The 55,845-nt window shown below is 39.1% G+C and carries 51 protein-coding genes (1 of these 51 only partly in view); 13 read left to right on the top strand and 38 right to left on the bottom strand.

The genetic code is table 11. From position 1 onward, the window contains the following. Nucleotides 1-280 precede the first annotated feature (280 nt). The 3 genes from BANA01_RS04780 to BANA01_RS04770 form a co-directional block, all read right to left on the bottom strand. A complete protein-coding gene (locus BANA01_RS04780) occupies nt 281-1,045 on the bottom strand; it encodes a cobalamin-binding protein (protein WP_063251893.1) in 765 nt (254 codons plus the stop codon). Between the two features lie 57 nt (nt 1,046-1,102). Next, the gene (locus tag BANA01_RS04775; RefSeq protein WP_063251892.1) at nt 1,103-1,564 is read right to left on the bottom strand and encodes a hypothetical protein; all 462 of its coding nucleotides are present in this window, start codon (nt 1,562-1,564) and stop codon (nt 1,103-1,105) included. 117 nt (nt 1,565-1,681) lie between these two features. Further along, complete coding sequence (locus BANA01_RS04770) at nt 1,682-3,214, bottom strand: DHA2 family efflux MFS transporter permease subunit (RefSeq protein ID WP_034673004.1); 1,533 nt, start codon at nt 3,212-3,214, stop codon at nt 1,682-1,684. Between the two features lie 188 nt (nt 3,215-3,402). Here BANA01_RS04770 and BANA01_RS04765 point away from each other — a divergent pair, with 188 nt between their 5' ends. Next, nucleotides 3,403-4,326 (top strand): TetR/AcrR family transcriptional regulator, encoded by a 924-nt coding sequence (locus BANA01_RS04765; RefSeq protein ID WP_063251914.1) that lies wholly within the window; start codon nt 3,403-3,405, stop codon nt 4,324-4,326. 152 nt (nt 4,327-4,478) lie between these two features. Then, nucleotides 4,479-4,778, top strand: a complete 300-nt coding sequence (locus BANA01_RS04760) for a hypothetical protein (RefSeq protein ID WP_063251891.1) — start codon at nt 4,479-4,481, stop codon at nt 4,776-4,778. Between the two features lie 54 nt (nt 4,779-4,832). Here the strand turns inward: BANA01_RS04760 and BANA01_RS04755 are convergent, their stop codons facing one another. After that, complete coding sequence (locus BANA01_RS04755) at nt 4,833-5,711, bottom strand: cation diffusion facilitator family transporter (RefSeq protein ID WP_063251913.1); 879 nt, start codon at nt 5,709-5,711, stop codon at nt 4,833-4,835. Between the two features lie 194 nt (nt 5,712-5,905). Here BANA01_RS04755 and rluF point away from each other — a divergent pair, with 194 nt between their 5' ends. From rluF to BANA01_RS04740, 3 genes are all read left to right on the top strand, one after another. Then, the gene (gene rluF / locus BANA01_RS04750; protein WP_174524400.1) at nt 5,906-6,622 is read left to right on the top strand and encodes a 23S rRNA pseudouridine(2604) synthase RluF; all 717 of its coding nucleotides are present in this window, start codon (nt 5,906-5,908) and stop codon (nt 6,620-6,622) included. Between the two features lie 110 nt (nt 6,623-6,732). Beyond that, the gene (gene pepF, locus BANA01_RS04745; RefSeq protein ID WP_063251890.1) at nt 6,733-8,547 is read left to right on the top strand and encodes an oligoendopeptidase F; all 1,815 of its coding nucleotides are present in this window, start codon (nt 6,733-6,735) and stop codon (nt 8,545-8,547) included. A 195-nt stretch (nt 8,548-8,742) separates the two neighbouring features. Further along, the gene (locus BANA01_RS04740) at nt 8,743-10,455 is read left to right on the top strand and encodes a hypothetical protein (RefSeq protein WP_063251889.1); all 1,713 of its coding nucleotides are present in this window, start codon (nt 8,743-8,745) and stop codon (nt 10,453-10,455) included. Between the two features lie 155 nt (nt 10,456-10,610). Here BANA01_RS04740 and BANA01_RS04735 read toward each other — a convergent pair whose 3' ends face one another. From BANA01_RS04735 to BANA01_RS04655, 17 genes are all read right to left on the bottom strand, one after another. Then, nucleotides 10,611-11,657 carry a VanW family protein gene (locus tag BANA01_RS04735; protein WP_063251888.1) on the bottom strand — a complete coding sequence of 349 codons (1,047 nt, stop codon included), beginning with the start codon at nt 11,655-11,657 and terminating at the stop codon, nt 10,611-10,613. Between the two features lie 212 nt (nt 11,658-11,869). After that, nucleotides 11,870-12,433 carry a DNA-3-methyladenine glycosylase I gene (locus BANA01_RS04730; RefSeq protein ID WP_063251887.1) on the bottom strand — a complete coding sequence of 188 codons (564 nt, stop codon included), beginning with the start codon at nt 12,431-12,433 and terminating at the stop codon, nt 11,870-11,872. A 47-nt stretch (nt 12,434-12,480) separates the two neighbouring features. Next, the gene (locus BANA01_RS04725; protein ID WP_063251886.1) at nt 12,481-13,608 is read right to left on the bottom strand and encodes an acyltransferase family protein; all 1,128 of its coding nucleotides are present in this window, start codon (nt 13,606-13,608) and stop codon (nt 12,481-12,483) included. A 155-nt stretch (nt 13,609-13,763) separates the two neighbouring features. Continuing rightward, nucleotides 13,764-14,471, bottom strand: coding sequence for a chitin disaccharide deacetylase (chbG, locus tag BANA01_RS04720; RefSeq protein WP_063251885.1), 708 nt, complete (start codon nt 14,469-14,471; stop codon nt 13,764-13,766). 15 nt (nt 14,472-14,486) lie between these two features. Continuing rightward, the gene (locus tag BANA01_RS04715; RefSeq protein WP_169803646.1) at nt 14,487-15,809 is read right to left on the bottom strand and encodes a 6-phospho-beta-glucosidase; all 1,323 of its coding nucleotides are present in this window, start codon (nt 15,807-15,809) and stop codon (nt 14,487-14,489) included. 21 nt (nt 15,810-15,830) lie between these two features. Continuing rightward, nucleotides 15,831-16,148, bottom strand: a complete 318-nt coding sequence (locus BANA01_RS04710) for a PTS lactose/cellobiose transporter subunit IIA (protein ID WP_063251884.1) — start codon at nt 16,146-16,148, stop codon at nt 15,831-15,833. Nucleotides 16,149-16,210: 62 nt separating this feature from the next. Continuing rightward, nucleotides 16,211-17,527 (bottom strand): PTS cellobiose transporter subunit IIC, encoded by a 1,317-nt coding sequence (celB, locus tag BANA01_RS04705; RefSeq protein ID WP_063251883.1) that lies wholly within the window; start codon nt 17,525-17,527, stop codon nt 16,211-16,213. Nucleotides 17,528-17,549: 22 nt separating this feature from the next. Continuing rightward, nucleotides 17,550-17,855 carry a PTS sugar transporter subunit IIB gene (locus BANA01_RS04700; RefSeq protein WP_063251882.1) on the bottom strand — a complete coding sequence of 102 codons (306 nt, stop codon included), beginning with the start codon at nt 17,853-17,855 and terminating at the stop codon, nt 17,550-17,552. Nucleotides 17,856-18,075: 220 nt separating this feature from the next. Then, complete coding sequence (locus BANA01_RS04695) at nt 18,076-19,605, bottom strand: DHA2 family efflux MFS transporter permease subunit (RefSeq protein WP_063251881.1); 1,530 nt, start codon at nt 19,603-19,605, stop codon at nt 18,076-18,078. A 156-nt stretch (nt 19,606-19,761) separates the two neighbouring features. After that, nucleotides 19,762-21,714 carry a TRAP transporter permease gene (locus tag BANA01_RS04690; RefSeq protein WP_063251880.1) on the bottom strand — a complete coding sequence of 651 codons (1,953 nt, stop codon included), beginning with the start codon at nt 21,712-21,714 and terminating at the stop codon, nt 19,762-19,764. Beyond that, nucleotides 21,701-22,222, bottom strand: coding sequence for a DUF1850 domain-containing protein (locus tag BANA01_RS04685; RefSeq protein ID WP_063251879.1), 522 nt, complete (start codon nt 22,220-22,222; stop codon nt 21,701-21,703). The genes BANA01_RS04690 and BANA01_RS04685 overlap by 14 nt, the downstream gene beginning before the upstream one ends. Before the next feature lie 73 nt (nt 22,223-22,295). After that, complete coding sequence (locus tag BANA01_RS04680) at nt 22,296-23,288, bottom strand: TAXI family TRAP transporter solute-binding subunit (protein ID WP_063251878.1); 993 nt, start codon at nt 23,286-23,288, stop codon at nt 22,296-22,298. A gap of 160 nt (nt 23,289-23,448) precedes the next feature. Beyond that, on the bottom strand, nt 23,449-24,438 hold the full coding sequence (locus tag BANA01_RS04675) for a proline dehydrogenase family protein (protein WP_063251877.1): 990 nt from the start codon (nt 24,436-24,438) through the stop codon (nt 23,449-23,451). A gap of 155 nt (nt 24,439-24,593) precedes the next feature. Then, a complete protein-coding gene (gene ftsZ, locus BANA01_RS04670; RefSeq protein WP_411833326.1) occupies nt 24,594-25,721 on the bottom strand; it encodes a cell division protein FtsZ in 1,128 nt (375 codons plus the stop codon). Between the two features lie 294 nt (nt 25,722-26,015). Further along, complete coding sequence (locus BANA01_RS04665) at nt 26,016-26,936, bottom strand: DUF1002 domain-containing protein (RefSeq protein WP_063251875.1); 921 nt, start codon at nt 26,934-26,936, stop codon at nt 26,016-26,018. A gap of 124 nt (nt 26,937-27,060) precedes the next feature. After that, nucleotides 27,061-28,227 carry an MFS transporter gene (locus BANA01_RS04660; RefSeq protein ID WP_063251874.1) on the bottom strand — a complete coding sequence of 389 codons (1,167 nt, stop codon included), beginning with the start codon at nt 28,225-28,227 and terminating at the stop codon, nt 27,061-27,063. Between the two features lie 141 nt (nt 28,228-28,368). Further along, nucleotides 28,369-29,949 carry a bifunctional ADP-dependent NAD(P)H-hydrate dehydratase/NAD(P)H-hydrate epimerase gene (locus tag BANA01_RS04655; protein ID WP_063251873.1) on the bottom strand — a complete coding sequence of 527 codons (1,581 nt, stop codon included), beginning with the start codon at nt 29,947-29,949 and terminating at the stop codon, nt 28,369-28,371. An 88-nt stretch (nt 29,950-30,037) separates the two neighbouring features. Between BANA01_RS04655 and BANA01_RS04650 the strand changes: the two genes are divergently transcribed. Then, on the top strand, nt 30,038-31,030 hold the full coding sequence (locus BANA01_RS04650) for an NADPH:quinone oxidoreductase family protein (protein ID WP_063251872.1): 993 nt from the start codon (nt 30,038-30,040) through the stop codon (nt 31,028-31,030). Nucleotides 31,031-31,401: 371 nt separating this feature from the next. Here BANA01_RS04650 and BANA01_RS04645 read toward each other — a convergent pair whose 3' ends face one another. The 13 genes from BANA01_RS04645 to BANA01_RS04590 form a co-directional block, all read right to left on the bottom strand. After that, a complete protein-coding gene (locus BANA01_RS04645) occupies nt 31,402-32,187 on the bottom strand; it encodes an IclR family transcriptional regulator (RefSeq protein WP_063251871.1) in 786 nt (261 codons plus the stop codon). A gap of 45 nt (nt 32,188-32,232) precedes the next feature. Beyond that, the gene (locus tag BANA01_RS04640; RefSeq protein ID WP_063251870.1) at nt 32,233-34,410 is read right to left on the bottom strand and encodes a malate synthase G; all 2,178 of its coding nucleotides are present in this window, start codon (nt 34,408-34,410) and stop codon (nt 32,233-32,235) included. Between the two features lie 52 nt (nt 34,411-34,462). Beyond that, nucleotides 34,463-35,908, bottom strand: coding sequence for an FAD-linked oxidase C-terminal domain-containing protein (locus BANA01_RS04635; protein WP_063251869.1), 1,446 nt, complete (start codon nt 35,906-35,908; stop codon nt 34,463-34,465). Further along, nucleotides 35,889-37,241, bottom strand: a complete 1,353-nt coding sequence (locus tag BANA01_RS04630) for a (Fe-S)-binding protein (protein WP_063251868.1) — start codon at nt 37,239-37,241, stop codon at nt 35,889-35,891. The genes BANA01_RS04635 and BANA01_RS04630 overlap by 20 nt, the downstream gene beginning before the upstream one ends. Before the next feature lies 1 nt (nt 37,242). Then, nucleotides 37,243-38,559 carry an FAD-binding oxidoreductase gene (locus BANA01_RS04625; protein WP_063251867.1) on the bottom strand — a complete coding sequence of 439 codons (1,317 nt, stop codon included), beginning with the start codon at nt 38,557-38,559 and terminating at the stop codon, nt 37,243-37,245. Nucleotides 38,560-38,744: 185 nt separating this feature from the next. Further along, a complete protein-coding gene (locus tag BANA01_RS04620; protein WP_063251866.1) occupies nt 38,745-39,527 on the bottom strand; it encodes an NAD-dependent protein deacylase in 783 nt (260 codons plus the stop codon). A gap of 270 nt (nt 39,528-39,797) precedes the next feature. Continuing rightward, nucleotides 39,798-40,991: a MalY/PatB family protein gene (locus BANA01_RS04615; RefSeq protein WP_063251865.1), complete on the bottom strand. Its 1,194-nt coding sequence runs from the start codon at nt 40,989-40,991 to the stop codon at nt 39,798-39,800. 140 nt (nt 40,992-41,131) lie between these two features. Further along, complete coding sequence (locus tag BANA01_RS04610; RefSeq protein WP_082799389.1) at nt 41,132-42,196, bottom strand: sulfate/molybdate ABC transporter ATP-binding protein; 1,065 nt, start codon at nt 42,194-42,196, stop codon at nt 41,132-41,134. Between the two features lie 40 nt (nt 42,197-42,236). Next, nucleotides 42,237-43,055, bottom strand: a complete 819-nt coding sequence (cysW, locus tag BANA01_RS04605) for a sulfate ABC transporter permease subunit CysW (RefSeq protein WP_157411722.1) — start codon at nt 43,053-43,055, stop codon at nt 42,237-42,239. 45 nt (nt 43,056-43,100) lie between these two features. After that, the gene (gene cysT / locus BANA01_RS04600) at nt 43,101-43,937 is read right to left on the bottom strand and encodes a sulfate ABC transporter permease subunit CysT (protein ID WP_063251863.1); all 837 of its coding nucleotides are present in this window, start codon (nt 43,935-43,937) and stop codon (nt 43,101-43,103) included. Nucleotides 43,938-43,956: 19 nt separating this feature from the next. Then, complete coding sequence (locus tag BANA01_RS04595; protein WP_063251910.1) at nt 43,957-44,991, bottom strand: sulfate ABC transporter substrate-binding protein; 1,035 nt, start codon at nt 44,989-44,991, stop codon at nt 43,957-43,959. A 141-nt stretch (nt 44,992-45,132) separates the two neighbouring features. Then, nucleotides 45,133-45,327 (bottom strand): YezD family protein, encoded by a 195-nt coding sequence (locus tag BANA01_RS29040; protein ID WP_082799388.1) that lies wholly within the window; start codon nt 45,325-45,327, stop codon nt 45,133-45,135. Further along, nucleotides 45,278-45,760 (bottom strand): RrF2 family transcriptional regulator, encoded by a 483-nt coding sequence (locus BANA01_RS04590; RefSeq protein ID WP_063251862.1) that lies wholly within the window; start codon nt 45,758-45,760, stop codon nt 45,278-45,280. Before BANA01_RS04590 ends, BANA01_RS29040 begins: the two co-directional genes overlap by 50 nt. A 367-nt stretch (nt 45,761-46,127) precedes the next feature. On the opposite strand from BANA01_RS04590, the gene BANA01_RS04585 reads away from it, so the two are divergent. The 3 genes from BANA01_RS04585 (at nt 46,128) to BANA01_RS04575 (ending at nt 49,385) form a co-directional block, all read left to right on the top strand. Further along, on the top strand, nt 46,128-47,798 hold the full coding sequence (locus tag BANA01_RS04585) for a ribonuclease J (protein WP_063251861.1): 1,671 nt from the start codon (nt 46,128-46,130) through the stop codon (nt 47,796-47,798). A 178-nt stretch (nt 47,799-47,976) separates the two neighbouring features. Beyond that, on the top strand, nt 47,977-49,104 hold the full coding sequence (locus BANA01_RS04580; RefSeq protein ID WP_174524399.1) for a CAP domain-containing protein: 1,128 nt from the start codon (nt 47,977-47,979) through the stop codon (nt 49,102-49,104). 86 nt (nt 49,105-49,190) lie between these two features. Further along, nucleotides 49,191-49,385, top strand: a complete 195-nt coding sequence (locus BANA01_RS04575; protein ID WP_063251859.1) for an alpha/beta-type small acid-soluble spore protein — start codon at nt 49,191-49,193, stop codon at nt 49,383-49,385. A 50-nt stretch (nt 49,386-49,435) separates the two neighbouring features. On the opposite strand, the gene BANA01_RS04570 is transcribed toward BANA01_RS04575, so the two are convergent. Further along, nucleotides 49,436-50,278 carry a dimethylarginine dimethylaminohydrolase family protein gene (locus BANA01_RS04570; protein WP_063251858.1) on the bottom strand — a complete coding sequence of 281 codons (843 nt, stop codon included), beginning with the start codon at nt 50,276-50,278 and terminating at the stop codon, nt 49,436-49,438. Nucleotides 50,279-50,396: 118 nt separating this feature from the next. Between BANA01_RS04570 and BANA01_RS04565 the strand changes: the two genes are divergently transcribed. Continuing rightward, on the top strand, nt 50,397-50,756 hold the full coding sequence (locus BANA01_RS04565; RefSeq protein ID WP_369689638.1) for an SET domain-containing protein: 360 nt from the start codon (nt 50,397-50,399) through the stop codon (nt 50,754-50,756). 146 nt (nt 50,757-50,902) lie between these two features. On the opposite strand, the gene BANA01_RS04560 is transcribed toward BANA01_RS04565, so the two are convergent. Then, nucleotides 50,903-51,412 (bottom strand): response regulator, encoded by a 510-nt coding sequence (locus BANA01_RS04560; RefSeq protein WP_063251856.1) that lies wholly within the window; start codon nt 51,410-51,412, stop codon nt 50,903-50,905. A 79-nt stretch (nt 51,413-51,491) separates the two neighbouring features. Then, nucleotides 51,492-52,526, bottom strand: a complete 1,035-nt coding sequence (gene desA, locus BANA01_RS04555) for a Delta(5) desaturase DesA (protein WP_063251855.1) — start codon at nt 52,524-52,526, stop codon at nt 51,492-51,494. Between the two features lie 219 nt (nt 52,527-52,745). Here desA and BANA01_RS04550 point away from each other — a divergent pair, with 219 nt between their 5' ends. Together BANA01_RS04550 and BANA01_RS04545 are read left to right on the top strand one after the other, a co-directional pair. Beyond that, complete coding sequence (locus tag BANA01_RS04550; RefSeq protein WP_063251854.1) at nt 52,746-53,141, top strand: hypothetical protein; 396 nt, start codon at nt 52,746-52,748, stop codon at nt 53,139-53,141. Between the two features lie 82 nt (nt 53,142-53,223). Beyond that, complete coding sequence (locus BANA01_RS04545) at nt 53,224-54,552, top strand: NAD(P)/FAD-dependent oxidoreductase (protein WP_063251853.1); 1,329 nt, start codon at nt 53,224-53,226, stop codon at nt 54,550-54,552. A gap of 64 nt (nt 54,553-54,616) precedes the next feature. Here BANA01_RS04545 and BANA01_RS04540 read toward each other — a convergent pair whose 3' ends face one another. Beyond that, nucleotides 54,617-55,534, bottom strand: coding sequence for a ketopantoate reductase family protein (locus BANA01_RS04540; protein WP_063251852.1), 918 nt, complete (start codon nt 55,532-55,534; stop codon nt 54,617-54,619). Nucleotides 55,535-55,649: 115 nt separating this feature from the next. On the opposite strand from BANA01_RS04540, the gene BANA01_RS04535 reads away from it, so the two are divergent. Next, nucleotides 55,650-55,845, top strand: the 5' end (the start) of a protein-coding gene (locus BANA01_RS04535; RefSeq protein WP_063251851.1) for a S1C family serine protease. It continues 629 nt past the right edge of the window; the window shows 196 of its 825 coding nt (coding positions 1-196); it begins with the start codon at nt 55,650-55,652; the stop codon falls past the right edge of the window.

Here is a 55,845-nt window from a genome sequence, read left to right as displayed (position 1 = left end):
AGAAATTCCGCTTAATTCATAATTATTATTAAAAAAGGCTTAAATAAACGGAAAGATTCCGCCTATTTACCCGAAATTTTCGAAAATGCGAGTTTTTCTTTGTATAAGCGGAAAACCTCCCCTTATATGCACCGAAGCGAGCTTCATTTTGCATTTAACCGGAAAATTTCCGCTTATTTTACTTTTCTTGGTTACGCAATTAAGGACCAGACTGCCAATACGACTGTCATATAGAGACGTATTTTAAGAAAAGCACCTCAAAACGGAACCCTTTAATATTTTAATGAATTAACCTAAAAAGTCGTTCTAGTCCATCCAACAGCCTAGGGGATGGCCGGCAGTATAGTTCTTCTTCAAGAATTAGGATTTTACTATCATCCTTATACCCAAGCGATTCATATCCTGGCCGTTTGGTAACATTATTTTTCTGTACCTTTTCCTTTCTGACTCCTACCCAAGCGAGGCAAATAAAATCAGGTTTTCTACTCAGGACGTCCTCCCAATCTGTCTGAACGCTTGCTAACTCCACGTCATGGAAGATATTAATGGCACCCGCAGCTTCAGAGATTTCGGTTAGCCAATTAATCTTTCCCGGAGTAAAGATTGGTTTTGGCCACCATTCCCAATAAAGAGAAGGTCTTTTAGTTATTCTTAATCCATGTTGTCTGACTGCATTAAGCCTATCTCGAAAATCATTTGCTGCCGCCGTGCCACGTTCCCACTGATTAAGAGCTTTAGCTGTTTTAATTAGATCCTCTTCAATATCTGACATAGATTGAGGATTTAATATGATGTGAGGAATTCCGCGTTCCACTAATGCTTCAACATTCTTTTCCATCCCTGGAACACTTAAAGAAGCAAGAACAAGGTCTGGCTTAAGTTCTTCAACAAGGTCCATGTTTATCGATAAATCAGGTCCAAGCTTTGGCAGACTAGCAATGGATGTGGGCCAGTCTGAATAATCGTCCACTCCTACTAAAAGATGAGATAAATCTAAATATTCCATTATCTCAGTGTTACTTGGGCATAGTGATATAACTCTCAAAACTCTCCCTCCTTTACTTTTATGTTAACGTAGATACAAACAAACAACCAGCTTATTTCAGCTGGTTGTTTGTTTTACGGTATGAACGATAGTAGACAAAAACTGGTGAATTATTTGAAGGCCTTCGTGTATGGATATATTTTCTCTATATCCTTCCACGTAATTTAAGGCAAAGTTCAAATCCCATAAACCATCGTCATGGCTAAACACTAAATCAAATTTCGCTTCATCACCCTGTAATGATTGATCAAGCTGTTCCTTTAACATTTTTTCAAACTTCTTTTGCAGCTTTAAACCCAGCATGACATCATACGTACCAAAGACATCATCTAACTCGATCGACACACCTTCCACACCGATTTCTTCAAATAAAGCAGACTCCACATAAAGAAATTCACTTTTATGATCTTTTAAATATGTAATGGACTGGTTTAAAAAACTTGACGCTTCATTTGCAATCATTGTTTCTGTTTCCTTGCTGCAACGTTCAATATAGGCTTCATTAAAATTTGTGTTCATTTTAAACCTCCTAATTAGGAATTCCTCTCTTACTATAAAGTGATGTTAAATAAAAAAGCAAATTTCAACAATAAAAAAACGCCTTCACTCACAAAGAGTTTAGACGTTTCATACACATTAATTTTCTGCAAGTTTATTATTTACAACTTTTTTCCCAACAGAGTTTTCTTCGATGCTATCCTCTGCTTGTTTCACACGTTTCATGAAGAAAGCAAGGACAAGAGCAACGGCTGCAATAAAGACAGATATCAAAAACGCAAAATTGATACCGTCTAATGTTGCAGTCATCATGATTTGCTGCTTCATTTGAGCTAATGCTTCTTGTGTTGGCTGCTGTGTTAAATTTGCCATAGCAGCTTCACCAAGTTCTTTCCCCTTAGACTCTGCACGGTTAGACATAATTGTTACTAATAATGCAGTCCCAATCGCACCAGATACCTGCTGAAGTGTATTGTTCATTGCAGTACCGTGAGGGTAAAAACGTGCAGGCAGCTGGTTAAGACCATTAGTAGAAACCGGCATCATTACCATTGACATTCCTATCATTCGAACCGTATATAAAAGAATTAAATGAAAATAAGTAGTCTCAAATGTTAACTGACTAAAAAGGTAACTGGTTATTACTGTGATGGTTAAACCAATAACAGCTAATAAACGGCCGCCAAATTTGTCGAAAAGTTTACCTGTTACTGGTGACATAACTGCCATACAGATTGCCCCAGGCAGCATCATTAGACCCGCATCCATTGGCGAAATACCACGTAATGTTTGAACATAAATCGGCAAAAGCAGCATCCCTGAAAACATTGCCATCGTAACAACCATTGAGATAGCAGACGATAAGGCAAACATTGGATATTTAAAGATTTTAAAGTTAAGCATTGGGCGTTCTTGTCTTAATTGACGTAAAATGAATACAAGTAAAGAGATCGCTCCTATTGCAATCGTCAAATATACTTGTGGACTATCCCACCCTTGCTTTCCTGCAGAGCTGAATCCATAAAGTAATCCGCCAAAGCCTACACTTGAAAGTAAAACCGATATCATATCGATTCGAATATCGACCTTTTCCTTCTTATCTTTTAATAGGAAAAATCCGACCAACAAGATTATTACCGCAATTGGTGTCACAAAGTGGAAGAGCATTCTCCAGTCATAATGTTCGATTAACCATCCTGATAAAGTTGGTCCAATTGCAGGTGCACCCATTAAGATTAATCCGAATATCCCCATTGCTGCTCCTCTTTTTTCAATTGGGAAGCTTACCAGCATGACATTCATCAATAAAGGCATTAGGATTGCTGAACCAGAAGCTTGGGTCATCCTGCCTGCTAATAAAATTGGGAATACATGGGCGAATCCAGCAAGAATGGTTCCTGCGGTAAATAAGCCCATTGCTACTAAGAAAAGCTTTCGTACCGAATATTTTTGAATCAAGAATGCTGTTGTAGGAATTAATACCCCGTTCACTAACATAAATCCTGTCGTTAACCATTGCACGGTCGACGCATCAACTTCTAAATCGGCCATAATAGATGGAAGGGCAATATTTAGTAGTGTGTTATTTAAAAATGCAATAAAAGCCCCAATCATCAGGATTGAGATAATCCCGTATGGGGGACGTTTCGTTTCCTTCTGTACATGTTCCATATTTTATACCCCCTGTTTAAACACTTTGTTCATTTTTTTATACCCCTGTTTCACGCTTTATTAATAATATACCGATAGTTCATTTTTTGCAATCAAAAAACACAACAAAATTATGGATTTGTAATGCCTAAATTTATCATGTAGTATATTTTTATACAGGTAGTATACTTCGAATGATAGGTGATAAAATGAATGATCGTAAACAACATGTTATTAAAAAGGCACATCAATTATTTATTGAGAAAGGTTTTCAAGCTACTTCCATTCAGGATATTTTAGATTTTAGCGGTATCTCAAAAGGAACCTTTTACAAATATTTTTCATCAAAGAGTGAGCTATTAATTGCTATTTATAAAACAACCTTTAAACAACTCCAAAAGGAAAGAAACGATTTATTAATTGGGAAAAGTCCTTCAGATATTGAGATCTTTATTAAACAAGTAGAAATGCAAATGATCTCTAATCGAAAAAATAAGTTAATTGCCCTTTATGAGGAAGTAATGTCAACGAATGATGCAGACTTAAAACACTATATCCGCTTCACACGCTTGCGGTCACTTCGTTGGATGTTTAGTAGATTTATCGATATCTTTGGTGAAAAAAATAAACCGTACTTATTAGATTGTGCCATTATGTTTCAAGGAATCATGCAGCACAACCTCCAATACAATCGTTTAGCTACTGACTCTAATGAGAAAATTAGTAGTGTCGTTAGATATAGCGTGAGTCGTTTAGTTAAATTGGTGGAAGAAGTAGCTGAAGCTGATGAACAATTACACCCACCTGAGCTACTAGAAAAATGGCTCCCTGGGCTACAAAAAAATAATCATGAATTGATTGATCGATTTTATAAAATAGTGAACCCGATGAGAAATTGCATTCCTAAACACTTTCAAGATAAAAATGCCCAGGAAAAGTATCATGAACTGCTAGATTTCATCCAAGAAGAAATTATGCATACCAGGGCACCAAGAAAGTTCCTAATCGAAAGCGCCCTGCAAACACTACAAAACAACCCTGCAGATATCTGGAAAAAAGAACTTCTTCAGCTTAACCAGATCATTAATGCCTTCTTTCAACAATTGGAGGAAAATGAAGAAGAGGAACACTAAATAAAAATTTTGCTTATGTGAATTTCAAGACTGAGCGTTTGCCCATGCATTTCTAGGTAGTTTTACGTAAAATAGTAAAAACAATCGCTTGTTTTACTATTTGAGGAGGAGCAGTGAACTGCTGCTGTATAAAGCCACAGGAGGTGCAAACAATGGGAGATTTCACGTCTGACACGAGTCAACTATCGAAGGAAAAGCGATCAATATTTGATTCTTCTAAGTTCTGGGGTCAGAGACCAAAACACAGGAATTCTTTGAGTATAGAGATAGAAAAAAGTCCGACAATCACGATAGAAGAAGACAGTGCAATTAATCATGCTCCGAAAGAAAATAGAGACGAAGTAAATCCTAGCAGGATGAGATTACATGACACGATACGTGGTGATTACATTATCACAAGAGGCTGGGAAGGAAATAACATGCTAGTATATAAAATTCGCAGAAAAAACTAATAGAGAAAACAAAAAGGTTGGAGCTTTAAACTCCATCCTTTTTTATGTAGGGTCTTATTTAGGTTCTACGTGAACATGCACATCATACACCTTATGTGTCCTTATTAACTCCTCTTCAACTTCCGTGGCGATATCATGCGCTTTTTTAACATCTAATGTGGAATTAACGAAAATGACAACGTCAACGACTATATTGTTGCCATAATTCCTTGCTTTTATTTGTTTTACACCTTTTACTCCATAACATTGATGAATAGTATCTTTATAAATATCGATTTGTTTTTCGTCAAATCCATCCGTTAAATAGAGAGAGGTTTCTTTAAATATATCCCATGCTGTTTTACATATGAGAAGACCGACAATTACTGCTGCTAAAGGGTCTAGCCAAGGGAGTCCAAACTGTGCACCCATAATACCGATAAAGGTACCGACACTAACCCAGGCATCAGAGAGATTATCCTTTGCTGCAGCCATAACAGATTGGCTGTTAATTTCTGTGGCAAGCTTTTTATTGTATCGATAAACCCAGTACATCACAAATGCACAAAAAAGCCCCGTCCAGGCAGAAATCACATCTGGAGATTCTTTTTGTTCATAAAAAATACTAACAACCGCATCAAATGCAACCTTCAGACCCACTGCTGCCATGATAAAGGATGCCACCATGGAAGCTACAGTTTCTGCTTTCCAATGTCCATAAGGATGGTCATCATCTGCTGGCCTTTGAGATAATTTTAGACCTATTAGAACTGCAACAGAAGCAATAATATCCGTTACATTATTTAACCCGTCTGCTTTTAATGCCTCAGAATTTGCTATATACCCAACTGCAAGTTTGACTGCAGACAAACAAATATAAGCAATAATACTTATGATGGCTCCACGCTCTCCTCTTTTTAAATCCAAAAATCCTTGTTCTTCTACCATTTTCATCACCCACTTCTACTCCTTATCTATATTATTGAACAAAAACATCTAGTGGGTCTAGAGAAACCTTTTTCCCCTATTCGAACTTTATAACAATGACGAAAAAGAGTTGGTTAAGGTAAAAACTAGAGTAACCTTAACCTTGAAATTATCCAGGCAGTTAAGTATTCTAAAAACATATTAAGTAAAAAATTAAGGATGTGTTTAACCTGCGATTAAATAAATTTATTTCCGAGTCTGGGAAAACATCAAGACGCGGTGCTGATAAATGGATCGAAGAAGGTAGAGTTACGATTAATGGGAAGGTAGCAAAGGTCGGCAGTCAAGTCGAGCCCGGAGATGTGGTTCGTGTAAACGGTGAAACGATACGGGTGGCCAAAAACAATGTTTACATTGCTTTAAATAAGCCTGTTGGAATTACAAGTACCACGGAAAGACATATTAAAGGCAATATCATTGATTTAGTAAATCACCCACTGAGGATTTTTAACATTGGAAGATTAGATAAAGATTCAGACGGGTTAATCCTCTTAACAAATGATGGTGATATCGTCAACGAAATATTACGTGCTGAGAATAAACATGAAAAGGAATATATCGTTACGCTAGATAAACCTATTACTTCTGAATTTTTGAAAAATATGTCAGCAGGAGTTAGAATTCTAGATACGAAAACGCTCCCAAGTAAGGTGGAACAGCTGTCGAAGTATGTTTTTAAGATTATTTTAACACAAGGGCTGAATCGGCAAATTCGCCGGATGTGCTCTGCTCTTGGGTATTCCGTTGTTCGCCTCCAAAGAATTCGAATTATGAATATTCACTTAGGCAACCTTCCTGTTGGTCAATGGAGAGATTTAACAAAAAAAGAAAAGCAGGAATTATTTAGTGATCTTAATTATGAACCTAGAGAATGGTAAAAAACTGAGTCGAAATGTAAAAAGTTCGACTCAGTTTTTATTTGCTTTAATATTCAAATAATATATGATATTACTTAGGAACACGAAGGTTTTAGAGGAGGAGAGATAAGGTGGAAAAAACAATTGAAAAACGCCTCACCCGCTCAGAAGTACCAGAAGAATTAACATGGAATCTTGATGCTCTTTTTGTGTCAGATCAGGCATGGGAAGCAGAACTTGCCGTAATTGAAAATGATACTACTAAAATGGAGGGCTTTAAAGGTACGTTACATATTAGTTCAAAAGAGCTGCTAGCATGCTTGATTGCTCAAGAACAACTGTTAATGAAAATGGTCAAAGCAGCCACTTATGCAAGCTTAAAACAATCCGCTGACGGGACTGATCCTATCAATCAGGCTAATTCAGCCAAATTAGCCGCACTAAGGACAAAAATGTCAGCTGCATTATCATTTATTGATTCTGAAATCCTCTCCCTTGAAGAAGGTACCATTGAGAAATATCTTCAAGAAAATGCAGACCTGCAGCCCTTCGGAAAAGAATTACTCGAGCTGCTTGAAACGAAAAAACATCGGCTGGCACCGGAAACGGAAGAAGTATTAGCCGCCTTAGGCGAGGTACATGGAGCCCCTTATACGATTTATAACATGGCTAAATTAGCTGACATGGACTTTTCCCCTATCATGAATAGTGAAGGGCATGAATTACCGGTTTCTTTTGCTTTATTTGAAAACCGCTATGAATTCTCTGCAGATACGGAAATCCGTAGAAAAGCCTATGACTCATTTGTTTCAACGCTTAAACAATACAAAAACACAATCGCCGCAGCTTATTCTACTGAGGTAAAGAAACAAGTAACACTTTCTCGTTTAAGAAACTACCAGTCCGTTGAACAAATGCTCTTAGAACCACAGCAAGTAACATTGGCAATGTACAACAACCAGATTGATATTATTTTTAATGAACTTGCTCCTCATATGCGTCGATTTGCCCAGTTAAAGAAAAAGGCTTTAGGACTTGATGTAATGAAATTTTGTGATTTAAAGGCACCATTAGATCCGGATTTTAATCCAGAAACGACATACGAAGAAGCAAGGCACCTTATCTTGGAATCATTAAAGGTAATGGGACCAGAGTATAGTGAAATAATTGAAAAAGGCATTAAAGAGCGATGGGTCGACCTAGCGGATAATGTCGGAAAATCGACAGGTGCCTTCTGTTCAAGCCCTTATGGTGCACACCCATACATTTTAGTTACATGGCAGGATAATATGCGCGGCTGCTTCACCCTAGCACATGAATTCGGTCACGCAGGTCATTTTTACTTAGCAAACAAAAATCAAAGAATTATGAATGTCCGCCCTTCCCTTTACTTTATTGAAGCTCCATCTACGATGAATGAGCTTTTATTAGGACAACACCTGTTGGCAAAAAATGAAGACAAGCAAATGCGTCGTTGGGTAGTTCTTCAGCTGCTAGGAACGTATTATCATAATTTTGTTACTCATTTACTAGAAGCTGAATATCAACGTAGAGTGTATGCATTAGCTGAGGGAGGAAAAGCACTTACGGCTAATACTCTATCAGAGGTGACTAGAGCTGTGCTTTCAGAATTTTGGGGAGATACGGTAGAAATCGATGAAGGTGCAAGTCTGACATGGATGCGTCAGCCTCATTATTACATGGGCTTATATCCGTACACCTATTCTGCTGGATTAACTGCCTCGACTGCAGTTGCACAACTGATTCAGGAAGAAGGCCAGCCTATTGTTGACCGGTGGCTGGAAGCCCTTTGTGCCGGTGGAACGATGAAACCGCTCGAGCTATTAAGACACGCCGGTGTTGATATGTCGACACCTGAACCTGTCCGTAAAGCGGTTGAGTATGTAGGTTCTCTAATTAATGAATTAGAAAAATCTTACGAGTAACCCTATTAGACCAGATATACGAAGCTTTAACGAAGAAAACAAAACACCTCAATAAACGTGGGTAAAAGCTCCATCTGAATAAAGTTCAGATGGAGCCTTTTTCTTATTGCTAGAAATAAATGAAACTTTTTACCTATTATATTCGTATATAAAGGGACTCTATAGATAGATATCTTAAATTAAGGGGAAATGGTTATGGGGAATCTATTTTTGTTTACTATGATTGTTGCAATTACGACAGCACTAATTCTTATACCGATTTACAGCGATGTTAAATCCACCGATCCGAAACCGAAAAGTAATAAAAAGAATTCTAAAAGTGATAGAAGGTTATTACCTGGATTGATTATTGTCATTTTAGTTATTTTGATTCCTTCTGTTTTTGCTTACTTTTACTTTACAAATTATGATCGAAATCCTTCTTCTTTATGGGTTCATGCTATTATCATCACAGCATTAGGTGCACTCATTTCAACTGGAATGGAAAGAAAAGTGAAAGCAACACTCTTTGGAGCAAGTCTTATACTAGGAATTTATTTTCTTACTGCCTTTCTATTTAATGCAGATGAAAAGTATGAAATTGCTCAAATGGACCAACAAGTAGAAATTAAAACCTTTGATGAAAAAGAAACACCTGCTAGTGTACCGCCAGAGTTTGCCCGCAACAAAATGAAAAAAGCTTTTGGTCAAGTACCAAATACCAGTTATTACGAGTTGGGTAATCTCCAAATACAAAAAGTAAATGGCGATTATGTGTATATTGCTCCTGTTGAGTTTTCTGGCTTTTTCAAATGGTGGAAAGGAAAAGAAACTCCTGGTTATTTTACCTTGAGCGCAACAGATTCTTCTGATAATCCAAAATTCATCAAATTTGACATGATTTATACGCCATCTTCCTATTTTAATAAAGATGTGGAACGGCATATTCGTATGCAATTCCCGAAACATATTTTCTATGGCGATGTTCAATTAGAAATAGATGATGAAGGAAAACCTTTTTACATCCGCTCGTTCGGTGAATTTGTTTCAGCACGAAATGGCTTTGATGTTAAGGGTGTTGTTGTTGTAGATTCGAAAGATGGGGATACAAAGTCCTATTCTTTAACGAATGTTCCCGAGTTTATTGATGGTGCAGTATCACCTGAAATCGTCAGCTTGCAAAACAGCTACTTTGGCAATTATGTTCATGGATTTTGGAATAGCCTTTTTGGAAAATCAGACGTAAAACTTCCTTCAGATGAAGGTACTGAGGCTAATGTAAGTCCGATTTTTGATGAGAATGGAGTTATGTATTATTTCACTGACTTCACAAGTCCAAAAGAAGGTGTCGACTCCATGCTCGGCTACTCCTTGACTAATTCGCGTACAGGGGAAGCTACGTATTATACAGGTAACCCTGAAGAGTCATATATGGATTCACAAGGTGCCCTGCAAATAATTGAAAAGAAATTTATTGAAAAGAAATGGCATGGAGAAATGCCTGTCATTTATAACTTCTACGGTGAAGCAAGCTGGCTGACACCAGTACTGGATTCGAATGGATTCTTGCAGAATTACTTTATAGTTTCCGCTGCAAATCCTGAAATTTCTGTATTTGGGGTTACTCCAAACGAAGCTCTAAAACAATATAAAACCGCGCTACAACGAGGCGGCGGTTCAGTAGATGGCAGTTCCAAAGCGGACGAAAAAAAGGTAACGGGTACCGTTCTCCGTGTTTATAAAGAAAAATCAGGAGACTTCACAGTTGTTTCCTTCCTTTTAGACAATAAGAAAAGTTATATCATTTCCTCTGAAAAAGAACCATTGGTCATTTACTTAATAGAAGGGGATAAGGTCAATGTCACCTATTTGGATACGGATGAAGACTTCCTTCCGACCAAAGAAATTCAAATTGAAGGACTAGAATAAACTCAAAACCACGATGAACAGAAATGATCTTCGTGGTTTTTTGTTCAAAATATTATAAGAGTGAAAACAATTTGTAAATCCACTTGAGCAATTTTTGCACCCTTTTCAGCAAAAGAAAAAGACGTGTGATTATTACACGTCTTACTGGTTACTACTTATCTCTTTTGAAGTAAGGCTTGGTAAGCAGCTGAGGTTCTTATCTCAATGGTTAAGGTACCATTCGGATTATAAATGGCTTTAACTAATAACGGCACACCAGCTGTATTTTTAAACTGGAAGTCTTTCCCACCGTAAGAAACCGTTGCGTCCCTCCCAACAGGTACGTACCCGACTGTCAGAGAATGATGGTGCCATTCAACATATTCAACAGCTAGTTGATCAACTGCGTTAAACAAAGTAGAGGATGTTTGGCAGATACCACCACCAATTCCCATTACCAATTGCTTATTTACAATTTCTTGAGCTGGCTGGTAACCATGTGCTTCATCACTTGGTCCGACTGTATGATTGAATGAGAAAATATCACCTGTTCCAACAATGACATTATCGATTGCGATCGCTGACAGTTCAATGTTTTTGTTTCTCCCTGTTACGCTAGGATTAAATTTAGTGGTATAAGTTGCTACTACCACTTCCGACAAATGCGCTGCATCTTCTGTTTTATAGCCGCTTTCTGTTATATAAATGGGCAGAATAACATCGCCACCCTTGGCAGATGCTTCAATGACCTTTGTAACTAGTTCTGCTTCCTCAAGAACTACTCTTGGTTTACCTTTGATAACCTGACCATTTGCGTCGATTTTATCGAGGATCATCTTCGAATCGTAGCCCGGAGTCGTTTCGGTACCCCTTGCTATCTCTTTAGCCCATTGTTCGAGCTCTTGCTTATATTTTTCATTATCAGTTCCAAAACCCAAATCCACCGGGATCAAGGATCTAACAATGTTTTTTGTATTCGGATCAATGACATTTACTACTTTAGGCTTTTTTGCTTCTTCCTCTGCTATTCTTTTGGCTTCCGCTTCTTCGGCAGCCTTCCTCTCTGCTTTCTCTGCGGCCTTTTGTTCTTCAAGTTTCTTTTCAAGTTCTATTACTTTGTTCTCCAACTCAGCTTCCTTACCGTCCGTTTTATCCGTGCATCCTGTTAAGCCAATTAAACTTCCGACTAATATGAATGAAATCGCCAAGGTCCTTATAGACATTAATAACTTCTCCTCTTTCCCCCAAATCTCATCATTCCTCACTCGGCACTTCCGAATATTCAGAAAAGGAACTTTGCTCTCATTCTTCTAATCTATTCCGCTTTCGGGCACAAAATTCCTGCAAATCCCCTTACCAAAATTTCCTGAAATTGGATTCATTATATTAGACGGTCTTCATTCGGTTTGGTTTCAAATTAAGTTTAAAAAAGTCTCTATCCTTGAATTTTATGGTAACATATGCAAGATTCTACATGATCATTTACCATCCCTGTCGCTTGCATAAAAGCATAACAAATCGTCGATCCCACAAATTTAAATCCGCGTTTTTTTAAATCCTTACTTAATCGATCACTTATATCGGTTGTAGCTGGAACTTCTGATAAATCTTTAAAGTGATGGATAATTGGCTTGCAATCAACAAAAGACCAAATATACTTGCTAAAGGAACCAAATTCTTCTTTTACCTTCAAATAGGCCTTAGCATTTGTAATGACAGCGTTGATTTTGAGTTTATTACGTACAATTCCTTCATTTTGTAAAAGTTCTTCGATTTTCCGTTCATTATAGGAAATGATGATCGCAGGGTCAAAATGATCAAATGCCTTACGATAATTTTCTCTCTTTTTCAATATTGTGTACCAGCTTAAGCCTGCTTGAGCTCCTTCTAAGTTCAAATATTCAAATAGTAATCGGTCATCATATACAGGCACGCCCCACTCATAATCATGATAATCAATATAAAGTGGATCCTGATTTACCCAGCCGCATCTATTCATCTTTATATTCCTCCTAACACTTTTTATCGTCATTAAAGAAACATACTTTAAATCTTAACATTTGGTTTGTTATACATGCGTTCTTCTCTTTTTGCTTTCGTTCCAAACAAAATCCGAATAAAGGAAATTCTTAAAATTATAAAATGGTAAATCGTCATAATAATAACGAAAGCTATTGTTAAAAGAATAACAAGTTTTGCAGGTATGGACCAATCCAAATCTGCCAGCATAAAACCTAACGTAACAATTACCGGCTGATGGAGTACATAAAAAGGCATAGACGCTTGGTTTCCATACTTCAACCAATTATTTGAAAAAGATAGCTTTCTGTCTGCCAAGGCAAAAATGACAAGCAACCAGCTCCAGCAGTTCAAAGCCTTAACCAAAGCTAGGATGATGGATAGCCCATGACCTGCTGCAGGCATTCCTGACATGAATCCATACACAAAAAATACAGTCGTAAACAGGGATGTTACCATCGTAATTGGCAGCATCTTTTGACAAATAGACTTAAAGGAAGCTTTTGTGAAGAAAAAATACCCATAAAGAAAAATGACCAAATAAAAACTAATATCCCATCCTCCTAAATTTACAACATCCACAAGTATGTTGAGGAGCATTAACGGAATCGATAAAGATAAAAGCTGTATTGGCTTTAACTCATTTGAAATAGAAGGTTTCAATTTTCGGAAAAATGGCAGTGTTATGGTACTAAAGACCAAAAGGACGAAAAGATACCATAAATGTAACCCTACAAATGCAAAATTCCCCGACCCGCCGATATCGAGATAAACTCCCTCAAAATAGTGTGGATACCAGCTAATAAATGATCCAGAAAATTGCCCATGACTGACCCGCTCCATGTACACTTGAGGAGGAGTTAGCACCATGACCCCAAATAATAAGGGTATCCCCAGTCGCGCTAACCTTTCCTTCATATATTGCCAACCTGTTCTCTTCTGTAGAGCGAAGTATGAATTTATTCCTGACACTGCGAAAAAGATCGGCATTAACCAGGAGCTCATAAATAACGAAATGGCTGTGACGTAAGTCGGGTCAGTCACATTATTCTTAACATGCCATGCCCATGGATTAAAAAACATTAAAGCATGATAAATGAAAACAGCTAGTGTTGCTACAACTCGAATCCAATCTAAATCATATTGTCTGCTCATTGATAATTATCCCCTTGAAAATAGAATCCACCTTATCCCGGTACTATTTTACTATGAAAATATGATTCTAATTGTCGAATCATGGAGAAACATTCCATATTTCTAATAGAAACTAAAATAAAAGAACAGCCATTAAAAGACGGCTGTTCAAATTATTATAATAATATAATATTATCTGGCAAACGAACAGAAGTTAGGATACTAGTCTCTTTTACTCTGTCGGCTGCATATGAAGAACCATTTAATACCTCAAAATCTAGGTATCCAGGGTGGCACATGACTTCAATGGATTGATTATCGACATCACGCTTAGATAAGTCATGAAAGTAATCGTGTGTTACACCTTCACCGTAAAAATCATGAAAAAAGAGGTCTGTAAAGGAAGGCACTCCTTGCACAGGCTGCTCCGAAATGCGCCTTACAGGTAAATTGTACTTTTCTGACAGCCTTTGAATGACCGGTAAAAATTCAGGTATACTGTGGACATGATGATGACTATCAATATGAGTAGCTGTGAGTCCAAAGTCTAAAAACCGATCAATTTGTGCGGTCCACTCTCTTTCCAGTTCCATTAAGGAAACATTATGCTCATTAATAAAATCTTTTAGATTTTTAAAATTCCCCTGTTCATCCACTAGGGTTAGAACATCTGACAGCAAAGGTTTTCCACAAGTTAGAACAAGGTGAATCCCAAGCTTTAGTGCGGGGTGTTTTTTCGCTAGTTCTACTGCATGATTGACACCAGGCATATTCATCATCATGGTTGTAGAATTAACAATTCCGTATTTATGAGCGTCGATAATTCCGTAATTAATTCCTCTGGAATACCCAAAATCATCTGCATTAACTATAAGCTTAATCAAGCAGTCGCCCCTCCCTTATTTCTTTTTGAAAAATTGAGGTAAATAATCCTTATGCGCTTCTATCATTTCGTTAACGATTTTTTTTGCAATGGTATCCGAAGCAACAAGTGGATTTATTGTTAAAGCAAGAACCGCTAAATTATAGTCACCCGTTACAGCGGCTTCACAAGCAACCCGTTCAAATGACTTTATTTGTTGTACCAGACCGCGGACGGGTACAGGAAGGTCACCCATGACCAAAGGTTTTGGTCCCTCTTTTGTAATCATGCAGCTAACTTCGACAGCACTATCATCAGGAATGCTGGCAATCGAGCCATTATTCATCGTATTAACAGGCTGAATATCACACTTGTCATTATAGATAGAAGAAATTAACCTTACTGCCGCATCACTATAATAAGCCCCGCCGCGTTTCTCGAGTTGTGGTGGTTTAATAGAAAGATTTGGATCTTTATAAAGTTCAAAGAGATCATCTTCTAATTTCTTTACCACTTCCGCTCTTGTACCAACAGTTTCCGCATTTTTAGTATCTTTCTCTACCATTTCACGCGTCTTGTAGTAATAATTATGATATGGGCACGGAAATAAACCTAATGCACGAATAAATTCAGGTTCCCAGCCTTGCCCTTGAACATTCTTAACAAAACTAGAATTCTCTGGATTTGTTAAGAATTCGATGACTTGTTCTTTCACACTAACACCGTCAACGTACACGTCTAACCCATATACCATGTGATTTAGACCAGCGAAATCAATGCGAACTCGTGAATGTCCAACGTTCAATAGTTTTGCGATTCCCATTTCCATACCGATCGGTACATTACATAAACCCACTACTTTACGAAGATCACTGTACCTGAGAACCGCTTCTGTTACCATGCCAGCAGGATTCGTAAAGTTGACCAGCCAAGCCTCTGGGCAAAGCTCCTTCATGTCTTTCACAATATCCAAAATAACAGGGATTGTTCGTAATGCTTTGAACAGCCCCCCTGGACCATTCGTTTCTTGGCCCAGGACACCATATTTTAGGGGGATGCGTTCATCTTTTGCTCTAGCCTCCAACAAGCCCACCCTAAATTGCGTAGTTACAAAGTCAGCACCCGCCAAAGCTTTCCGTCTATCTAACGTTAGGTGAACTTCAACGGGAAGTCCAGCTTTTTGAAACATCCGCTTTGCTAAATTTCCGACGATCTCTAATTTTTCTTTACCTTCCTCAACATCTACAAGCCAAAGCTCTCTTAATGGAAGCTCATGGTATCGTTTAATGAATCCTTCAACAAGTTCAGGTGTGTAACTTGAACCACCGCCAATTGTGGCAATTTTAATCATATTATTCACTGAAAGCATACCTCCTCATGATTACTGATTCATTTCTTGACGAACTTCAACCAACTCTCTTGCTAAATCCTTCATTGTCATACCCGTCATTAAATGATCTTGCGCGTGTATTAGAATGATGGGTATTTCAAATGACTCTCCAGCCGCCTCCGCATGTATCAATTGTGTTTGGTAAACATGTGCCGACGTTATTTCAATGTCCGCTTCAGCAAGCTTTTCAAAGGCTCGGGTAAAATTTTTTTCTTTTGCTGCAAAAATAGCTTCCATCGCAAGACTTCGGGCATTTCCACTGTGCAAGATTAATTGAAATGATAGGTTATATAATTCTTCTTTATTCATGTTACCCTCCCCTATACAATGTCAAGAGCCTGCCGTCTGGCAAGCTCCCTTGTATTCTATTTTTATTTGTTAACCCCTTGTTCCACTTGGTAGTTTTGTTTATCCCACATTCTAAAGAATGGGTAGTAGATGGCAAAGGAAACAGCTAAATTTATTAATTGCATTAAAGCACCTCTGATATTTCCACCTGTCGCAAGGTAACCACCAATAATGGGAGGTGTGGTCCATGGAACCGCAACTCCTGCAGTCTTAGGGGCAAAACCTGTGCTCATACCAATATAGGTGGTAATGGTAAGAACAAGAGGTGCCAGAATAAATGGAACGATCAGCAATGGATTGGCGACGATTGGCGCTCCGAAAGTGATCGGTTCATTGATATTAAAGATTCCCGGTCCAATCGCTAATCTGCCTAACGTTTTGGAATGCTGACTTCTTGCCATAAACAGCATCATTAAGGCAAATGTAAATGTGGCACCCGAACCACCCATATAAATGAAAATATCAAAAAATTGCTGTGTAACTACATTTGGCAGTTCATCTCCAGCTGTCAACGCTACCCTATTAGCGTCTGTTGCGGCCAGCCAAATCGGACCCATTACTCCACCGACAATACTTGCACCATGTAATCCAGTTGACCATAATAATTGGACAAAGAATACAGCGATTAAGGCACCAATCAATGAACCTCCAAGTGCTCCTAATGGTTCTTGTAATAACTGTCCAACCACATTGTGCAGGGTTTCAAATGAGGTGTTTTCTATTAACAAGCGAATCAGCCAAACTACTAAAATTACAATGAATGCCGGAAATAATGCAACGAAAGATTTACTTACACTTGGTGGAACCCCGTCCGGCATTTTAATCACGAAATTCTTTTGGATAATGAATCGATAAAGTTCAGTTGAAAACATCGCAAGGATCATCGCTACAAACAACCCTTTGCTTCCTAGTAATGCGATTGGGAGTACTCCGCCAACTTGGATTGCTTCGCTGGCCCCTTCCGGTGTGAACATGGTAAAGTACGGTGTGGCAAGAATAAATGATGCAACAGAAATAGCTCCTGCATTCAATGCATCAACTTTGTAATGTTCTGCCAATCGATAAGCAATACCAAACCCTGCTATGAGCGCCATAATATCAAAGGTCGCGGTCACAGGATAAAGAAGTTTAGTCAGCCAGGCGTCTCCAAATAAACCAGCCATAAATTCTGGATATCCTTTAAACGGTAAGAAGCCAATAATTAAGAAAATAGAGCCAATGATGATAAGCGGCATCGTTAAGATAATTCCATCACGTAGTGCTTGTAAGTGCTTCTGACCAGCAACCTTTCCTGCGATTGGCATAAACTTTTCTTCAAGTATTTGAGTAAATTTGGCCATATCTATTCACCCCTTTGTGAAATTATGAACCTATTAAATTTCTCGCAAACTTTAATACCTCCGCACCATTGCACATTCCATAATGTACAGGGTTGATCGCGTCAACAGGAATTCCTTTTTCTTGTCCTTTTTTCTTTAATTGAGGCAGCAAATATCTTACCTGTGGACCTACGAGCAAAACATCTGCTTCGTCCAGATGATTATTCACCTCATTTGCACTTACTGCCCATATTCTCGCTTCAATTCCTTCTGCTTTTGCAGCAGTTTCCATCTTCGCCACCAAAAGACTAGTGGACATCCCTGCTGCACAGCATAATAAGATATTCAATTACATCCCTCCTGCCCCTAATGTAATCGCTTACATTTTAGTGGAATTTTTTAAAAGCTTTTTGTGCCTATCACCCAGGTCTTGAAATACAATCCCCCCCTGCTTAAAAATATTTTAACCGTACTAAACTATATTCTCATTTTTTAATTTTAGGACAAATCTAGAAAAGCCCCAAATAAAAAAAGAGAAATCGTCACTAGTACGATTTCCCATTTTTTGATTAAGTCTTAGCTAATTTATTTACGGCCTGCTTATGAGAAGAAGTATCATCCTGTTGATCTTCTGCAGGTTTGGCTCGTTTAATAAAGAATGCGAGAACCAAGGCTGCTCCAATAATGATGGCTGATATAAAGAAGGTATAGTTAATTCCTTCTAACATGGCTTTCAGCACAATCTGCTGCTTCATTTCCGCAAGCGCTGCTTCTGTTGGCTGACCTGACATTTTTTGCATGGCGTCGGCTGCAAGTTCTTTCCCGTACGACTCTGAACGATTAGACATAATCGTAATTAATAAACCTGTACCTATTGCAGCTGATACCTGCTGCATGGTATTGTTCATGGCTGTACCATGGGGATAAAAACGCGGCGGTAATTGATTCAATCCGTTAGTCGATACAGGCATAAACACCATTGACATTCCAAACATACGAACAGCATGTAATATAACCATATACATATAGGTAGTTTCAAAGGATAACATACTAAATAAATAAGTAGTTACAGTTGTGATGAACAAACCGGTAATAGCTAATATACGTCCGCCAAATTTGTCAAATAATCTTCCAGTAACAGGTGACATGAATGCATTCACAAGGGCACCTGGTAACAGCATTAATCCTGCATCCATCGGAGATATCCCACGAATCGTTTGAACATATATAGGCAGGAGTAGAAAACCCGAGAACATCGCAATATTTACAATCATTGAAATGGCTGAGGATAAAGCGAACATATTATACCTAAAAACCCTGAAGTTCAGCATCGGGCGTTCTTGCTTCAATTGACGTAAGATAAACCAAACCAAGGATACAACCCCGATTATAATCGTCAGATAAACATGCGGACTGCCCCAACCTTTACTACCCGCGGAACTAAAACCGTATAGTAATCCTCCAAAACCTATACTTGAAAGTAAAAGAGAAAAGAAATCAAGGCTAATATCAACTTTCTCCTTTTTATCCCTAAGCTTCCAAAAGCCTATGATTAGAATGACTGCTGCAATTGGAGATACGAAATGGAACAGCATTCTCCAATCATAATGCTCGATAATCCAGCCAGATAAAGTTGGACCAATGGCGGGTGCAAACATAAGGATTAATCCAAAAACTCCCATTGCAGCTCCCCTTTTTTCAATAGGAAAACTCACCAGCATCACATTCATTAACAACGGCATCATAATGGCAGAACCTGAGGCTTGCACCATTCGGGCTGCTAATAATAAAGGAAATGCATGGGCAATTCCGGCTATAAGTGTACCAACTGTAAACAACCCCATCGCGACTAAAAATAACCGGCGAACCGTATATTTTTGAATTAAGAAGGCGGTAGTCGGGATCATAATCCCATTTACTAGCATAAATCCTGTCGTCAGCCACTGAACTGTCGATGTATCGACATCTAAGTCCTTCATGATGGAAGGTAACGCCACATTTAATAATGTATTATTTAAAAAAGCAATAAAAGCACCAATCATCAAAACCGCAATGATTCCATATGGCGGGCGGTCAGACTTATTCATGGTTTGTTCCATTTTATGTATCCCCCTGGTTCAAGACTTCTTATTTATTCTACCAATTAATCCAAAATTTATCATAAACCATGCCTTTCAATTATTACAAGGCAGAATGAACAAACACGAAAATAAAAAAACTCAGAACCGAAAAAGAGGCCCCGAGTTTTACTTTCTTCAATTTTGCACGTTAGAAATCTGACCACGTTTATAAAAATATTGCAGGGTGAGTAAAATCGCAAACAATACTAAACCCACGATGTCGGATATATTTTCTGGATAAATTAAACATAATCCTGCTGCAAGCGAAGCGATACGTTCAATCCAATTCAACTTTCTTACCCAAAAACCGATAACTCCAGCACTAATGGCTATCATGCCAATAAAGGCTGTAAATACAACCCAAATGAGATAAGTCCAAGTGGTATCAATCATCAGCAATTCCGGGGACAAGACAAACATATAGGGAATGATAAACGCAGATATCGCAAGCTTTGTTGATTCCACTCCCGTTCGGAAAGGCTCTCCGCCGGATATGGCCGCTGCAGCAAAGGCAGCGAGAGCAACTGGAGGCGTAATGTCAGCGACAATTCCAAAATAAAACACAAATAAATGAGCAGATAAATCAGGAACACCTAACAATATGATTGCAGGTGCTGCAATTGTTGAGGTAATAACATAATTTGCAGTCGTGGGTGAACCCATTCCCAATATCAAGGAAGCAATCATCGTCAAAAACAAGGTCGGCAGTAATGCGCCTCCTGCAATATCGAGGAGCCCGTTTGCCATTTTTAATCCTAATCCCGTTTTTGTTACTACACCAACAATAATCCCAGCAGCTGCAGTTGCTGCAGCAACACCTAAAGCGGACCGTGCTCCATCAACTAATGCATCAATAATGCCTCTAAATCCGATTCTAGTTTCCTTTCTTATTGCACTTACTACAACCGTTATAACAATTGACCATAATGCTGCTCTTATGACACTCATGCCAGACATTAACAAGAGAATGATAGCAATGATAGGAAGTAGTAAGTAAAGTTTTCCAAGTACCTCTTTCCTACTTGGCATTTCTTCCTTTGTTAAACCCCGAAGACCAATCCGCTTTGCTTCAAAGTGAGTCATGATCCAAATACCGGTAAAATATAGTACAGCCGGTATAGCCGCTGCCTTTGCTATTTCCCAATAGGAGATACCTCCGATAAATTCGACCATTAAGAATGCTGCTGCTCCCATAATCGGTGGCATTAACTGCCCGCCGGTAGAAGACGAGGCCTCAACTGCACCCGCAAACTCCTTTTTATAACCTAGGTTTTTCATCATCGGAATAGTAAAAGCGCCAGAGGTTACAACGTTAGCAACAGAACTGCCGCTAATCGTTCCTTGTAAAGCGCTCGAAAAAACAGCTACCTTGGCAGGTCCGCCCACACTCCTGCCGGCAATCGCAATCGACAGATCATTAAAATACTCGCCAACACCAGTTTTAATTAAAAAGGAACCAAATAGTAGAAAGAGAAAGATAAAAGTAGAAGATACGCCAATCGGTGTACCAAGAATTCCTTCCGTTGTGAAGAACATCGTTTGGACTAACCGATCTAATTCTAGCCCACGGTGTGCAATGGCACTCGGCATATATGGTCCAAAAACAGCGTACACCATAAAAATGATTGCAATAATGGTGATTGGCAGACCAACTGTCCTTCGTGTTGCCTCTAACACGAGTAAAATGGCTGATAGCCCAACAAAGAAATCAATTTGTGTGATATTTCCTGTCCGTAATACCAATTCATCAATCATGACCGGCCAATAAGCACCAACGATGACCGAAACAATCGCAAAGATGATATCATACCATGCGACCTTATATTCTTTCCCTCGATTTTTCTTTCGAGCAGGAAATAATAAGAAAATGAGTGCAAGCGCAAAACCTAAATGAACGGAACGCTGCAGCTGAGCAGTTAACATACCAAATATTCCAGTATATAAGTGAAAGAGAGAAAAGGTTAATAGGCCTGCGAATGCAATCCAAAGAGGAAGTCCTTTTAGTTTTCGTGTACCAGCTTCAGGGTCATATTTTTCTAAAAGCTCCTGCTGCTTTGCCTCTGACAGTGCTTCTTCATAGTGACTCAAGGATATTCACTCCTTTCCATTGCTTAAAAAAATTCAATTTACGGATTTCTACTTTAACAGACGTGCCAGGACTTATTGAACGGGATAATGGGTATTCCCTATTTTTAAAAATCACTCTATGATTAGCACGAACCTGTCCGATTCTTAAATGAAAGTAAGGAAAATCTCGTTTCATGTTCTTGATGTAATAGGCACCATTTTTTTGTTCGAATGTTTCTCCATTATCAGCATTGGAGGGCATACCAATTGCAAACTCCTCATACATCAGCTCATATTGTCGAATTCTATCGTCGCGAGTAATTCTATAACTTTCAACCACATCTGATAAATGAATGGAATGGGTGTATTTGATAGCAAAATATGTTTCATTTCTTACAGGAATGTAAGTAAATTTCGCATTGCTGTGATTTGGCTGGAAGACAATCGCTTTTTGGTAAGGTATGAGTGCTAAAATGAATACGATAATGAAAAAGGTTAATAGATATTGTATAGGTCTTAATATACGCATTTCCCCCTCCCTTTCTGATAGAAAAGGAGGCCGGCTTCTATTCTGCCGGCCAATTCATCCACAAACAAATCTTTTACTGTGCTTTAATCCCTTTTTCATCAAAGTATTTTTGTGCGCCAGAATGAACTTCAATCCCCACGCCGTTTAATGCGTTCTCGACCTTAATTAATTTCCCTTTGGCATGAGTTACTTTATCAAGATTTTCAAAGATTGCTTTGGTAATGTTATAAACAACCTCATCACTAAGATCGCTGCTCGCTACTAACATTGCTTGAACAGCCACGGTTGTTACAGCAGACTCCAATCCATACGTTCCAGCAGGTACCTCTTCTTTTACGTAGAATGGATATTTCTTGATTATCGCTTCGATTTTATCTTGTTCAATTGGCACAATAACTACATTCTCGGTTGCACCAAGGCTTTCAACCGCCCCTGTCGGCGTTCCTGCTGTTACAAAAGCCGCGTCAATCGTACCATCTTGAATCCCTTGTGTAGACTCATCAAATGATAAATCTTGTTTATTAATATCATCGAATGTCATGCCATGTACTTCTAGAATTTGTTCAGCATTGGCGACTGTGCCTGAACCAGGTGCACCTACTGACACCTTTTTACCCTTTAGATCTTCAACGGATGTTATCCCTGATTCTTTTGTGGTAACGATTTGTACCGTTTCCGGATATAAGGTAGCAATTGCCTTTACATTATCAACCTTATTGTTTTCAAACATTAATTTTCCTTCAACAGCATACGAAGCGATATCTGTTTGGGAAAAAGCAATTTCGGCATCTCCATTCTTAAGGGTGGTCATGTTCTCAGCTGAAGCTCCACTCGTTTCAGCATTCGCATCAATACCTGTTTCATCTTTAATAATCTCAGCAAAGGAGCCGCCTAATGGATAATAAGTTCCACCAGTACCCCCTGTTAGAATACTAATAAATTGTGGCTTTTCCTCCCCTTCCTTTGCAGGCTTTTCTCCGCCCTCCTCTTTGTTTCCGCAAGCTGCTAGAATCATAGAGAGTGTTAAGAGAATGACCATTGAGAGATATAACCTTTTCTTTTTCATAAAAATTCCCCCTTTTTATAAATTGCCGTCCATCAATCAATACTTATTATTCAGCCGGTACAAACTTGTCAATTTTTACAATAATAGTTCTTTAGACCTATTTGATTCAAAAAAAAAAAAAAAAAGAAACCCCTTTCATTTGAAAGGAGTTTTTACGTTACTATTTACGTTTCTTATTCTTATTCGAATTCTTCGTCAATCGACCTAACAAAAATGCACCCGCAGCTACACCTATTATGGTATTTGTCTTCTTGTTAAATACTTGCTTAGCAACAAGATTTAAATTCTGCGGTCTTTCCGCCAAACGTCTCATGAAATAACCATACCAGTCATTGCCGAAAGGAACATAAGTGCAGAAATTATATCCTTCTTTAGCCAGTTGCAGCTGCATGTCTTTTCTAAAACCATAAAGCATTTGAAACTCATACTGATCCTTCGGAATGTTGTTCTTTTTTACAAATGACTTTACGTGGTTTATGACATTGTGATCATGTGTAGCGATTGATGTAAATTTTCCGTTTAACAAATGCCATTCAATAAGTTTAATAAAATTAGCGTCAATCTCGTTTTTATTTTGGTAAGCGTATTCAGCGGGCTCCTTATAAGCACCTTTTACAATCCGCATACGGTAGTTTTTGTATTTTTCCAAGTATTCATCAGCACGAAGTAAATAAGCTTGAATAACAGTTCCGACATTGTCGTATTCCTTTGATAAATCATCCAAAAGATCAAAAGTCGGCTGGAGGTGACCGGTATCTTCCATGTCAACGTTTACAAAAATGCCGTAGTTGTTTGCTCGTTCAACAATTTCTCTTAAGTTGCTTAGGCAGAATCCGTATTCGATATCCAAACCTAATTGCGTTGGTTTTAAAGATATATGGGCATTGACTTTATGCTCATGAATCGCTTCAATAACGTTAAGAATCTGTTCTTTTGCTTCAGTGGCCTCTTCTTCTTTAAAGATGAATTCACCTAGGTTATCAACGGTACAAGAGATACCGTGTGCATTGAGTTCTTTGATACTTTGGATTACTTCATCGATATTGGTACCTGCAACTACACTTTGTGCACCCATTTTTAAGCCATACTTTTTAGCAGCATTATTTAAAAGTTGATTTTGAGATAAGCCTATAAAAATATCTTTCAACATAGCGATTTCTCCTTGCTGTTGTTATTTCACTATTATTTTAGCATAAATACTTTTAGTTCTGCTTAAAGTTTTTAAAATTTTGTCGAATCATTAGCAATTATTTTTCGGTCTAAAATAGGCTGCCGAGTTTATTCTCAGCAGCCTTATTTTTGCTTTTATCTTCGATTACGATTACGCAGGAATGTAGGAATATCCAACGTATCTTCAGAATGCTGTCTTTGTCTGTCCTGGCTAGGCGCAGGGTCTTCTTGAATATTCTGCTCACGTCGAGAGATTCCCTGAGATTGTGGTCTTGAAGTAATATCCCGTGAAGGACTCACTGTGTTCTTTTTAGAAGATAATTCTGTCTCTGTAAACCCTGTCGCGATTACCGTAATCATAATTTCATCTTTTAAGTCTTCATTGATAATTGATCCAAAGATCATGTTTAATTCCTTGTCCGCAGCAGAAGAAACGATATCAGCTGCCTCTTGAACTTCATATAAACTTAAATTGCTGCCGCCAGTGATGTTCATGAGGACACCCTGAGCGCCATCGATAGAAGTTTCTAACAACGGACTTGAAATAGCCTTCTTCGCTGCTTCCACAGCGCGGTCCTTACCTTTCGCCATGCCGATACCCATTAATGCCGTCCCTTGATTAGACATAATCGTTTTCACGTCTGCGAAATCGAGGTTTATTAATCCAGGTACCGCGATTAAATCGGAAATTCCTTGTACACCTTGTCTGAGCACGTTATCGGCCTCACGGAATGCTTGAATCATAGGAGTCTTTTTATCTACGATTTGCAATAGTTTATCGTTTGGAACAATAATCAAGGTATCCACTGCTTCACGCATTAAATCAATTCCAGCAGCTGCATTCGTTGAACGTTTACGACCTTCAAATCCGAATGGGCGTGTCACAACACCAATGGTTAAAGCACCAAGCTCGCGGGAGATCTGGGCAATCGCTGGTGCAGCTCCAGTCCCGGTTCCTCCGCCCATACCTGCAGTAACAAAGACCATATCTGCTCCCTTTAGTACTTCTTGGATCTGCTTTCTACTTTCCTCAACTGCATTTCTGCCGACCTCTGGATTGGCACCAGCACCTAACCCCCTTGTTAGGTTCGCACCGATTTGCATTTTAATTTCTGCTTTTGATAGTTTAAGTGCTTGCGCATCTGTATTAACTGCGATAAATTCAACACCTTGAACACCGTCTTCTATCATACGGTTTACAGCGTTATTACCGCCGCCGCCAACACCGATTACTTTTATTCTTGCAACTTGATCTATGTCCATTTCAAAATCCCACACGATAGAATTCCTCCTGCTCCCTAATAGTTCATTATTCAAAATTCAAATAATTCAAATGTTTATGTTTAGATAACTCAAGCTAATAGCAGATTTATTATGCTAGTATGTACTATAATCTAACTAAAGCAGATTTTCATTGAATTTTGTCGAAACTTTTTCCTTAAATACTATTTTAACAAAAAAATGGGGATTTTTATATAGTCCTGATGTCATTCCTCTTTTTTTTATCATTAAAATTTCATTACAAACAAAAGGCTCAGCAATGACTGAGCCTTAAGATTAAGAGAATATACTTTTAATACTTTCTATTAATTGTTTGAAGAAATCAGCTACTTGCTGTAAGAAGTTCTTATCACCAACTGCTTCCTCAATACGGTTTTTGATATCCTGAGTTAGATTTTCAAGCTGTGATTTAACATTATCAAAGTTAATATTTAAATTTCTCATTTTTTCAAATAAGTCTAGTAACAGCTGGCGGTCTTCGGGACTTAAGCTGATTTCTAGCGTTTTTAACTTTTCATCAATAATGGCAGCAAGCTCTTCTTTCGTTGCAGGGTTTTGATCGGCGATTTCCTTTTTAATCTCTGTTAACAGCTCACTTACTTTATCCTGATCGAGTCCTTCTTTTTTCGCTAAATCAGTAGCCAAGTTTAATTCCTCATTGGCAACCTCTGTCCGCTCCAGGTCTAAACTTGCGCCTTCACCTTCATCATAGGCCTTATAAATACCAACTAATGCAGAGTGACCACTAACTTTAACAGGTGAAGCAACATCCACGACTGCGTCTTGTATACCAGCTGTCAATAGGGCATTTGCGTACATTTCATCGGTAACCTCTGTAATATTTTCAGGTGTTACCTGATTAATAACCAGTCCTTCACCCGAATCCTTACGTGTGATTTTAGCCGAGGAATACATATTAGAGTGTGCATCACCTTTAATATATTTAACTAGATCTTGTCCCGTTACTATAATTTCTTTAACCTTACTCGTATCATTAACCTTTAATAACTCTCTTACTTCATCCTTTTGAGCCTGTGATAATGCTTCCCCATAGACAACAATCGGCAGACCAAACTTTTCATTGATACTCTCTTCAGTATTACCATTACTATCGGCAAACACCTTGCTTGTACTGCTTAAAGACACTAGTAATGTCAAAATAACAGCAAATGCAGTCAACTTATAAAAATGCTTCATATCAATCACTCCTAATCAAATTTCTAAGGTGCTTCAAAATTAAAGACGGTTTAATAGGTTAATAGGTTTCAACTAAAAAACGGTGTAAAAACTAAAACCACCCCGAAGGATGGCTTCTAGATTTTTACAAAGCCTTTTTTAAAAAGTAAAAGAAAAATAGACACGCTATTGCTCCTAAAAATACAAATCCTGAGAGAATGGAGAAACTTGATGACATGATACCAAAACCGATACCAACTGTAAAGGTTATAATACTCTCAATTAAAGATTGAATCGACTCTATTGTCGCTCTTATTTCTGAACTCCCATGATGATGGAGATAACCAGTTACAACTGGATCTATCACCCCGCTGGCTAAAAATATTAGCAGGATCATGATTATGCCGATTGGGCCTGGAAAAATGGCTGTCATGAAAAAGCCAACAGTGGTGACACCCAGTATAAAGAGAATGATTGATTGTGCCTTAAAATAGGTAAGCAAAGAAGCCGCTAATAAATTCCCTGGAATTCTTGCCAGCGAAATACAGGCTGAAAATAGCCCGAAAAAAAGTACAGAATAGCCAATCTCATCTAAATAAAGCTGCCAAAACTCATCTAAATAGGTTATGCAGGCTGCAATACCCATTGCTTGCGTAAGGATGGTAACGACCCTTGGATTGGTTTTATAGAAAGAGACAGATTTTCGAACGTAAACTATAAACATCTGCTTATTTTTCTCTTTCGTTACTTGAATACTATTCCTTACTGATTCCTTAAGCAGGAATGTAAGTATCAATGCAAGAAACATACTCGCTACTGAGACCATATAGTTGAATTCAAATCCAAAATACTTTGCAAGGATACTTCCTGATAATGCTGCAAGTATTGAAGCGAAGAAATCAATTGAATTCATTCTGCCAACAATTTTCTCAAAGGACGATTGTTTTTTGACTGTCAACAGGGAGTCATATAGAAGTGCATTCATGGCACCACTTGTACATGCCCTCGAAATACCTGCAAGAAAGACAACCAAAGCAAATGTCCAAAAATGATAGGCAAACAGCAGAATAACAAATTCAAACACCGATAAAACTGCCCCAAAAATGAGTAGTGTTTTTCTGCCAAATTTGTCGGCAAAAACGCCTGTCGGTATTTCAAATATGACAACACTGACTGCATAGATAATTTCGCAAAGAACGACCATCAATACGGTCATACCCCGCTGCTCCCAAAATAATCTTTCGATTACGTATGCCGGGATAAGGTTATGAAAAAAAATAATTAGGTAAAGCTTATTTACGTTATTATCCATTCTCTAATTGGCTCCTCCTTTTTTTTCTCTTTTTTAATGGAGAAATTAAAGGAGGTGGACGAATGGTTTTCTTTTTAGATTAACAAGGGGGTCTTACCATATACATGAAATCAACTCCTGAATCTTTTTCCTTTTTCTATTTTAGTTCAAAGTATAGAATTTAGTACATGAATGCTGTATTTCATTTAAGAGCCTCTTTACCCCATCGATAATATCAAAAGGCATAACACCATAGTTGGACAATTCTTTTGCTCTTTCTTCACCAGCACGAGCATGTAAATAGCTTGCAGAAATAAGCGCGTTTATAGGTGAAGCTCCCTGAGCAAGAAAGGACGCAATAAGACCTGTTAGTATGTCACCGCTCCCACCTTTTCCGAGTGCATCATGGCCGTGCGGATTAATGTATAACTCTCCCGATGGTGTTGCGATTACAGAACGATGTCCTTTTAAAAGTAAATAGATTGAATGCTCTTCGGCAAATTGTCGCGCGATTTCAAGTCGATTTCCTTCTACTTCCTTAACCGATATATTGAGCAGCTTTGACATTTCTCCTGGGTGTGGAGTCATGATTACCTGACCCTTATAGTTCTTAAGTAAATCCTTTTGATTACTCAATAGGTAAAGAGCGTCTGCATCAATGACAACGGGTTGATTGGTCAGGTTAGAAAATAATGCTTTCATCCACTCTTCTCCGTTTGGAAATCTACTTATTCCTGGCCCAATAGCCACACAGTCATATTGATTTAACAATGGTGCTAGCTCCTCGATTGCCTTTTCAGCAAAATGTCCATCCTCTGCTGATAAAGGTAATAATAATGATTCAGGATTTTGTGCAGCTGCCATTGGATAAATCGTTTCTGGTATGGCTAAAGTGACTAGTCCTGCTCCAGTATGCAAGGCAGATTTTGCTGAGAAGATTGGATCACCGACGTATTGACGAGAACCGCCTAGAATAAGTACATGACCGAAAGTGCCCTTATGACCATGTTTTGACCGGATTGGAATTGCAGCCTTGGCGAGAGGCTCAGTAATTAGTTTAGGTAAATCTAATGCTAAATCTTTGACAATCGTAGGCGGTACAGAAATGTCTACAGCCATCCACTCACCAATATGTTGGGGTCCTTCATTTAAAAAGAATCCTTTTTTAGGGAACACAAAGGTAACCGTCTTCGATGCTTTTATTGCTTCCCCCTCGACTTTACCGGTATCACTGCTAACGCCGGATGGGATATCAACTGAAATAATTGATTTCTTACCTTCATATGTATTGACCAGCGAAATAACGTCTTTTAGAGGTTCTCGGACTGGACCGTTTACACCTGTTCCTAGTATCGCGTCGATAATAATGTCTGCTTGTTTTAATTGATCCATAAGCATTTCTAAACCCTTTTCTTCGAGGTGAAATAGGGGTAGTCCTCTTTTTATGTATATTTCAAAATGAATTTTAGCGTCTCCTTTTATTCGTACAGGGTCTACTAATAGCCACACCTGTGGATGTAATCCATGATCAAACAGCCTGCGTGCAATGACGAAACCATCACCGCCATTATTACCGCCTCCTGCTAAAATAATCACTCTCGGACGGCTGCTGGTTGTACTTTGGAGTATTTCCTCCACTACTCTTGCTCCCGCATTTTCCATTAACACAACACCAGGTAAGCCGATTTTTTCAATCGTATACTGATCCATTTTCTGCATTTCCTTTTGTCCTGCTGCAAACATGAACATCACTCCATTTAGAGTTCTATACTTTTATAATAATGTAGTATGATGGAAATGGAAAATTTTATATCGGAGAGGGTGTTATGTTTTGAAAGAGGATTTTAAAGCTTTAGTCGTTAATAAATCAGAAAGTGATTTTACAGTTGGGATTAAACCTATTTCTTTAAATGATTTACCTGCGGGTGAAGTTTTAATTAAAGTTGCTTATTCAAGTATTAATTACAAAGACGGCTTAGCCAGTATTCCTGAAGGTAAAATTGTCAGGTCCTACCCATTTGTACCGGGGATTGACTTAGCAGGAGTAGTGGTTTCTTCCGAAGACCCTCGTTACAGAGAGGGAGATCAAATTATTGCTACTAGCTATGAAATTGGGGTTTCCCATTATGGCGGTTACAGTGAATATGCACGGGTCCCCGCTGATTGGATTGTCCCATTGCCTGATGGCCTATCTTTAAAAGAAGCGATGATCTATGGGACCGCTGGGTTAACGGCTGCCCTTTCGGTACAAAGACTTGAAGAAAACGGACTCTCTCCTGAAAAAGGAAAGGTATTGGTTACTGGGGCTACTGGCGGCGTTGGAAGTATTGCAGTTGCCATTTTGGCAAAACGAGGATACGATGTAGTTGCCAGCACTGGAAAAGAAAGTGAACACGAGTATTTACATAAACTTGGTGCAAAAGAGGTTGTTTCTCGGGACGAAGTTTACAACGGTAAGGTCAAAGCGTTAGATAAACAGCTTTGGGCCGGTGCCGTCGATCCGGTTGGCGGAGAATCCCTTGCGGCTATTTTAAGTAAACTTCAGTACAATGGGTCAGTGGCGGTCAGTGGATTAACGGGCGGCGGTAACGTACCTACTACCGTATTTCCGTTTATCCTTCGCGGTATCAATCTTCTTGGGATTGATTCTGTTTACTGTCCAATGGAAGTTCGCAAAGTGCTTTGGGAGCGAATGGCCAATGATTTCAAACCGGAGGTACTCGAATCCATTTCAAAAGAAATACGTTTGGATGAGCTTCCAACGACTCTCCCTCTTATTTTACAAGGAAAGGCAAGAGGACGTTTTATCGTAAGGTTATTTTAAAACCGAATATTGATTCCACTGTGTTTGGAAAATAAAATGTTGATTTCACTGTGTTTGGAGAATAAGCGGAGAATTTCCGTTTAAATTGGCAAATACCCATATTTCCTTAAAAATAAGCGGAGCTTTTCCGCTTATTGTATCCAAACTCTTGGTTTTTGTCTTATTTAAAGCTATTAATCGGAATACCATCGCTTATATCTGCTTTCTAAGCTTCTCTATATACAATAGCCGGAAATTCTCAGCCTATGAAACTCAACCCTACACGAAAATCAACATTGAATAATAATAGAGCCAATCGAAAAGCCGCAAAACTAGGTAAAGTTTTGCGGCTTTTCTTCTTTTAGTAGTTTTCGGTCTCTCATCAAATTGCCTTAGTTTTCACTATTTACAGGAACTAGATACCCAAGTCTTGCTGATATTTTCTGGCTTGTTTTGATCATAATTGGGCCGAGCTGGTTCAGACGTTCGGTTGTCATTCGTGTCGTTGGACCAGAAATACTGACAGCCGCAACCACATTTCCTAAATGATCAAATACAGGTGCAGCGATACAGGTTATACCATACTCGTTTTCTTCTAAGTCTAACGCGTAACCCCTTGTTCTTATCAGGTTAAGTTCACGCAGGATTTCCTCCGCTGTAGTAATGGTATGGTCTGTATGATAAGGCATCCCTTTTCGGTCAAGGATGGAGAGTACTTCATTTTCAGGCAAATGGGAAAGAATCGCCTTCCCAACGGACGTACAATGCATCGGGGCTCTTTTTCCAACCTTTGAATGTGTTCGCAGGGTTTCATTTCCTTCTAATTTTTCAATATAAACGACTTCACCCTGGTCATAGACAACCAGATGAATCACTTCATTCGTCTTATTTTCAAGTTCTTGGAGAAATGGCTTTGCTTCGGTTCTTAGATCAATGGATTCTAACAGCTTTGAGCTAATGTCCAGGAACTTATAGCCCAGCTTGTATTTACCTGTTTCCGTATCCTGTTCGACATAACCATATTGCACAAGGGTGGATAATGTTCTAAAAACAGAGCTTTTATTGATATCAATTTGATTGGCAATCTCGGTAACACCGAGACCGCCCTTTTTCATACCCACAAGTGCAATAATATCCAGTGCCCTGCTTACGGATTTTACGACATTATCTCTTTGCAAACTTCCCCACCTCTTTGCCAGGGCATTTTGAAAAAAATACCCTGATTAGGATCGAACTGAATATTTGGCTTTCGCTTCCAAACGGCGGCTATGCAAGATTGGTTCCGTATAGCCGCTTGGCTGGTCATACCCCTTAAATACCAATTCACACGCTGCTTGGAATGCCACAGATTGCTCTAAGTTATCAGCCATTGGTCTATATGCAGAATCGTGAGCATTTTGTTCATCTACTACTTTCGCCATTCTTTCCATCGTTTTGATCACTTGTTCCTTCGTACAAATTCCGTGGTGCAGCCAGTTCGCAACATGCTGGCTGGAAATACGAAGGGTGGCTCGGTCTTCCATGAGCGCGATATTATTAATATCAGGCACCTTTGAGCAGCCGATACCCTGCTCTACCCACCTTACGACATAGCCAAGTATTCCTTGGGCATTATTATCCAGCTCTGCTTGGACTTCTTCTAGACTCCAATTCCTATCATCAGAAACAGGAATTTGTAAAATATCATCCCGTAAATCAGAAATACTGCCTAGAAGATTATTTTGTACATCTTTTACATTTACTTGATGATAATGTAGAGCATGAAGCGTTGCGGCTGTCGGCGACGGAACCCATGCTGTATTTCCTCCAGCCATTAAGTGACCTATTTTTTGCTCGAGCATGCTCTTCATTAAATCAGGCATTGCCCACATTCCTTTACCGATTTGAGCACGTCCTTGGAAACCGGTTGAAAGACCATTATTCACATTTGACTTTTCATAGCTTTGCAGCCAAAGTGTAGATTTCATTTCATTCTTTCTAATCATCGCACCTGCCTCCATCGACGTGTGCATTTCATCACCGGTCCGGTCTAGGAATCCTGTGTTAATAAAGACGACACGCTCTTGTACTTCCTTGATACAGGCTTTAAGGTTTAACGATGTACGGCGTTCCTCATCCATCACCCCAATTTTCAGGGTATTTCTGGCTAACCCCAGTAAATCCTCTGTCCTGTTAAAAAGCTCATTTGCAAAAGCGACTTCTTCTGGACCATGCATTTTTGGTTTTACAATATAGATAGAGCCTTTTTCTGAGTTTTTGAATGTAGTGTTTCCTATTAGTGAATGCTTTGCACATAGAGAGGTAACAACAGCGTCGATAATACCCTCCTGTACCTCATTCCCGTTACCATCAAGTATGGCATTATTGGTCATTAGATGGCCGACATTTCGAACCAGCATTAAAGCGCGCCCTGGCAAGGTAAATTCACTGCCACTAGGCAACACATAACTGCGGTCAGGATTGAGTGTCCGATTTAAGGTTTTATTTCCTTTTGTAAAAGTGGCACTTAGGCTGCCTTTGTTTAAGCCAAGCCAATTACGATATACGAGAACCTTATCCTGTGCATCAACAGCGGCCACAGAGTCTTCGCAGTCCATGATTGAAGTAAGAGCCGACTCTAGGAGAATATCTTTTACACCTGCAGCATCCGTTTTTCCGATCGGATGAGCTCGGTCGATTTGAATTTCAAAATAATTATCATTATTTTTCAACAACACAGCTGAAGGCTGTTTTGAATCACCTTGATACCCAACGAATTTTTCTTCATTTTTCAAACGGGTAATATCTCCATTACGTAAGGTAACGTACAAACTTCCTTGGTCAATAGTATAACTTACTGCCTCTTTATGTGTTCCAACTTGTAGAGGGATTGTCTCATCAAGGAAATCCCTAGCAAAAGCAATGACTTTCTCGCCGCGAACAGGATTATATCCACTTTGGTTTTGTGCGCCGCCTTCATCACTAATCACATCTGTACCGTATAAGGCATCATACAAACTTCCCCACCGGGCGTTTGCCGCATTAATGGCGTAGCGGGCATTATCAACAGGTACAACTAATTGAGGACCCGCTTTTAGCGCAATTTCATCATCTGCACCTTCAGTAGATATACTGAAATCCTCTGGTTCTGGCAGGAGATAACCGATTTCTTCTAAAAATGTTTTGTAGCTATCAAAATGGAAGACTTTATTTTCACGGTGCCATCGATTAATTTTTGTTTGCAATTCCTCCCTCTTTACTAGCAATTCCTTATTTTTCGGAGTCAACTCTTTAATGATATTTTCAAACCCTTCCCAAAACTGCCCCTGGTCCACTTGGCTTCCCGGCAATGCTTCAGAATTTATAAATTCATATAACTCACTGGCAACTTGTAATTCCCCTACATTCCTATATTTATTCATTCGACATTCCTCCCCAATAGTAGTTGTTCTTTAATACCAAACATCGTTTCTCTTATACTTTCATTTCTTTTTTTATTTCAACACAGCGTCCTGGTGTCGGGAAAAGTTTCCCGGCATTTAAAAGATTATCAGGATTAAATACTTCACGAATATTGGTTTGTGCTAGTATTTCTTCCTCTTTAAAAACAAAACGCATTTCCTCTCTCTTTTCGATTCCTACCCCATGCTCACCAGTAATCGTTCCGCCAACATCGGCACAAGCCTTCAAACAAAGACTTCCAGCTTCTAATGCTTTTTCGATCTCACCCGGTATACGGGCATCAAATAGAACGAGTGGATGGAGATTCCCATCGCCTGCATGAAAAATATTCGCTATCCTGAGACCTGATTCTTCACTAATTTGAGCAATTTTCTTCAGTACCTCTGGGAGCTTGCTTCTCGGAATTACACCGTCCTGTACTAAATAATCCGGTGAAATGGCACCCATCGCTCCAAAACCTGTTTTACGATTGGCCCACCACCTACCTCTTTCTGCCTCATCCTTAGCGGCACGGACCTCTCGTACATTACTTTTTTTACAAACCTCCAAAATCTGGTTGATTTGTTCCTCTATGCCCGCGGCAATGCCATCAACTTCAATAAGTAAAACGGCCTCAATATCCTTCGGATGTCCTACAGGGAATGCAGCTGCCTCTACCGCTTCAATGGCAGTTTTATCCATCATTTCCAGTGCTGAAGGAACAATTCCTGCTGAGATAATATCAGAAACTGCCTGGCTTCCATCCTCCACCTTGTCAAAATAAGCGAGGACTGTCTGTTTTCCTTCTGGATTTTTTAAAATGCGAACCGTTATTTTAGTAACTATTCCTAAAGTTCCCTCAGAGCCAGTCAAGAGTCCGAGTAAATCGTATCCAGGCTCATCCAAAACTCCATTCCTGCCAATCTCAATAATGTCTCCATTCGGCAGCACGACTTCAAGACCAAGAATATGGTTCGTAGTGACTCCATATTTCAAACAATGTGCACCGCCCGCATTTTCTGCTACATTCCCGCCAATTGTACAGCAATACTGGCTCGAAGGATCAGGGGCATAGTAGTAACCTCTGTCAGAAATGGAGTTTGTTAGTTTAAGATTGACGAAGCCTGGTTCTACCACCGCTCGTCGATTTTCAAGATCAACACTGATTAGCTTTTTCATCCGAACCATACTGATGATGACTTCTCCATTAACAGGAATGGCCCCGCCGCTCAAACCAGTTCCAGCACCACGAGCCAGAAATGGGAGACCATGATCAGAACAATATTTTACTAGTTTGGAAACTTCCTCGGTATTTTTTGGAAAAACAACAGCCTTTGGCAGATGCTTATGAATTGTAAAGCCATCGCAATCATAAGCGAGCAGGTCCGCTTTTTTAAATAAAATGGAACGTGGTCCGCCTACGATTGCTGCGAGACTGATAATATGCTTGTCAGAGGTATCAATCTTTAAGACGGACATGATGATCATCCCCTACTTCTTTTTGATAGGCCCAGTCAAGAAGCTGAACGGTATGAACAATTTTCTGGCTTCTGCCGTATTTTTGCACGCCTAATGCCATTTGCATCATACAGCCCGGATTTCCCATTGATATCATTTCAACATCCTCTGGGACGTTTTCCATTTTGCTTTTAAGAACTGCATCCGCCATTTCAGGATTGGTAATATTATAGATTCCCGCGCTCCCACAGCACCGGTCTGCGTTTGGCATGTGTACCATTTCTACTCCTGGAATATCAAGCAGAATGTCACGGGGTTCCTGCCTCACTCCTTGCCCATGCGCTAGGTGACAAGCATCATGATAGGTGATTCGGGTAGTAATGGCTGCTCTTGGTTTTTCATAGCCAGTGTCATGCAAGTATTTGGAGATGTCCACAACCTTCTCCTCAAATACTTCCGCTCGTTTTTTCCATTCTGGTTCATCACGGAACAACTCTGTATATTCTTTCATCATACAGCCGCAGCCAGCCGCATTAACGATGACCGTTTTGGCTTTTTCAAAAGCTTCGATATTCTGCTTTGCTAGCTTCCTCCCCATTTCACGGTCACCGGCATGAACATGCAATGCACCGCAGCAGGTTTGATTTGTCGGGATGGTCACGTCATTTCCATTTCGAATGAGAACATTGATGGTGGAATCATTGATATCACTAAAAAATACATCCATTACACAGCCAGTCAACAGTGCCACTTCATGCTTGGTTTCACCTTTAGCTTTTATATGAGTTTTTCGATGTGAGCGTTTGACATCCGGCATAATCGATTCTAGTTCGATTAAGTGCTGTGGCATAATAGTGATTAGTTTTGTTTTCCGAACCGCCTTTTGCAATCCGCTCCGCTGGTAAAACCGTAACAAACCGCCGAGAGAACGTAAGCGATTACGGTGCGGGAACACACCATGAAGAAAGAACTTGTTTACCGCTCCCTTCCAGCCTTTAAGCGGCACCGCTTGCCGGATTTGGCCTCTTGCTTCCTCAATCAGCCCGCCAACATCGACATCAACAGGACAAGCAGTTGTACAGGCACGACAATCAAGACAGGAAAAAACAGGATTCGCAAAATGTTCATCCACACTCAACTTTCCTTCTGCCACTGCTTTTATGAGATAGACACGGCCTCGGGGTGAATGCTGTTCTTCTCCTGTTTGTTCATATGTTGGGCAAGATTCCAAGCACATCCCACAATGAACACAATCCGCCCACTTTTTTTCCTGCGGCGGATCACGCCATAGATAGTTTCCTTGAGAGGATGTACAAGGCGTGGCTTGGTTTACATTAATGTCCTTCACACTCATGCTAGATCCCTCCGACATAACGATTCTTATTTAAGATTTCGTTGGTATCAATTTTTTGTTTAATCCCTTCATACAGAAAGTGTGCCGCCGTTTTTTCTCCCCAAACATTCATTTCTTTGCGGAGTGAAAATGGCAGGTGCTTTACAACAGCATACCCTCCATGCTTCTTCGCACTTTTTCTTATGTGTCGAATCACAGATACAATATCCTCGGCTGCACCACGAATGGTCAGGTGACATATGCCGGTGGCTAAACCTCCATGTGCTTCGATGGAAACATGACAAGCATCCGCTATTAGCTCTGCCTCTTGTAAAATCTTGATAGCATCCAAGTTGACAACGCCAATTTTTAGAACTGCCTGTGTGGTAGTTATGTTTGCTATGCCGTTAGGTTGGTGGTGGTAAAAATCATCCCAGAAGGAAGTGGCTTCATTTTGTGATAGGGATCTTAGGGTGGTTTTTTCAGGGACAATACTTTTGATAACATTTTCTTGATACTGTACTGAACTTTTTACATCTTCAAACGAAATCAGCATCGTGTATTGATTAATGTTTGTCAATTTCCCAGCTAAGGAGGGGTTAAGTAACTCGAGGCTAATGGGTTCAATCATTGAATCAAGCACCTTTGAAGCAAATGCTCGAATTTCTTCAACACTTCTTTCAGAGAAAGATACAAAAAGAATAGATTCATATTGCGCAATCGGTCGCAGCTTTACGGTCACTTGTGATACAACACCAAGGGTTCCCATTGCTCCAATAAACAATTTATTCATATCATATCCAGCGACGTTTTTTACTACTTTGCCACCTGAACGAATCAGAGTTCCGTCGGGATAGACCATCCGGAGGCCGATCACATTGTCTCTGGCTGATCCATATCCTAGTCTTTTGGGACCGCTGTCGTTGGCTGAAACAATTCCCCCCATTGTCGCATGTTCTGGAATGAAAGGATCGAGTGGAACTTTTTGTTTGTATGGTGCTAAATAAGTTTGAATTTCTTGGAAGGAGGTACCGGCTTTCACCGTCAATGTCATATCCCCTGGATTATGCTCAACGATTCCAGTATATTGAGCTAAGGATAAGAGAATGTCTGCTTTTTCAAGGAGCCCGCCAAATCCTCTTTTTGTACCGCCTCCCATGATGAAGACAGTGTTTTTATAGGTATTGGCATACTCTAAAATAGCTGAAATTTCTTGTTCTGTTTTTGGAAAAACCATTACTCTGCCAGTATTTCCAAGAGGATGTTGGTCGTCTTTGTCACTAATTTGGCTGTCTTTAAAAACTGCTTTAAATTCAGTTAAACTTTCATTTGTAATCAATCGCTTCACCTCGATTTGTTGCGTAATAACAAACAGCGTTTCTCCTTTATTATAAAAAAACCTACCCTTTAATTCTATTTTCCCTTCTGTTAATTGTCAATCTATTTAGAAAATTTGAAAAACCCCCAATATTGCACTGGGGGCGCCCACTTTTTATGCTATTTCCAAAACAAAATCTGCTCCCTTTAGGAAATCGGTGGATTAATATGATGATCAATTTTAATTAAGGTTTTTCCTATGGATTCATGAATTACATAAGAATCCTTACTATTATCATATGGGGAATCGCCTTTATTCACAATAATCAAAGGGGTACCTTCTCTTCTATACTGCGGAAACGTCGAGAATGGGGTTACCTTTAAACTTGTTCCCAATACTAATAAGCAATCCGCCTGATGGATGATGTTAATAACTTCGTTGAAGCCCTCCATCGTAAACCATTCACCGGTATCTCCAAATAGGACAACATCGGGTTTGATGTACCTTTCGTTTTTAGCAGGCGTACTGCAATGGTCACAAACATAGAAGTCTTCCATCGTGTTTAGTCTGGTGATCATTTCTTCGGTGGAATAGGTGTTTCCGCAGTTTTGACAAGAAGCGGTTTTCATGGTGCCATGAAATTCTATCACCTTTACAGAACCCGCTTTTTGATGGAGCCCATCAATATTTTGCGTGATAATATGACTAACCTTTCCATTGGTTTCCCATTGAGCGAGGATTTCATGTCCTTGATTGGGAAGTGCTTCTGGGTGGTAAAGATTTTCAATAGCAAACTGATAAAACCCCGCAGGGTCATGATAAAAATTATCAAGTGAGAGTATATATTCAGGTGCCATTTGATAAATCCCTGTTTGGGAGCGAAAATCCTTAATGCCTGATTCCGTACTAATGCCTGCACCCGTTAGGACGACAATGTTTTTTGCATTTTGTATCAGGTTTGTGCAGGTTTGAAGCATGCTGCTCTCCATGTCATCACTCCTATGAAACTTAGCGCTTTATTAGGGATATCAACCTGTGTAACATCCGATATCATATTGCTAGCATTCTGCTACCTGTCTATATTTCCGGCTATACGCCAGTGTTTTCTGCTATCTGCCAGTAATCTCCGCTATCCGCCGGTATTTTCTGCTCATTCGCAACTAAACTCAGCCATCCGCAACTAAGTCCTGCTCATTCGCAACTAATTCCAACTTATCCGTAACTAAGTCCAGCTCATCTGCAACTAAATCTTCAATTACCTATTTCAAATCTTCAAACTCTCGGGCAATTCTCTCAAAGGCTTCTTTTATCATGGGTCTTGGTGATGGAATGCAGATTCGTTGATAGTGCAGACCTTCTTCGCCGAACATTTTTCCATCTTCTAATAGGACATTGGCTTTGTTATAGATTCGATCATGAACTTCATCCGGTGATATGCCGTAGCCGCTAAAGTCCATCCACATAATATAAGTTCCTTCGGGTATTCTCACCTTCACTTTTGGCATGTTCTCTTCCAAAAAGTCCACTGCCCATTCCATGGTTCCGTCAACATACTCTTTCAGCTGCTCTAACCAATCCTCTCCCTCATGATAAACAGCGAGGAGGGCTGAAACAGTAAAGGGTGACGGCAGGTGCATGCCCATGACGCCAAAGAAGGTTTTCCTCAGCTCAGGATTCGTGATAATTACATTGGTACAATGTAGTCCTGCTACATTAAAGGTCTTGTTTATCGCCGTAAACGTAATAATTTTGTCAGCGTGCTCAGGTGCTGCTTTGGCAATCGGAATAAAGGTATGATTTCGTCGGACGATATCGCCATGAATTTCATCTGCTATGATTAACACATCATTTTTCGCACAAATATCTGCTAATTTTCTTAGCTCATTGGTAGTAAATACTCTTCCGGTTGGATTATGCGGGTTACATAAAATGAACATTTTGGTGTTTTCATCTGAAGCCTTCGCTTCAAAATCTTCAAAATCAATGGAATAATAGCCTTCCTCATTACTTTTCAATGGATTATTTACTAACGTTCGTCCATTTGCCTCGATAGACGACGTAAAAGGAGGATAAACTGGCCGTTGGATAATCACTCCATCTCCTGGTTTTGTAAGCGCCCTTACAGCAACATTCAAGGCATGGACCGTCCCTGGACTGTAGACAATATCTTCCTTCTTGAACTCCCAATCATGTCTTTTTTTAAACCAATGCCCAACCGCTTCGAAATACTCATCAGGAAATACAGAATAACCAAAAATACGATGATCAACCGTCTTATGTAAGGCGTCTATTAATGGCTGTGGAACCGGTAAATCCATATCGGCTGTAAATAATGGAATGGTATCTTCATCATATCTTTCCGTGAGACCCATATTTTTTATCATTTGACCTCCATCCCATTTTACGGAATATGTCCCTCTCCGATTAACAATTTCATCAAAGTTATATTTCATGTTATCTTCCCTTCCATTCTTTTTTTACTGCTATTTGACAAAAATTTCTTATTTCTAATGTATGCTTAATATATATATATTTCAATCATAACGATTCCTCAATAAAAATAAGTGCCAGGATTTCCTAGCACCGTTTCCTTCTATATTAATTTGCTTTTTAACGTGTTTCTAATACCCATTTTTGCTTCATGTGTTTTTTTATTTTCAGAAATAGAATCAAATACCACAATATTTTTAAATTCTGCAAAAAGAATATCACCTCTTTTTACAGGACCCAAATTGTGATACTGTTCGATACTCATTTCTGATTCAAAAAGAACACCCGTATCCTGCCGTCTTAATTCAATCCTTACAGTAGATCCGATAATATGAATATGTGAAACCTCGGACAAAATGCTGTTTCCTTGGGAAAATTTACGCAGAGCAATTTCATGCGGCCGAATATAACTGATAGCATCCGACCCTTCATAATCCCGAAATTCGTTCACTCTTCCTAAGAAACTATACACAAAAGCGTTTGCTGGCTTTTGATACACTTCCTCCGGTGAGCCAATTTGTTCAATTTTTCCTTGATTCATCACAACTACAGTATCAGCCATTTCTAATGCCTCTTCTTGGTCGTGGGTAACAAAAATCGTGGTTATGTTTAGCCTCTGATGAATTTCCCTTAACCAGTGACGCAGTTCTTGACGCACCTTCGCATCGAGAGCTCCAAACGGTTCGTCAAGAAGCAGGACTTCCGGTTCTACAGCAAGTGCCCTGGCTAATGCAATACGCTGTCTTTGTCCCCCTGACAGCTGGGAGGGGTAGCGATTAGCGAGCTGTTCTAATTGAACGAGCTTCAACAATTCATTTACTTTTTCAGCAATTTCCTTTTTAGAGGGACGCGTTTTCCTTGGTCTTACCTTTAATCCAAAAGCTACATTTTCAAATATCGTCATATGCTTAAACAACGCGTAGTTTTGAAAAACAAACCCTACATTCCGTTCTTTAATCGTTTTATACGTGTAATCCTTGTCATTGAAAAAGATTCCTCCAGAATCTAACCCCTCCAAACCTGCAATGAGCCTTAGAAGAGTGGTTTTTCCAGAACCTGATGGTCCTAATAAAGCTACAAAATCACCTGTTGGAATTTCTAGATTTACTTCTTTAACGGCCGGAAAGTTTCCAAACGCCTTTGATACATCCTTGATTGTAATCCCCATTTGTACAATCCTCCATTTTAATAAAACACTTTATCTCTGTTTAGTGTTTTCTCGTTTTCCACTCCACAAGGCTTTTTAAAATTAATGTTAGTATTGCAAGAAGTGCAAGTAAGGAAGCCGCGGCAAATGCAGCTGTAAAATTGTATTCGTTATATAGAATTTCAACATGAAGAGGAATGGTATTGGTTAACCCTCTGATATGGCCGGAAACAACAGATACCGCTCCGAATTCACCCATGGCTCGGGCGTTACAAAGAATAACCCCGTACAACAACCCCCACTTAATATTGGGCAATGTCACCCGAAAAAACATTTGCCAGCCGCTTGCACCAAGTGTAATGGCGGCTTGTTCTTCTTCCGTTCCTTGCTCTTCCATAATGGGGAGTAGTTCTCTGACCACAAATGGGAAGGTAACAAAAATAGTCGCTAAAATGATTCCTGGTACAGCAAAGATAATCTTGATTTCATTAGCCTCTAAAAACGGACCCAATACTCCCTGTGAACCAAACATAAGAACAAAAACAAGGCCGGCAATGACCGGTGAAACGGCAAACGGGATGTCAATTAAGGTAATTAAAATATTTTTACCTCTAAAATTAAACTTTGTTATCCCCCAAGCAGCCAGCACGCCAAAAATCGTATTAACAGGTATCGTGATCGCAGCGGTAAGTAACGTTAATTTAATTGCTGATAATGCGTCTCGTTCAGTCAAAGAAGCGAAGTACAGCTCAATTCCCTTATTTAGTCCCTCAGAGAACACAGCGATCAAAGGCACAAGAATAAATAATCCTAGAAACCCTAAAGCTATCGTAATTAACACCCATTTTTTTAGGAGACCCGGCTCAGTATTGGTTTTTATATTTTTCTCTCGAAGCTCTTGAACAATCATATTCCCCTATCTCCTCTAGTTCATTTGATACTTTTTCGTTGTTTTCCACTGCCAAAAATTGATTAAGAATAATAGAACGAATGAAAATACAAGCATGACAACCGCGATTGCGGCAGCACCCGCATAATTGAATTGCTCTAATTTCGTAATGATGAGCAATGGAACAATTTCCGTTTTCATCGGCATGTTGCCGGATATGAAAACAACTGAGCCATATTCCCCCAAAGCCCTTGCAAAGGCAAGGGCAAATCCTGTTAAAATCGCGGGGAAAATGGCCGGTAATATAATTTTCACGAAGATCTGAGACCCACTAGCACCAAGTGTAGAAGCTGCCTCTTCATACTGACGATCTAAATCGTGTAACACCGGCTGGACCGACCGTACGACAAAGGGAAGACCGATAAAAGTTAAGGCAACCATAATACCAAGTGGCGTATAGGCTACCTTTATTCCCATAGCTTCAAAGTATTTCCCTATCCATCCATTAGGAGCATAAATGGTGGTAAGCGCAATCCCTGCCACTGCCGTGGGAAGAGCAAAGGGTAAGTCTACAAGGGCATCAATGATTCGTTTCCCATAAAAATCGTACCTTACCAATACCCAGGCAATCAGTGTCCCGAATACAGCATTAATCAAAGCGGCAATAAACGAGGTATAAATCGTTAATTTATAGGAAGCGACTACTCTCTCATCCGTAACAGTCTCCCAAAATTCTGCCAGGCTGATCGTCGATGCTTTTAAAAATAGAAATGCAATCGGAATCAAGACCATTAGGCTTAGATAAATGAGTGTGTATCCGATTGAAAGGCCAAAACCCGGTAAAACTCGATGTCGCTTTTTCTTATTAGCCACTTAAAACTCTCCTTTATTCTTACGGTTTGTAAATCTCGTCAAAGACTCCGCCATCATCGAAATGGATTTTTTGGGCATTTTTCCATCCGCCAAAAACTTCGTCAATCGTAAACAACTTTATTTCTGGGAATTGATTTTCGTACTTTTTAGCTACTTCCTCTGAACGCGGGCGATAATAGTTTTTAGCTGCAATTTCTTGACCTTCCTCGCTGTAAAGATAATTTAAATAGGCTGTCGCAACCTCTTCAGTTCCATGTTTCTTTGCTGTTTCGTCGACAACCGTAACTGGCGGCTCTGCTAGGATACTTACAGATGGAACCACAATTTCGAATTCATCCTTGCCTAACTCATTTAGAGCTAAAAAGGCCTCGTTTTCCCACGCAATCAGTACATCACCAATGCCTCTTTCCACAAACGTAGTAGTAGAACCCCGGGCACCAGAATCTAAAACTGGAACGTTTTTAAAGAGTTTGGTTACAAATTCTTTTGCTTTTGCTTCGTCCCCGTTATTTTCCTCTAATGCATATCCCCAGGCCGCTAGGTAATTCCATCTCGCTCCGCCGGAGGTTTTAGGATTTGGAGTGATCACGGATACGTCATTTTTCACGAGATCATTCCAGTCTTTAATGCCTTTTGGGTTGCCTTTTCTAACAAGAAACACAATCGTAGAAGTGTAAGGTGAACTGTTGTTTTCTAGGCGTTCCTGCCAATTCACTGGAAGCTTTCCCGCTTCTGCGATGACATCGATATCATAAGCAAGTGCCAGGGTAACAATATCAGCCTCTAAACCGTCAATAACAGATCGAGACTGCTTACCAGAACCACCATGAGATTGATTGATGGTTACCTTTTGCCCTTTTTCTTTTTCCCAATAAGCGGCAAAGCTTTTGTTGAATTCCTCATAAAATTCTCTAGTTGGATCGTATGACACGTTTAATAGTTCCACTTCTTTTTTTGCAGCAGGAGTATCTTTCTCACGTGTGGTGCTTTGGTTCGAGCATGCGGACACTAAAAGTAAAGTTAGCGAAAATAGTGTAATCCAAATCTTTTTCATCATGTTATTAACCCCTCTTTAATTTAGTAGGCTTTTTTCGCAATAAAAAAAGCCCCATTAGTTTCATACGTGTACATAGCACATGTACAAGATACTAAAGGGCCTTCGGTGTGTCCGATCGGCAGCTATTCATAATGTTTATTACCTGCTTTTAGATTGATTAGATACGACGTTAGTCTGTTTGCTTTTTAGCGGCAAGCGGTGCTTTTCTAAGCGGTCAATTTGTGTGATTTGTGAATCATGTACGGTGATTTGAACGGTGCCAAATTCTAAGCCTTCTAATAAACTAGCTATTTTTTCCATCACCTGTTGATCCAGACGGGCTTTTGACGACAATGATATCCTCTCCTTCTAACTTCGTAATTCGGTTTAAAAGTAAATCCTCCAATGTGGTTCGTTCCAGAACAAATGCAATGGTGTCACGCACCATCGACCACAACGGCTTTAATTGACATCCGCCCTCTAATGGACATGGCTCATATTTTGTAATAGACGCGCAGCTCATCGGTGACAGAGGACCTTCCAAATCTCGGATAACTTCTCCAATATTGATTTCTCGAGGTTCCTTTTGCAGCATATAGCCACCCTTGGCACCTCGTTTGCTCGTAACATAACCCAGCTTTTTTAATTGAAGTAAGATTTGTTCCAAATAATGAATGCTGACTAGGGTTTTTTCAGATATTTCTTGTATGCCTAGTACATTACCTTGATGATTTCCCAGCTGTAGCAAAGCTCGCAAGGCATATTCACCTTTGCTCGATACCTTCATTCCATCCCTCCTCCATTAATGTTGAGTAATTCAGTCAACATTCACTCCCAAAAATAATCCATTGAAATGCTGAAAAATGGATTTTGCTAGTTATAAATATATGCGGTGTTTACTCTAAAGGGCACTTGTCTATAGCGCCCTTTTCTTGGTACCTCAAGGTTTACTGTTTTTAATTCCGATTAAATCTATGGGTTTAATATAAAAATATATTAATTGTTATTTTTAGAAAAATCAATACATTTTTTTAAAATAAAAAATAATCTTTTCTTTCATTTTTCGAGGAACTGCTCCACATTCATCATACTCATCTCTTCTTAAGGTAATACTAAACATTATGCAAGCGTAAATCGGGAGGTTTGAAAGAAAAATGAGTAAAAAATCTGTATCCATTTTTGCCTTGGGAGGCATTAATGAAATCGGGAAAAACATGTACGTCATTCAGTATGAAGACGATATCATCATCATCGACTGCGGCGGTAAATTTCCTGATGAGAGTTTGATGGGGATTGACCTAATAATCCCTGATATGACCTATCTAGAGGAACATCAGGACAAAATACGCGCGATGATTGTAACACACGGCCATGAAGATCATATTGGCGGTATTCCTTTCTTTCTGAAGAGATTTAATCATGTTCCTATATATGCAACTCGTTTTACATTGGGATTAATCGAATTAAAATTGGAAGAGCACCGCCTGCTTCGCGATACGGAACTTGTTACCATTAACTCCGAATCAACACTTGAATTCGGAAAAATTGGTGTATCCTTCTTCAAGGTGAGTCATAGTATTCCTGACTGCCTAGGCATAGTCTTTCACACACCCGAAGGAAATGTCGTTCATACCGGTGACTTTAAGTTTGATTTAACACCCTCAAATGACCAATTTAGTGATATTCATAAAATGGCTGAGATTGGCCAAAAAGGGGTCATTGCCTTAATTTCGGAAAGTACCAATGCCGAACGCAAGGGGTTATCTCCGTCTGAACAAATGGTTGGTGACCATTTATTAGAGGCATTTATAAAGGCGGATGGAAAAATAATTCTTTCCACGTTTGCCTCAAATGTGAACCGTGTTCAACAGGTAGTCGAAGCAGCGATGAAGACAAATCGTAAGCTGGCGTTACTTGGACGAAGTATGGTTAACGTGGTGGATGTTGCAATGGAACGCGGATACTTAGATATGCCAGAAGGGATGCTCATCAATGCGAATGAGATTGAACAATTCCCTCCTGATAAGATTGCGATTCTTTGTACAGGGAGTCAGGGTGAACCTAATGCAGCTTTATCACGGTTATCAACAGGTAATTATCGTGATGCAACCATATATCCTGGAGATACGGTTGTTTTAGCAGCATCACCTATCCCAGGAAATGAAAAAGGGGTTTCTAAGATCATTGATAACCTATTTCAACTAGGAGCTAAGGTCATTTATGGCTCGGGCAGCTCAACAGGTATGCATGTTTCCGGTCATGGCTACCAGGAAGACCTGAAACTTATGCTCACGCTGATGAAGCCAACCTATTTTATCCCGATTCATGGTGAATATCGAATGCTCCATCATCACAGGCAGTTAGCTGAATCGGTCGGTGTTGAAAAAGGAAATACATTTATTATAAAAAATGGTGACGTTATTGATATTGAAAATTCAGTGGCTCGGCAGACACGAAATATCCCTGCAGGAGACACGTATGTAGATGGCATTAGTGTTGGCGATGTGGGGGAAGTTGTTTTACGAGACCGCAGACAGCTTTCTGAAGATGGAATGCTTGTTATTGTTTTAACGATCAGTAAATCCGATCGTAAAATTATCCAAGGTCCTGACACGATTACTCGTGGATTTGTGTATGTAAAGGAATCCGAGGACCTAATAAGAGAAATTAACCGCCTTGTTAAGAAAGTGATTCTTGAACTAGAAGCAGATAATATCCGCCAGTGGAATGTGATGAAGCAAAATATTAAAAAATCGGTAGGACAGTATTTGTTTAAGCACACAAAAAGAAAACCGATGATTCTACCAATTATCCTCGAAATATAAAGCAAATGTCAGGCACTTGATAGTGTGCCTGACATTTTCACTTTTTTTCGACAATGAAAAATATTCCGTTTATCTCAGATATAATGAAATTAACGAAAATATATCTTGATTTCAGGGCTAATTTATTTTACAGTTAATCGAAATTGGCTATACTCCTAATAGAATTGGAGGAAAGATGATGTTTCGTTTATTGAGATTAATTGCATTATTATTTTTACTATATATTTCCTGGCCTTATATCACAAAACAGCTGGATAATTCCGACATTCATGCTAATTTTGTATCGTCATTAAAAGAAAATCTTGAGGTTCCAGAAACGGTTAGTGTTTTATATGATGATATTCAGCAGATGTTAAAACAGTTTGGTTTTCAATTAGATGAAATGCCATTAAACAAAGAAATATCGAATGAGCCCCCACCGAAAAAGGTGGAGTTAACACCACCATCTCAACAAACTTTTTCTATTCACAATATCGAGCTTGGAAATGCAAAGACGGACATCGAACATAATCTAGGTTTAGCAAAACGGATTTCTCTAAATGAATATGGCACAAACTGGCATGCTTATCATGAGAATTATCATAATTTCTTTATGGTGATGTATGATGACAATAATCAAGCTGCCGGTTTATACACCAACCAAGATTTATTGACTTCTACTAATGGAATTAAGATTGGCGCTACATCGAAAGAAAATGTTCGCAGCATTCTCGGAGATCCTATAACGAAAGTTCAAAAAGGAATGGTCATATATCAGCTGCAAGAGAATAGTGACAATGATTTATTTTTACTGGATAACGCTTATGTGACGATTTTTTATGATAAGCATGAAAATAATACTGTAACAGCGATACAAATCGTCAGTAAAACCATGGAGGACAACAAAAAAGATTTTTATACGGAGGCATCGCCAACCTTAAAAGAAGGCTTTGAGTATCAAATGTTTGATTTAACTAATGCATCCCGAGTGAATCACCAACTCTCTGTCCTCACCTGGGATGACCATGTGAGAGAAACGGCTAGAGAGCATAGTGCTGATATGGCCACAAATAATTATTTCGATCATAAGAATTTGCAAGGACAATCACCATTTGACAGAATGAAAGAGGATTCCGTTAGGTTCCATACTGCTGGAGAAAATCTGGCATACGGTCAATTAAGCAGTATCTTTGCCCATGAAGGATTAATGAATTCACTTGGACACCGTGAAAATATACTGCGCCAAGATTATGAGTACTTAGGAGTTGGTGTAGCCTTTAATGAGAAATCGCAGCCTTATTACACGCAAAACTATTATGCCAATTAGTGTCACGAATCCGGAATAATCAATCAGGGTAAATTATATACGAGCAATTCTAATTGCTCAAAAAACTTCGTCGGGAGTGATGTATCATGGCTAGAAACAAACTATTGGTTCCTGGTGCAGACAATGTTCTGAATCAAATGAAGGAAGAAATCGCCAACGAGTTTGGAGTTCAACTTGGTGCTGATACGACCGCACGAGCAAACGGCTCAGTCGGCGGCGAAATGACCAAACGTCTTGTCGCGTTGGCTGAACAAACATTACGAAATCAACAAGGTATATAACTTGGGGTTTCACGAAACGGGCTGTCCGAATGTACTCGGACAGCCTTTTTTTATCCTCTGAAGATTGGCAGCGTACAGCAGCGGAAAGACCCACCTGATTTAATGATTTCTGAAATATCCACTTCAATTACTTCGAACCCACGGCTACGCAGATTTTGATTCACATGTTTATTAATGGGCAAACTTAAAATTCTCTTATTCCCTATACACAATACATTTGTTCCTAGTGTAAATTGTTCTTCCTCTGTTACCTCAATTAAGTCATAGCGGGAAGAAAAAAGGTTTATATCTTCCTCGGTTAATGCAGGACGATAAATCAAGGCAGTATCGGGCGATATAACATTAAATACACAATCCAAATGGAGATATTTTTCCTTAAAGGGGATGGCTTTTACTTCATATTGAACTAGAAGACCTTGCAAATGTTCTACTGCCTCCTCATGGGTCCGGTTACTTAGTCCAACATAAATCGTCTCCCCATCAATAATTACATCTCCGCCTTCAATCTTGTCTTCAGCCAAAGTGTAATAAGACATTTCTTCATCATCAAGCCACTGTTTTAAAACATCTTCCTCGCCGATACGTACATCATGAGCCATCTTCGCAACAAAAATGGTTTGTCCTAGGGTAAAGCCAATGTCACGTGTGAACACCTGCTCTGGGAATTTTTTATGATAAGGCAATAAAACAACCTCTATCCCGTTTGTTTCTAGAGTTCTGACAAACTCACTGTGTTGTTCCAGCGCACGTTTTATATGGATCCCTTCATCCTTAAATTCCTTTTGTGTTTCGTTGATAACTTCACGAATCGTCATATATTGGGGCTGGCAAAGAATTACACGCTTTAATGGGTCATACTCGTTTCCACAATATGTTTTATGATTTTGCGTCATTTGCGCTCCTCCTAAATAATCTTCCTTTATAGGATTACTTAAACAAATTCTCCCATTCATTCATAGAGTAATAAAAGGAATTTCAATTTATAATGGTGGTGCTAATTTTATGTTTGAAATGAAGAAATCAAAGTATGGCAGAGGTATATTCGCAACCTGCGACATTAAGAAAGGTGAGCTCATTCATGAAGCACCCGTGATCATTTCCTCGAAAAATGAGTTTAAATATTTGAAAAAAACCATCATGATTGAATACGTTTTTTGGTGGGGTGACGATTTACAAGAATGTGCATTAGCGCTTGGATACGGTTCATTGTTTAATCACTCCTACACCCCTAATGCTTTATATAAGCTTAATCTCAAAAATCAAACCATTGATATTTTTGCCTATAGTGATATCAAAACAGGAGATGAAATCTTGATCAATTACAATGGCGACCCTGTAGACACTGAACCAATGTGGTTTGATGTTTACTAATTAGTTTTCTTTCCTTCCTCCGCCTTCTTTAATGTTTGAATATACAATATCTTCATCTTGCGCACCCCATATATTACCCATTCTGATTTTTGTGAATCGTATTTATCTAAAAAATATAAAAAAGCACCCAGTAAAAATTGGGTGCTTTAACCTGTTGGTAATTTTATTTTATCCATAATGGAAGTTAAATAACTTTTAACAGATCCCATCTTGTTGTGATGGTTGGAGGTTTGAGGGATTAAGTCGTCATCTTCTTCTCTCGATTCCTCATCCATGAGTTCATGTGAATAAATTCGCTTTCCAGCCATAATGCTTCGAATGGACGAGGCTAATTCTTCACTAGGATTGTCTTTCAGTAAATATCCTTTAACGTCAGCCTTCAATGCACGCTGATAATATCCCGGTCTAGCGAAGGTGGTAAGAATAATTACTTTACAATTAATGTACTGTAATTCTTCTGCGGCCTCGAGACCTGTCTTTTCAGGCATTTCAATGTCCATAATACAAACATCCGGCTGTAAATTTTGCACCAGAGTAATTGCCTCTTCCCCATTGCCTGCCTGACCAACTACTTCGATATCCTCTTCCAAGTTCAACAGATTCCCCATGGCCTCTAACAGCAGCGCCTGATCCTCTGCGATTACAATTCGAATCATCTTCAATCTCTCCTTATCAGGCGGCTGCTCCACATGCAGAGACTCCCCATGCACGGAGAGTCAGCCAAATTGGGTAATATTATAACTCTGGTTTCGCTTGAACAGAAATACGTTTTTTCGCTAAAGCTTTCACGTCTTTAAAAGCAACAAAATTCTTGGCATTTTCATCCCATAAACGGAAACGAAGTGACTTTAAGCTTGTCGCAAGTGTAATGGTTGGAACGTTTTTTAATGGTTCTGTCTGATTATGAGCTTCTTCTAATTTATAATTTGGAACTCTTGGGCTTAAATGGTGAACATGGTGAAATCCAATATTCCCTGTTAAGAATTGCAAAAGTTTAGGCAGTTTGTAAAAAGAACTTCCCTCTACTGCAGCTTTCACATATTCCCAGTCCTTATCTTCTTCAAAGTAAGAATCTTCAAATGTATGCTGTACGTAAAACAGCCAAATACCTGCTGAACCGGAAATCATGAAAATGGTGCCTTGAATGAGCAGGAATGATTGCCAGCCAATTGTGACGCAAAACAAAGTAACTAAAGCAACAAGAATGACATTGGTTAAATAGGTGTTCATTCGCTCTTTTTTACGTGCATCTTTACGATTAAAACGATTTTTAAGCGCGAAAACATAGATTGGTCCTAAGCCAAACATCACGATAGGATTACGATAAAAACGGTAAGCTAGTCGAAGTCTAAGTGGTGCTGCCAAATATTCATCGACTGTTAGTGTCCAAATATCTCCTGTACCACGCTTATCTAAATTACCACTTGTGGCATGATGAACAGAGTGTTCGTGACCCCATTGATCAAACGGGAACAATGTTAATACTCCCATTGCGGTACCAACTGCACGATTCGCCTTTCTGTTTTTGAAAAACGAATGATGGGTACAGTCATGAAAAATGATAAAAATTCGTACTAAAAACCCTGCCGCTGCGATCATCGGAACCAATGCCAACCAATAAGAAACAGATAAACATTGATAAGCAATGAACCACAATAAGATAAACGGTCCAACCGTGTTAATAATCTGCCATACACTTTCTTTTGTTGTTGATCCTTCAAAAGGAGCAACTTGTTTTCGTAAATTCTTCGTATTTTCTTGTACTGACATAATTTTAATTCCCTTCGGTTTGTGTCGTTAAAATAAGTATAGGGAAATAAAATCATTCATGTAAGTACCAGGTGTCATATGCAGAGTATGACAAACGTCATATAGAAGTTGTCTTTTACACCAAAACAGAAAAATATGCTATAATAAAATAGTTGTGTTTTAACAAATTAAAGCGGTGATGTAGGTAAAAAACCGTCCGCTTCAAAAGGGTGTTAATAAATGAAAAATGAAATTGATACAATTTATATTTTAGAAAATCCTGAAAAGAATATGATTAAATTTGCAACTGGATATCAGCTTAAATATGAAGATACCATAAAAGATGTTTTTGGTGTGGCCTGCCTAAATGATTTAGAAATGATGATTCAGTTTAACAAGCCTTTCCAAGATAGCATTTGTGAAAGTAAGAACATAACTGTAAAGAATCTTAGATTAAATCAAGTTATTCGCATTGCGTCCAAAAACGAACTCCTTCAATTAAGGGAGCAATTGTTAGGGCAGTTAGGAAATTTACCAATTCCACGTCCTTTCGATTCAGTCATCCAGCTCCAAGAAGGAATTTTTCGATGGGATGAACAAAATTCTTCATACATTTTAGATCAGCTTGGTGCATAATTCATTCCTTTAAAATAGTAACCCACCACCGTTATGGGTTACTTTTTTTTGAAAAACATTATTTTGGCAGGTGTTTCATCTTATGTTCTTAATGGATAAGGCAATTATTATTGGTGGAGGTATCTCTGGTAAATTAGCAGCGCGGGTGTTGTCGGATGTTTACAAAGAAGTAATCATCCTCGAACGTGACAATGAACCGGAAGGACCCTTTTCACGTAAAGCTGCACCTCAAGGTGAACATTTACACGCCCTCCTTCATGCCGGTGAGTATGGTCTTGAAAACTTATTTCCTGGTATAACAGGGGAATTTTATAAGAGCGGTGCTGTAAAAATTAATTCAACCATTGATCTTGCATGGTTTCACCATGGTGCTTGGAAAATACGATATGATGGAGGATACAATACTACTCTGCAAACGCGCCCGCACTTAGAATGGCACATAGAACAATACATAAAAAGGATTCCAAATGTTGTTTTGCATTACAATCAAGTCGTCCAAGATTTTTTATATAATGAAGAAGATAATCGGATTACAGGTGTTTTATTAAAAAACGGTCCATTATTAGCAGATTTAATAGTGGACGCCAGCGGAGTAAGCAGTTTTACATCTAATTGGTTACATAAACAAGGTACCCCTATTCCTGAGGAAAAGGTTGACATCAACTTAAGTTATAGTAGTAAACAATTTCAACTGACTGAAGACCAGGAAAAAGACTGGAAGATTAAGATGCTTTATCCCAATCCGCCTCAAGAAAAAATCGGCGGTACGATTTCTAAGATAGAGGGAAATCGTTATATTGTCACCATAATGGGTTATCATAACGCTATAAATGAGAAAGAGGTTTTAAAAGACGATAGCGGCTTTATTGAACTTTCAAGAAAATTGCCAAAAATGGATATTTATCACGAAATAAAAAATGCAACTCCTCTTACCAAAACAAGCCTCTATCGTATCCCACATATTGTTTGGAGAAGGTTTGATAAGATTGAATTACCAGATCGACTTTTACTAATCGGTGATACCCTCTGCAGAATTGACCCTGTATTCGGCCAAGGAATGAGTATTGCGATTTTAGAGGCTCTTGCACTGCAAAAATTGATAAATAAAGGTGCTCGACAAAAGATGCCAGCGGATTTTCATAAAAAGGCAGCGAAAATTATTTCCCCGATTTGGAATATGGTCCTTACAGAAGATTTCCGCTATCCTGACACTCGCGGGAAAAAGCCATTTGGACTGTCCATCCAGCAATGGTATGCTAAAAATATTTTTCTTTTATCCGCACAAAATCAAGAGGTGTATAATGCGTTTGTGAAAGTGATGAATCTAGTTAATCCGATAACCTCACTGATGAGGCCAGGGATTATTAAAAGTGTTTTGAACCGCACATTTACAAATTCGAGAAAACTATAACTCATAAAAGCGGTCCTCTTTTAAAAAGAGAACCGCTTTTTACTAATGTCTAAGAATTTACCTTTTAATAGGTATTTTCAATGGATTTAATGGTATCAAATAGTTGTTTATTTATCGGAGTCGGTACTCGATGTTTATTCCCCATATACAATACTGCTCCCGCGAATAAAGCCACCTCGCTATGTCTCCGTGCTTCCAAGTCCTGCGCCATAGAAGGTTTCCCTTCGGGGCTTAAAGTGGCTAACACACTTAACCAGTAATTCAAATCTGCCTCTGTTAGATTTATCCCCTCGTATTCAGATAAGGTAATGACCTCTCTCATCGCGGCAATCATGGTTTCCCTTGCCGCACCTTCCCGTTGAATTTCACCGTAATTGCTTTTATAGACAGCGACGGTTTGATTAACTCCGACATTCAGCATGAATTTTCCCCATAGCCGCTTATTCATATCGGTGTCTATCTCATATGGAAAATCAATTTTATCAAAAAAGGCGGCAACACTTTTAGCCTCCTCAGAAATTATTCCAGGCTTTTGATCACCGAAGCAAAGCATTCCCATATGGTCGTATGTAAGTTTATTTCCTACTTTTACCGCGTCCATCCCTTGGGCTACACTATAAAGAATCTTATCCAACCCATACACTTGCCCAATAATACCTTCACTTGTAATACCATTTAATGCGGACAATATGATCGTGTCCTTACCCACATGATGCCGAACAGCTTGAATGGCGTCATGTAAGCCTTCGTATTTTACAGTGAAAATCAGTAAATCTGCTGGTTCGCAGGGTTCTTCGGGTGTTACATAGTGGAAATCACAAGGTTCTCCATTACAATAGACATGTTCTCTTTTATATTTTTCGATACGGTAGCGGTCCGCTATAATTCTTACATCCCCCTTCGGCAATCTCTTGACAAAATGGTTGCCGAATAATATTCCTAATGCTCCTAATCCGATAATAGATACTTTTTTTATTCCCATCCCGTAAGTCCTCTCTCCTTTTTATTAAATTCTATCATGAAATTTTAGTTGATTAATAATGATTCGTTTTTCGATATAATAGAGAATATAGAAAATTTTGTAAAGAGGGGTAAACATGGATAACGAAAATAAGGATCCACAGCATACAGAAGACAATTTTGACTGGGAGACTTTTTTTAATCCCGATGATAAACAGGAATGGGAAATAGAGAAACTTCAAAAGAAAAAGCGGAAAAAATTCATGGTTAAAATCGTTAGTTCCCTGCTCGTACTGGCACTTTTGATCAGCGGACTAGAAGTGTGGATTAACA

The organism is Neobacillus niacini NBRC 15566, from assembly GCF_001591505.1.
In the GTDB taxonomy this organism is placed as follows: Bacteria; Bacillota; Bacilli; order Bacillales; family Cytobacillaceae; genus Neobacillus; species Neobacillus niacini.
The sequence above is the reverse complement of the archived record's forward strand: the minus strand, read 5'-3'. Positions and strand labels throughout refer to the sequence as shown.

Bases quoted from the DNA above. Each gene is read 5' to 3' on its own strand.
- BANA01_RS04675 (WP_063251877.1), bottom strand. From the start codon at position 24,438: ATGTTGAAAGATATTTTTATAGGCTTATCTCAAAATCAACTTTTAAAT.
- BANA01_RS04615 (WP_063251865.1), bottom strand. From the start codon at position 40,991: ATGAAATATAACTTTGATGAAATTGTTAATCGGAGAGGGACATATTCC.
- BANA01_RS04550 (WP_063251854.1), top strand. From the start codon at position 52,746: ATGAAAAATGAAATTGATACAATTTATATTTTAGAAAATCCTGAAAAG.
- BANA01_RS04655 (WP_063251873.1), bottom strand. From the start codon at position 29,949: ATGTTTGCAGCAGGACAAAAGGAAATGCAGAAAATGGATCAGTATACG.
- BANA01_RS04620 (WP_063251866.1), bottom strand. From the start codon at position 39,527: ATGGAGAGCAGCATGCTTCAAACCTGCACAAACCTGATACAAAATGCA.
- BANA01_RS04545 (WP_063251853.1), top strand. From the start codon at position 53,224: ATGTTCTTAATGGATAAGGCAATTATTATTGGTGGAGGTATCTCTGGT.
- BANA01_RS04755 (WP_063251913.1), bottom strand. From the start codon at position 5,711: ATGAAAATGGTAGAAGAACAAGGATTTTTGGATTTAAAAAGAGGAGAG.
- BANA01_RS04735 (WP_063251888.1), bottom strand. From the start codon at position 11,657: ATGTCTATAAGGACCTTGGCGATTTCATTCATATTAGTCGGAAGTTTA.
- BANA01_RS04660 (WP_063251874.1), bottom strand. From the start codon at position 28,227: ATGGATAATAACGTAAATAAGCTTTACCTAATTATTTTTTTTCATAAC.
- BANA01_RS04765 (WP_063251914.1), top strand. From the start codon at position 3,403: ATGAATGATCGTAAACAACATGTTATTAAAAAGGCACATCAATTATTT.
- BANA01_RS04565 (WP_369689638.1), top strand. From the start codon at position 50,397: ATGAAGAAATCAAAGTATGGCAGAGGTATATTCGCAACCTGCGACATT.
- BANA01_RS04770 (WP_034673004.1), bottom strand. From the start codon at position 3,214: ATGGAACATGTACAGAAGGAAACGAAACGTCCCCCATACGGGATTATC.
- BANA01_RS04575 (WP_063251859.1), top strand. From the start codon at position 49,191: ATGGCTAGAAACAAACTATTGGTTCCTGGTGCAGACAATGTTCTGAAT.
- BANA01_RS04695 (WP_063251881.1), bottom strand. From the start codon at position 19,605: ATGGAACAAACCATGAATAAGTCTGACCGCCCGCCATATGGAATCATT.
- BANA01_RS04590 (WP_063251862.1), bottom strand. From the start codon at position 45,760: ATGAAGGTATCGAGCAAAGGTGAATATGCCTTGCGAGCTTTGCTACAG.
- BANA01_RS04665 (WP_063251875.1), bottom strand. From the start codon at position 26,936: ATGAAGCATTTTTATAAGTTGACTGCATTTGCTGTTATTTTGACATTA.
- BANA01_RS04680 (WP_063251878.1), bottom strand. From the start codon at position 23,288: ATGAAAAAGAAAAGGTTATATCTCTCAATGGTCATTCTCTTAACACTC.
- BANA01_RS04630 (WP_063251868.1), bottom strand. From the start codon at position 37,241: ATGAGTGTGAAGGACATTAATGTAAACCAAGCCACGCCTTGTACATCC.
- ftsZ (WP_411833326.1), bottom strand. From the start codon at position 25,721: ATGGACATAGATCAAGTTGCAAGAATAAAAGTAATCGGTGTTGGCGGC.
- BANA01_RS04725 (WP_063251886.1), bottom strand. From the start codon at position 13,608: ATGAGCAGACAATATGATTTAGATTGGATTCGAGTTGTAGCAACACTA.
- BANA01_RS04610 (WP_082799389.1), bottom strand. From the start codon at position 42,196: ATGGGGATTACAATCAAGGATGTATCAAAGGCGTTTGGAAACTTTCCG.
- BANA01_RS04710 (WP_063251884.1), bottom strand. From the start codon at position 16,148: ATGAATAAAGAAGAATTATATAACCTATCATTTCAATTAATCTTGCAC.
- BANA01_RS04560 (WP_063251856.1), bottom strand. From the start codon at position 51,412: ATGATTCGAATTGTAATCGCAGAGGATCAGGCGCTGCTGTTAGAGGCC.
- BANA01_RS04540 (WP_063251852.1), bottom strand. From the start codon at position 55,534: ATGGGAATAAAAAAAGTATCTATTATCGGATTAGGAGCATTAGGAATA.
- BANA01_RS04685 (WP_063251879.1), bottom strand. From the start codon at position 22,222: ATGCGTATATTAAGACCTATACAATATCTATTAACCTTTTTCATTATC.
- BANA01_RS04740 (WP_063251889.1), top strand. From the start codon at position 8,743: ATGGGGAATCTATTTTTGTTTACTATGATTGTTGCAATTACGACAGCA.
- BANA01_RS04635 (WP_063251869.1), bottom strand. From the start codon at position 35,908: ATGTCCGTCTTAAAGATTGATACCTCTGACAAGCATATTATCAGTCTC.
- BANA01_RS04760 (WP_063251891.1), top strand. From the start codon at position 4,479: ATGGGAGATTTCACGTCTGACACGAGTCAACTATCGAAGGAAAAGCGA.
- BANA01_RS04570 (WP_063251858.1), bottom strand. From the start codon at position 50,278: ATGACGCAAAATCATAAAACATATTGTGGAAACGAGTATGACCCATTA.
- desA (WP_063251855.1), bottom strand. From the start codon at position 52,526: ATGTCAGTACAAGAAAATACGAAGAATTTACGAAAACAAGTTGCTCCT.
- BANA01_RS04775 (WP_063251892.1), bottom strand. From the start codon at position 1,564: ATGAACACAAATTTTAATGAAGCCTATATTGAACGTTGCAGCAAGGAA.
- celB (WP_063251883.1), bottom strand. From the start codon at position 17,527: ATGGCCAAATTTACTCAAATACTTGAAGAAAAGTTTATGCCAATCGCA.
- BANA01_RS04595 (WP_063251910.1), bottom strand. From the start codon at position 44,991: ATGAAAAAGATTTGGATTACACTATTTTCGCTAACTTTACTTTTAGTG.
- BANA01_RS04730 (WP_063251887.1), bottom strand. From the start codon at position 12,433: ATGAATAGATGCGGCTGGGTAAATCAGGATCCACTTTATATTGATTAT.
- BANA01_RS04585 (WP_063251861.1), top strand. From the start codon at position 46,128: ATGAGTAAAAAATCTGTATCCATTTTTGCCTTGGGAGGCATTAATGAA.
- BANA01_RS04580 (WP_174524399.1), top strand. From the start codon at position 47,977: ATGTTTCGTTTATTGAGATTAATTGCATTATTATTTTTACTATATATT.
- BANA01_RS04640 (WP_063251870.1), bottom strand. From the start codon at position 34,410: ATGAATAAATATAGGAATGTAGGGGAATTACAAGTTGCCAGTGAGTTA.